Source organism: Bradyrhizobium sp. CER78, from assembly GCF_029846235.1.
Classification (GTDB): Bacteria; Pseudomonadota; Alphaproteobacteria; order Rhizobiales; family Xanthobacteraceae; genus Bradyrhizobium.
On record NZ_JARVWP010000010.1, the window covers coordinates 171,976 to 228,721 of the forward strand.

A 56,746-nucleotide genomic window follows, 5' to 3' on the forward strand; every position below is an offset into this window, starting at 1 on the left:
CCTACGGCTTCAATGCGCAGACTGAGGAGTATGTCGACCTGATCGAGGCTGGGATCGTCGACCCGGCGAAGGTGGTGCGAACTGCATTGCAGGATGCGGCCTCGGTCGCGTCATTGATCGTGACCACGGAAGCGCTGGTCGCCGAACTGCCAAAGGACAAGCCAGCAATCGCAGCTCCCGGGGCGGGGGGAGAGTTCTGAGCAACCGGCCGGCGGTCTCGCCGGTCGATTGATCAGAACGGGACTGTCGCGCGGAGAAACGGCCAAACGGCGGCGTTGGTCGGGTCTCCCGCGACAGTCGGCTCCGTCGCGATTGGATGGCCGCAGCAAGTATCGGGAAAAGAAGACAGTGTTCCAGGGAAGCCTGCATCATCTCTCCAAAGCGAGTCGGCCGAGACTACGCTTCGCGATTGGCCTGGCGCTCGTCGGGTTGCGTGCCAGCGTATCGCCGGTTTCGGCCGATGAAAGACCGCTCAGAATCGGGCTCGCGACCAGCATATCGAACCAGGCCGCCGAGATTGCGGCGAGCGAAGCCAAGGCACAGGGCCTGAACGTCGAACTGATCGAGTTCAACGACTGGAATACGCCAAATCGCGCGGTCGCCGAAAAGGAGATCGACGCGAATCTGTTCCAGCATGTCCCATTCCTTGAATTCAGCGTCAAAAATGCGGGCTACAAGCTCGTTCCCGTCGCGCCGGCTTTCAGCACTCCGTTCGGACTTTATTCCAAGAAGTACAAATCGATCCCGGATCTCCCGGACAATGCCCGGGTCGCGATCTCAAGTGATGCCGTGAACACCGGTCGAGCGCTGCTGCTTCTGCAGCGAGCCGGCCTCATCGAGCTCAAGCCGGGAGCCGATCATCGTGCAAAGATCGAGGACATCGTCACATACCGCAAGCCATTGAAGCTGGTCCAACTCGAAGGGCCGCAGATTGCGCGTTCCCTTGATGACGTTGACGCCGCGGCAACCTATCCGACGTTTGCGAGGCTTGCGGGGCTCGATCCGTCCTCGGGTCTGATCTTTGAGAATGCCCCGATTTATGCCTTTCAGTTCGTGACGCGGCCGGAATTGAAGGACGACGCGCGCCTGAGCCGCTTCATCTCCGTCTATCGTGACTCCGAGGCTGTGCATGCCAAGTTGCGCGAGCTTTACAGATCGCTCGTGACCTTCCCGGGGTCGTAGGGAGGCACAATGGTCTCGATCTCCCGACGAACCTTCGTCAAGGCAACTCTGGCTGGACTCGCGGCGCCGGCCGCTGGCGCGCGGGCGCAGGAGGACAGCCCCCGTTCCGGCGGGAGACTGACCTTCGTGATCCAGCCCGAACCGACCACGCTGGTGTGCTTCAACACGACGGAGGGGCCGGCTATCCAGGCCAGCACCAAGGTGGTTGAGGGGCTGCTGACCTACGACTTCGAGCTCAATCCCAGACCGCAGCTCGCAACGGCCTGGAGCGTCAGCGAAGACGGGTTGCAATATCGTTTCGAGTTGCGGCGGAACGTGAAATGGCATGACGGCCAGCTGTTTACGGCAGCGGACGTCGTCTATTCCATCGGTCTTCTCAAATCCGCGCATCCACGTGGTCGTACGACGTTTGCCAGCCTGCTCGAAGCCCGTGCGGTCGACGAGCATACGGTCGTGCTTAAACTGTCGAAGCCGGCGCCGTATCTGCTCTACGCGCTGGCGGCGGGCGAGTCTCCGATCGTCCCGCGTCACATTTACGACGGCAAGGGCGATCCGCTGCAGAATCCCAACAATCGTGCGCCAATTGGGACCGGGCCCTTCGTCTTCAAGGAATGGGTGCTCGGCAATTATGTCGGCTATGTCCGCAATCCGAACTACTGGGACAGCCCGAAGCCATATCTTGACGCCTTGCTGGTTCGCGTAATCCCTGACGGGGCTGCGCGCGCCGTCGCATTTGAAACCGGTGAGCTCGACCTCGGCGGATCGACGCCCGTTTCGCCGCTGGATCTCGAGCGCTTCCGCTCCCTTCCGCACCTGGGCCAGGAGACGCGTGGCTACGAATATTCTCCGACGCTGTACGGCCTGGAGTTCAATCTGGATCATCCGATCCTGAAGAGCCCGCAAGTTCGGAAGGCGATCGCGCATGCGGTCGACCCCGCCGTGGTGCTGAACGTGGCATGGTACGGACTGGGAGAACGGACGGTCAGCATTGTCAGTCCAACCTTGAAGCGGTTCTACAACGACAAGGTCCCGACATACCCTTATGATCCGAAGGCAGCGGCCAGGCTCCTGGACGAAGCCGGCTTCCCCTTGAGAGGCCGTTGGCGGTTTGCGCTGACGCACGACTTCCAGCCCTTTGGCGAGAACTTCAAGCGCAGCGGCGAAGCCCTGAAGAGCGCGTTGGCCGCCGTTGGCATCGACGTAACCGTTCGCGGGCAGGATTTTCCAAGCTATCTGAAGCGCGTCTATACCGACCGCGACTACGACTTCACCTTTCACCCCTTCACCAACATGTTCGATCCGACGGTCGGCTTGCAGAGGTTCTTCACCAGCGACAACTATCGCAAGGGCGTGGCCTTCACCAATGCGAGCCATTACTCCAATGCGGAGGTCGATCAGCTCTTTGCCCAGATTGCCGTCGAATCCGACACGACCAGGCGCAGGGCGCTGATTGATCGCTTTCAGGAGGTTGTCGCCGATGAGCTTCCGGTGCTTCCCTTGATGCTGAGCAAGCCCGTGACGGTCTACAACCGGCGCGTGGTCGGGCACACCATCGATAGTGCCGGTGTGCAGGGCAATTTTGCGGAAGTCTGGCTGCGCGGTTAGGTCGGGTCCGATACTGCAATTATCTCGGCGTGATGGCATGCCACCCGCTGGCCGGAGCGGGCGCTGCGCAGCTCAGGAGACTGCTGTTTGCAGAGCTCCGTTGCGAGCGGACAGCGTGGTTGGAAGCGACAGCCCTTGGTCGCGTTGCGCGGGTCCGGCAGGTCGCCTGGCAGGGGTGCTGCGTAGCGCCGCCGGGCGGGGTCCGGGACAGCGTCGATCAGCGCGCGGGTGTAGGGATGCAGCGGCCTCTTCCAGATTTGCTCATGGCTGCCGGCTTCGACGATGCGCCCGAGATACATCACCAGCACCCGATCCGACAGATAACGCACGACCGAGAGATCGTGGGATATGAAGAGCAGCGACAGCTTCAAGTCGCGCTTGATGTCGGCGAGCAGATTGAGGATTTGAGCTTGCACGGATAGATCCAGCGCGGACACCGGCTCGTCGCAGATGATCAGGTCCGGTCCCAGGACCAGCGCTCGTGCGATTCCGATGCGCTGACGCTGGCCGCCCGAAAATTCATGCGGATAGCGTGCAACCGCGTCCTCCGGCAAGCCGACCTGGGACAGGATTGCGCTGACCCGCTGGCGTCGGTCGGCGCGTGAGCCTACGCGATGGACGTCGAGCGGTGCCAATAGAATATCGCCGATGGTCTGGCGCGGATTGAGCGAGGCGAACGGATCCTGGAACACCATCTGCAGCCTGCGCCGGTAGGCCCGCAGTCGCTGCTGTGGCAGCGTGGTGAGATCCACGCCGTCGAACGCGATACGGCCGGCCGACGGTTCAACGAGCCGCAGGATCGTCTTGCCGAGGGTCGACTTTCCGCAGCCGGACTCTCCAACGAGACCGACAGTCTCGCCCGGCGCGATGTCGAGCGATACGCCATCCACCGCGTGGACCGGGGCGGTACCGACCCGATAGGTGGTCTTGAGATCAGTAACTGACAGCAGCGTCATGAGGCAGACCGCGAGATGGTTCGGTGAGATCGACGTGGCAGGCAACGCGCCGTCCAATTGCCGCGTCGCGTTCGTGCGGGACATTGGTCCGGCACAGCGCCAATCGGTTCGGACACCGCGGTGCAAAGGGACAACCTGCCTGGGTGGTGGCAGAAGCGATGTTGCCGGGGATTTCCGACAGCCTGGCGCTTCGGTAGTGCAAGTTCTCGTGCAATCGGGGGGAGGCCGCGAGAAGGCCGTGCGTGTAGGGATGCAAGGGGCGCTCGAACAGGATGCCTGGCGGCGCCTCCTCGACCTTTCGTCCGGCATACATCACCACGACACGGTCGGCCCATTGGCCGACAAGGCCGAGATCATGGGTGATCAACAGCAGTGATAGCGACAGCTCGCGGCGCAGGCGGTCGAGCAGTTCGAGCACCTGGGCCTGGATGGTCACATCGAGCGCTGTGGTCGGCTCGTCCGCGATCAGGATCTTCGGACGGCACGCCGCCGCGATCGCGATCATGACGCGCTGGCGCATGCCACCCGACAGTCGGTGCGGATGGTCGTCCAGGCACCGCTCAGGGTTGGGAATGCGCACCAGATCGAGCAGTTCAGCGGCTTCACGGCGCGCCTGCGCCTTTGAGAGGCCGCGATGCACTTGCAGAACCTCGGTGACCTGCCGGCCGATGGTCAGCACCGGGTTGAGCGACGTCATCGGTTCCTGGAAGATCATTGCGATATCGCGGCCCCGCCGGCGACGCATCTCGATCTCCGGGAGCGCGAGCAACTCGTCGTCCCGGAGGCGGACCCGACCGGAGACAATACGCGCGGTGCCGGGGAGCAGGCGCATCAGCGCCAATGCCGTCAGCGATTTCCCTGAGCCGGATTCGCCGACGATGGCAAGCGTTTCCGCTGGAGCGAGGCTGAAGCTGAGGTTCCGCACTGGCGTTGCGCTTGGAAAGGCGATGGTGAGGTCGCGGACGTCGAGCAGGGATGCCATCCTATCGTTCCCTGCTGAGGCGAGGATTAAGCACATCCGTCAGGCCATCACCGATCAAGTTCAGTGAAAGCACGGTCAGAACGATGACCAGGCCAGGCAACGCGGTGAGATACCATGCCGTTCTGATCAATTCGCGCCCGGAGCCGATCATGCTGCCCCAGCTCACGACATTCGGGTCCCCCAGTCCGAGGAATGACAGTGCCGCTTCCATCAGGATTGCGGTTGCGACCATCACCGATGTGGTGACGATAATGGCCGGGAGCGCATTCGGCAGGATCTCGCGAACGACGATGCGGGTGTCGCTGAAGCCGAGCGAGCGCGCCGCCATGACGAATTCCTTCTCACGCAGCACCCGAAACTCGGCGCGGACCAGCCGTGCGATGGTGGGCCATGTGACGAGCCCGATTGCCCAGGTTACCGTTGCTATCGAGGGCTGCGCGATCGCGACCAGTACGACGAGCAGGATAAAGCTCGGAACGGTCTGGAACAGCTCGATGACCCGGACCAGGATGTCGTCGATGAGGCCGCCTCGATAACCAGCGACGGCGCCCACCGCGATGCCGATCGTGACACCAATCGTCGTGGCGACAAATCCGATCAGGAGCGAGATTCGCGCGCCATGCATGAGGCCGGCGGCGACGTCGCGGCCCAGAGAGTCGGTTCCAAGAGGGTATGCAAGATCCTGTCCGGGCCATAGCAGCGGTCGAGCCACCATCGAGAGGGGATCGCCAGGATAAAGAAGCGGCGCGAACACAGCCGCGGCGATGATCACCAGCAACAGCGTCGCGCCGGCGACGAGAGACGGATTTCGCCTGAGGCGACTGAACAATTGCGATCGCGATTGGCTCGCGTCGGTAGCGATCACATGCGTGTCCGGTGCGTGAACGTTCGGCCATTCGGGGCGCTCTGGCGCGGTTAGTGGCCGATCATCAGCGGCCCGTTCGGCCGAATGTGTGGAGTCGAGGGCGGCGTCGGTCATGGTCAGCGAGTCTCGATGCGAGGGTCGAGCCAGGCCTGCACGAGATCAACCGTCATGTTTGCGATGATCACGAGCAGGGAGGAGAGCAGGAGGATTCCGAGGAGCACGCTGAAGTCGCGGCTCATCACGGCCTCGAAGGCGAGGCGGCCGAGGCCGGGCCAGCTGTACACGGTCTCGACCACCACTGCGCCGCCTAGCAGGCCTCCGAAGTGCATGCCGGCGACCGTGGTGACCGGCAATAAGGCGTTGCGTAGTACATGGCGCACCGTGATCGTGAGCGGAGAGAGCCCTTTCGCGGCGGCCGTGCGCACATAGTCCTGCGCCTGAGCCTCCAGCATGGCGGCGCGGGCAAGCCGGGAATAGATCGCGATGTAGAACAGCGAGAGCGAGAGGGCGGGAAGAACCATGTAGCGGGCGCGGTCGATCAGCAGATCGAAGCCGCTGAGGTTCGCGCCGATCGTGGCGGCACCGCCGCTCGGCAACCAGCCCAGCTTGACGGAAAATAGCAGGATCAGCATCAGGCCGATCCAGAAGCGGGGTATCGAGTAGAGCAGCGTGACCACGATTGAGATCAGGCGATCCGGCCAACGGCCGGCGAACGTCGCCATCACGATGCCAAGCGCAATGCCGCCGGCGAGGGCGATGACGAGCGCGGTTGCCATCAGGGCCACCGTGCCGGGCAGTCGCTGACCGATGATGTCGGCGACCGGAAGATTGTAGCGCGGTGAGTAGCCAAGGCTCAAATGGGCAAGGTTATCGAGATAAGCTGCAAGCTGCAGCAGGATCGGCTGATCGAGGCCGAAACGGCTGCGCAGCGCCGCCACCGTTTCCATCGTCGCCGATCCGGACTCGCCGGCAAGGACATCGGCGGCATCTCCCGGCGCGAGCTGCAGCAGAAAAAAATTGATGACGACGATTCCGATCACCGTCGGGATCGCCTGCCAGATCGTCCGGCGAAAAGTCTTTCCGATGCGCTGGATGCTCGACATGTTTCTTCTAACTTCCGTGTCGTGTCGAAAAGATGTGTTTGCTCAAGCCGTCGTTCTTCGCGCGGTAAGCGCGCGGAGACACTCCACGAGGAGAGAGGAGACGCCGTTGACAATGCCGATGCGCGTCGCCAACGTCGACGCATTCGCGTGCGATCGTATCGATGTTGCGGATGCTCCACGGACGGCACGTATCACCACGACGGACATGAATATGACCATAGTGCACAAGCCGGGTGACATCGTTAGCTGGCCGGTCTTTTCCAGCCCCAGCCAGTTTCCGGAAAGTCCTTTGTCGAGGGCGCTGCAACAGCCGCTGCTGCTTGGCTTGTTCCTGCCGATCCAGGCGGGTGGCTGGAGCGCGTCGACCCTGTCGCGCTCGACGACGTGGACGTTCGACTACAATCGCGATCTCACGCTCAGCGCGGAGTCCTTCGGCTTCGATCTCGTGTTCGCGCTGTCGCAATGGCTGCCGAAGGGCGGCTACGGTGGTGTCTTTACGGGCGAAGCGCTCGATTCGTTCATCACTACCGCTTCGCTTGCCGCTGTCACGTCGCGGATCATGCTGATCTCGACTATCCACGTGCTCTACGGGCCGATCCATCCCCTGCATCTCGCCAAATACGGTGCCACGCTGGATCATATTTCGGGAGGGCGCTGGGGGATCAATGTCGTGACCGGCCATCGCGCAATCGAGCACGAAGCATTCGGCTGGAACCAGATCGAGCATGACAGGCGCTACGAACTGGCGGCCGAGTTTATCGAGGTGGTGCAGCGGCTGTGGGGCGACAAGGAGAACTTCTCTTTCGAGGGAGAATCTCCCTGGCGCCTGAGCAATGCGTTCGTGACACCCAAGCCGCGGTTCGGACGACCAATCCTGGTCAATGCGACGGGATCGGACGCCGGCATCGCGTTCGCGGGCCGCTATTCCGACATCGTGTTCGTTACCAGCCCGGCGGGCTCGTCCTTTGCGAGTGCGATCGAAGCCCTGCCGGCACATGTCCAGCGCGTGAAGCAGTCGGCCATCGACGTCGGTCGCGAGGTGCGGACGCTGCTCAATCCGATGGTTGTCTGCCGGGAGACCGAGCGCGAGACCTGGCAGTATCACGACGCGATCGTCGATCACATCGATGCCGTCGCCAGCATGCAGAACTTTGCGAGCGATGCGCATGCCTGGAAGGGACGTGTCGGTGTCGATGCGCCGAAGCGCCGCGCTATCGGTGGCAATATCGAGGTGATCGGCACGCCCGAGCAGGTGGTGGAGCAGTTCATGCAACTCAAGAAGGCCGGGATCGACGGTCTCCAGCTCAGCTTCTTCGATTTCAAGCCTGATCTCGATTTCTTCGGACGCCGTGTGTTGCCATTGATGGAGCAGGCCGGGCTGCGCCATGCCGTGCCGAAGCTCGAGATTGGTTGACCGGGTTTCCATGCGGGTCAGGCGGAGGCTGCTTTAGGCGTTCGCCCCGCCGCGGACGGCCGGAAGCTCGCGGCAGGATGCGACAAGGGCAGGCGTGCCCGACCGGTGCCGAACACCTTCTCCCGCAACGTGCCCGGAGCGTATTCGGTCTTGTAGACACCGCGCCGCTGCAATTCCGGGACGACGAGTTCGGCGAAATCCTGATATCCGCCGGGCGTCACGGCATAGCTGAGGTTGAAGCCGTCGATACCGGTCTCGCCGACCCAGGCCTGCAGTTCGTCGGCGACTTCGGCGGGTGAGCCAACGATGACCGGACCGCGGCCGCCGATGCCGTTGTGTTCGATGATCTCGCGGATGGTCCAGGGGCGCTCGCTCCTGGAGAAGGAATCGATCATCGAAGTGACCGCGTTGTCCTTCTTCACGGTCGGAAACGGGTCGTCCAGGCTATAGCGGGACAGGTCGATCCCGGTCCAGCCCGACAGCAATGCGAGCGAGCCTTTGGGGTCAATATAGCGCTGATAGTCGCGGTATTTGGCTTCCGCGGCGACACGGGTCTCGGCGACAATCGCGGTCGTCAGGGCATAGAAGCGGATATCGTGCTCGTCGCGGCCGAACGCCCGCGCGCGTGCCCGCGTCTCGGCGACATTGGCCGCGGTGCGCGCCTTGGAGTGCTCCCCAAGGAATACCGCTTCGGCATGCCGGGCGGCGAAATCCTTGCCGCGATTGGAGGCGCCTGCCTGGAATAGGAACGGCGTCCGTTGCGGAGAGGGATGGGCGAGGTGGATGGCGTCGACCTTGAAATGCGCGCCGTGGTGATGAACTTTGCGGATGTGGTGCGGATCCGCGATCACGCCCTTGATGGGGTCGACGACAATGGCCTCGTCGTCCCAGCTACCCTCCCAAAGTGCATAAACCGCATCGAGGAATTCGTCGGCAAGATCGTAGCGGGGGTCGTGCGGCATGATGTTGTCGCGGCCGACCGCACGTGATGCCGCGTTGGAATAGCCGGTCACGATGTTCCAGGCGACGCGCCCCTTGGTCAGATGATCGAGGGTCGAGAAGCGGCGCGCGAGCGTGAAGGGCGGCTCATACGATACGGGTGCCGTGACGCCGATGCCGAGATGCTCCGTGACATGCGCCATGGCCGAGACCAGCAGCATAGGATCGAGCTTCGGAATCTGCGCGCCGCTGCGCAGCGCCGCATCGGCCGTTCCGGCATAAACGTCGTGAATGCCGATGCCGTCGGCGATGAAGATCGAGTCGAACTTGCCGGCTTCGAGAATGCGCGCCACGTCCGTCCAGTAATCAAGCGTATCGAAGTCCAGCGAGCGGTCGTCCGGATGGCGCCATAGCCCGGGAGAAAGGTGAACCGGGCTGAAGATGGCGAAGCCGTTGACCTGGATTTGCTTGGGCACGAGGGGCTTTCTCAGCTACTGGAATGTGGACGGCTCGGGATGGACGCCAGTCAGAAACCAGTTCCCAACGTTGCGCGTCTTGTATTCGGCGGGATTGTGCAGCGTGTGGATGCGGACATTGCGCCAGAAGCGGTCATAGCCATTGGCAATGGTAGCGGAGCGTGCACCCATCACCTCGAAGATGCGGCTGGTCACATCAAGCGCGACCTCACCGGCATGGGCATTGGCGCCGGCAATCACGACCGCGGCCTCGCCGCGCTCCTGGGGCGTCAGATCGCGGCCGCGCGACCAGACCCGATCGAGCGTCGCGGCCGCCTCATCCGCGAGCAGCGTGGCGGCCCTCACGCGCGTATAAAGCTCGCCATAGACCCGTCTGACCCAGGGATCATCGGTGTGCTTTTCAACGCCCGAATGAAGCCAGGGGCGGGACGTTTCCCGCGTATAGTCGCGCGCGGTGATCAGCGCGCCCTGCGCGCTGCCGATGAAGACGTTCAGCAGGGTGCTCTGCTGCAGGAAGGGCGTTACGGTCTGATAGGGACGGCCGCCGTCAGGCTTGTGGTCGAACACCTCGTTTCGATGAATCCGGACCCCGGTGTAGGTGACGCGCCCGCTTCCGGTTTGGCGCTGGCCGAAGCCGTCCCAATCGTTCTCGATCCGGATGCCGTCCCGGTTTGCCGGAATGGCCGCAAAGCTCCGTGCATTGGTGTCGCGGTCTTCCCAGGCGACCTGCAGATAGTCCGCGATATGCGATCCTGATGTGAACGGACGAAACCCGTCCAATATGTAGCCATCGGCATCGCGGCGACCGAACAGGCTCTTCGAGAAGCTGTTTGCGGTATTGCCCCAGAACCAGTTGCCGGCAGCAGACCGCCGGAAGATATCGGCAGCCTGCTCGGCCGTGCCGCGCAGATGGGCGGCATGCTGGGAGCCGAAGTGGTAGCCGTAGAGGTGTCCCAGGGCACCGTCCACTTTGGCAAACTCACGGGCGATCTTCAGCGCGGTCGACCAGCGTTCGCCGGCGCCGCCGAATTGCGTCGGTATCAACAGGTTGAGAAGACCGCTCTCCTTCAGCAAGGCCAACTGCTCGAGCGGTTTGCCGCCGGCACGATCGCGCTCGGCGGCGTCGCGCGCGAAGATCTCGCGCAACCGCGCTGCCTTGGCGAAATGGGGATTTGATGTATCGAGATCGAAGCTCATGAGGATATCCCGTGCGAGATCAGCTTTGCAGCCAGACGTCGGCAAAGTTGGCGGACGGTCCGTCGATCGTCGTGGTGTGATCGCGGACCTTGCGGTTGACGATGGTCAGGTTTGGTCCCGTCACCAGATTGATGTCGGGCAGGTCGGTCGCGACGATGACCTGGAAGGCGTAGAACAGCTCACGGCGCTTTGCCGGATCGCTTTCGACGGCAGCCGCTTCCAGCAGCCGGTCGACCTCAGGGTTGCTGTAGCCCGATCCGTTTGAGAAGGGCACGCCGGGTTTGAAGTTCTTCGACCAGTACAGCCGCTGCACGCCGACCGTAGGATCGAACGAATGGCTCATGCCGTTGCTCATGAAGTCGAAGTCGCGGTTTGTGTAGGTGCGCTTGAACCAGGTCGGAACGTCCTGTGCGCGCAGCGTCACGCCGATGCCAATCGTGGAAAGCGCCTGGCGCGTGTAGGCGCCAAGTTGCTGATAGGTCTCGCCATAGGGCATGTAATCATGGAAAACCTTGAAGCGCGTACCGTCCGGACCGCGTGGCAAGCCTGCGGCATCGAGCAACGCTTCGGCCTTCTTGGGCGCGAATTCGTAGCGCGGAATCCCGGGATTGTGGAATTGCTTCAGCGCCGGGCTGATTGCAGCCGGTGCGCTCTGTGTCCATCCGTAGAAAACGATGCGGTTGATCGCGTCGCGGTCTACCGCGTGCGCGACGGCACGCCGGACCTCCGGCTTGGCAAAGTAGGGATTGGCGAGGTTGAACTCGAGCCGGTACACGATGGGCTGATAGTCATAGCCGCGTGTTTCGGTCAGGAGGTTCGGGTTGGCCTTGAGCGTCTCGATCTGCCCGAGCGGCACCGGCGTATCAGGCGCGTAGTGGATCTCCCCGGTCTCGAGTGCAGCCGCGCGGGCGTTGGCGTCGGCGATGAAGCGGATGACGATGCGGTCGAGATAGGGCTTGCCCGGATCCCAATAATTGGGATTGCGCTCCAGCACGATGTGGCTGCCTTGTTTCCATTCCTTGAAAACGAAGGGACCAGTGCCAATCGGCGCGCGTCCGTTGGGATTGGCCAGGGGATCGGTGCCCTCATAGATGTGTCGCGGTACGATCGGTGATTCTGAGGCCGTGAGGGCAGCGAGCAGGTATGGCGCGGGCTTGTCGAGCACGATTTCCGCAACGTGCGGATCGGGCGTGCGCACCTCGCGTACCGAGGACAGCGTACCGCGGCCGCGCGGATGATGCTGCTTGAGAAGCTCGATGGAGTGCGCGACGTCTGCCGACGTGAAGTCGCGGCCATCGTGCCACTTTACACCGCGCCGGAGCTCGAACCGATAGCTGAGCCCGTCTTCGCTCTTCTGCCAGCTGGTCGCGAGCTGCGGGCGGGGATTGAAGTCCAGATCGAAGGTGACGAGCCCCTCGGTGACTTTTCCGCTCACGCGGGTGGTCGGGCCCGCGGTGTGCGTCAGGCTGACGAGGATGGGAGGCTCGGGCTGGATCACGACGTTCAGCGTTCCGCCATGCTTGCCTTCATCGGCCGCACGCGCCGAAGCCACCATTGGTCCGCCGACAAAGGCGCCGGAGGTCAACAGCAGAGCCTTTGTGATTTGCCGGCGCGTAAGCCAGTCCATTGCCGATCGCACGTCAGTTGTGAACAACGCGTCGCAATAATCCACCTCGAGGTCCGACAATCAATCCTGCGGAGCAGTTCTCCGCATAATGAAAATTTTGCTGCTGCATGCGGGGCACGTCGCGCTCATGAACGTGCGCCGGTGCTGCGAACAACAAAAGCAAATTCTCTGCGAAACATGATCAAGATTGAGGCGATACAACTTGCGTGGCGGATCCGGCGAGATGCTCTCTCCGTGCGCCGCGGTCTGACGCGGAGGCGCGATGTCGCTGGATCGACGGACCTTTAATCGCGGGCTTCTGGCCTCCGGCGCCGCCAGCCTGCTCGGTCCATCACAAGCGATGGCTGGTGACGCGAAACCCGTACCCGGCGGCACCTTGAATTGGGTGTACTACCCCGACCCTTCCGCGATCATCGCGATCAATACGTCGTCGGGAACCGGGCAGACGATCGGCACCAAGATCAACGAAGGGCTCCTTGCGTACGACTACGACCTCAATCCGAGGCCGGTGCTGGCGACAGCCTGGACCATCAGCGGCGATGGCAGGCGCTACACTTTCCGGCTGAGACCGAACGTGAAATGGTCTGATGGAAGGGAGTTCACGTCGGCCGACGTCGCATTTTCCATTGAGCGGCTGAAGATCGCTCATCCGCGCGGGCGCATCACGTTCGCGAATGTCGAGGCGGTCGAAACACCGGACCGTCTGACGGCCGTGATCGTGCTGTCAAAACCGGCCCCTTTCCTGATTTCGGCGCTGGCCGGTGCCGAATCTCCCATTGTGCCCAAGCACATTTACGAGGCTCTCAAGCCCGAGGAACAGCCCCGGCTCGAGCAGACGATCGGGACCGGTCCGTTCCTTCTGCGGGAATGGGTTCCCGGCAGTCATCTTCTGTTCGTTCGCAATCCGAACTATTGGGATGCGCCGAAGCCTTATGTCGACCGTCTGGTGCTAAAGGTCGTGCTGGATTCGGCCGCGCGTGCGGCGGCGCTTGAAGCGGGCGAGGTCGATATCGGGGCGACGCCGGTGCCATATGGCGATATCGAGCGTTTCAAGGTCGACAAGCGGTTCGTGGTCGATACCACGACCTACGCCTATTCGGGCCCACAGCAGCAGCTGTTCTTCAATTTCGATACGCAGATCCTGCAGGATCGCCGTGTCCGCAAGGCGATCGCCCATGCGATTGATCATCGGGCTTTGGTCAACGTCGTGTTCTTCGGCTACGGCCTGATCTCTCCGTCGCCGGTCAGCACGGCCCTGCCCAAGTTCTACGATCCGAAGATCCAGGCGTGGCCATTCGATCCCAAGGCGGGAGATCAATTGCTGGATGAGGCCGGCCTCAAGCGAGGCGCGGGCGGCATCAGGGCCAAGCTCAGGCTCACGCAAAATCCATTCCTGCCCGCGAGCTTCGCCGATTTCCTGCGCAATTCCCTGCGCCGAATTGGCCTGGACATCGAGATTCTGCGGTACGATCTCGCAACCTACCTGAATGTCGTCTATCGGGATCGAGCATTTGACCTGACGATCGAAAGCCTCTCCAACACGTTCGATCCGACGCTCGGCGTGCAACGCGCTTACTGGTCGAAGAATTTCCGCATCGGCCTGCCGTTCTCGAACGCGGCGCATTACAGCAATCCCGAGGTCGACCAGCTGCTGGAGGCAGCTGCGATCGAGCCGGATGCCGAGAAGCGGCGCGCGATCTGGTCCAAGTTCCAATCGATCGTCCACGAGGAAGTGGCGTCCGTCGACATCGTCGCGGCGGGCGGCGTGATCATTGCCAACAAGAAGGTTCGAAACTTCGCTCCCGGCGCTGAAGGATTGAACGGTAGCTTCGCCGATCTCTGGATCGACCCGTCGGTCTAGGCCATGACATCACATTCTTTTCCTTTCGCCTGTCTGGGCAGAAGAGAAATGGCGCATTAAGCGTCAAGAATGAAAATCTGTGAGATTGCGCAGGGCGATGATGGATCGTCATACTCTGACGATAACGCCGGGCGGGTGATGGCGCGGCGAGGAATGTGTTGATGATCGCAAAACGCAAACTCTTCTGTCTCCTGCTTGCGGGGGCCGGTTTATTGTTCGATTTGAGGTTGGGGCTTGCCGCCGATACGCTCACGGTGCGGATCGGATTTGCTTCCGTCGGTGCCGACAATCGCCAGTTCTCCGGCGGCTCGTCCGCGGCGGTTGCCCATTCCGAGCATTATCTCGATCGGGAATTGCATGACCGGCCGGACGTGAAGGTCGAATGGTATTTCTTCAAGGGAGCGGGCCCCGCCGTTAATGAGGCCTTCGCCAACAACCAGCTCGACTTCGCAATCCAGGGCGATCTGCCTGAGATCATCGGCCGTGCAAACGGTCTGAAAACCAGGATATTGCTCGCATCCGGTGCCCATGCGCCGATCTATCTTGCGGTTCCATTCGGCTCGGCGATCCGAAAGGTCGCCGATCTCCGTGGCCGCAAGGTCTCTATTTTCCGCGGAACCAACAATCATCTCGCCGCCGTCAAGGTGTTGGCCGGCAACGGTCTCCAGGAACGGGATGTTCAGATCATCAACATGGATACGGCCACCACGAATGCAGCGCTGACGTCAAAGGATATCGATGCTGCGTTCGGCAACTTTCCGCTGGCCAGCCTTGCCGAGAGGAATATCGCGGAGATCATCTACACCACCAAGGGCGACAATCCGGCCTATGAACGGCATTCGACGCTGATCGGGCAGGACGCTTTCATCAAGGCGCATCCCGATATTACGCAGAAGATCGTCTCGGCGATCGTTCGTGCTGCGCGCTGGGCGTCGGACGAAGCCAACCGGGAGGCGTTCTTTGAGATATCGGCCCGAACAGGCTTCCCGGCGTCAGGATATCGCTATGACTTCTCCAACCAGGAACTGAAGTATCGCAATACCCCGATCATCGATGCATCGATCATCGAGAGCTATCGCGTGCAGGCCAAGCAGGCGAAGGAGTTCGGTCTGCTTCGCCGCGACGTCGACCTCAATGGCTGGTTCGACCGTTCATTCCTGGATGTTGCGCTCAAGGAGCAGGGTCTCGTCGGCTACTGGCAGGAATATGACGCGAGCGGAAGGCCGCAGGCGGCGGGACAATGAACGTCGCCGCGCAACTGCGGACAAGGGCATTCCCTGACCAGGGGCAGGGGCGGCTGGAGGTGCGCAACGTCTCCAAGTCGTTTGTCGTGAATGGCGCGCCCGTCGAGGCGCTGCGGGACGTGTCGCTCGACGTCGCGGCCGGCGAGTTCGTCGTCCTCCTGGGGCCGAGCGGCTGCGGGAAGTCGACGCTGTTGCGGCTGATCGCCGGGCTCGAGCCGGAATTCCGTGGCAGCATCAGCCAGGATGGCGATGCGATCGCGGGGACGAGCCTGGATCGCGGCATCGTCTTCCAGGAGCCGCGACTGTTCCCGTGGGCGACGGTTTCCCAAAACGTCGCCCTCGGCCTCAAGAATGCACCGCTCAGCGAGCGGGCCAAGCGGGAGGCCGTTGCCGCGCATATCGCGTTGGTCGGACTAGATGGATTCGCGCAAGCATATCCGCACCAGCTCTCGGGTGGCATGGCCCAGCGCGCGGCGATTGCACGCGGCCTCGTCAATCGCCCCCGGCTCCTGCTGCTCGATGAACCCTTTGGTGCGCTCGACGCGCTGACGCGGGCGCGGCTCCAGGTCGAGCTACAGCGAATCTGGGCGCACGAGAGGATCACGATGGTCCTGGTCACTCACGATGTCGACGAAGCTGTGCTTCTCGGTGACCGTGTCATCGTGCTCGCACCTCGGCCCGGTCGCGTGTCGCGAATCTTCGCGATTTCCGCGCCAAGGCCGAGGTCGCGAACCGATGATGATCTGGTCCGAATTCGCAATGATATACTGCGCGCGCTCGGCGATGGTGAAGAGGACGGCTCCGGGGGTACGCCGATCGGCGGTCCGGCATGAGTGATGCAGCTCTTCACACCACACTTGAGCCTCGGACCACCGCGGTGGCGGGTTTTCGACGTATCTCCGGTCGCGTCATTGTAGCGGTGCTTCGTCAGCTCACGAAGCTTGGCTGGTTGCTCATCCTACCGGCCATCACCCTCCCGATCTGGATCGTCGGCACCGACCGTGGCTGGCTTCCGGAGCAGATCCTGCCGTGCCCCGGCGATGTGTTGCACACGTTGCGGGACATGATCGCAAGCGGCGAGCTTGCCCAGCATGCGGGCTATAGTTTACGGCGCGTCGCGTTGGGCTTCGCGATCGGTGCGGCTGCTGGCCTGGTCGTCGGCTCCGCCATGGGGCTGTCGCGGCGCGTAGACGATTATGTCCGTCCGCTGTTCACGGCGATCGCCCAGGTGCCGGCGCTGGCCTGGATTCCACTCGCGATGCTGCTGCTCGGCATCGGGGAGGGGCTCAAGATCGTCGTGATCGCGAAGGCGGCATTTGTGCCAGTGGTCATGAACACCAGCGCGGGCATTGCGAACGTGCCGAGGGCGTTCGTCGAGGTGGGAGAAACATTCCGCTTCACGCCCCTGCAGATGCTGCGCCACGTCGTCCTCCCGGGAGCGATACCGCCGATCTTCACCGGCCTGCGCTACGGGTTGACCCACGCCTGGATCGCGCTGGTCAGCGTCGAACTGCTGGCCTCGTCGGAGGGGCTCGGCTACCTCCTGGTCTGGGGCCGTCAGATGTTCTGGCTCGATACCGTGCTGGTCGCCATGATCGTGATCGGCGTGATCGGTTTTTTGAGCGACAGGGTCCTCGCCGTTGTCGAAACCCGTCTGCAACGTTGGCGGATTGACGGTGTCCGGTAGCGCCGCTCTCGGATCACTCGGCCGCGGGCTGGTCTTGCCGGTCGGCCTTCTGCTGACCTGGGAGGTCGCCAGCCATTCGGGCCTGGTCAACCGCCAATTCCTGCCCCCGCTCGAGCATGTGGGCGCCACCGCCTGGCGGGAGTTGGCGAGCGGCGAGCTCCTTGAAGCGCTTGCCGCCAGCCTGCGCCGTGATCTCCTCGGATTTGTGTTCGGCTCCGGCGCCGGGGTGTTGATCGGGCTGTTGCTCGGCCTCTCCACAATCGCGGACCGCGTCGTCATGACCTGGTTCAATGGGCTGAAGCAGATCGCGCTCCTGGCGTGGATTCCCCTGATCTCGCTCTGGTTCGGATTCGACGAGATGGCGAAGATCGTCTTCATCGGGCTCGCGGCGGCGATCCCCGTCATTCTCAACCTGGTCGAGGGTATTCACGCGACATCCCGCAAGCTCGTCGAAGTGGGTGATGTGTTTCGCTTCAACCGCGTGCAATTCATCCTTTTCGTTTATCTTCCAGCGGCGATGCCGTCGCTGCTGACCGGGCTGCATCTTGCGTTGATCTATGCGTGGCTCGCGACGATCGGTGCCGAATACTTCATGGCTGCGGGCCCCGGCATCGGCGGCCTCATTATTGCCGGCCGCGAACGCTTCGAGATGGATCTCGTGATGCTCGGAATTCTCGTCGTTGGCTCGGTTGGATTTCTGGTCGACCGTGGCGCGAGTTGGCTGGAGCAGCGGTTGATACCTTGGCGAGCTGCGTCGGCACAGGTCTAAACGACACAAGCCACATCTGCCCACTTCAGGAGAGCTATTCCGCAGCTTGCCGCGCCGCGACAAGAACTCTCTATCTTTGTCGCCAACTTTGCGATCGACGCATCCGGTCGCCCGACCTAGCATTTTGAACAACGCATCGCGCCGTATGGGCACTTCGTCGATTGGGGCGGTTGCTTGTCCCGGCTACCAGCCGGAAATGTGTCGAACGTGAAGCAGCGGAAGATGTCCATGACGACAAACCAACAAGAACCGTTCTTACCGTCGCGGCGGACTCTTCTCGGACTGGCCGGTCTCGTAGGGCTTGCAGCGCCACTCGGTGCCATGCAGGCCGCGCGTGCCCTTCCGGCGTTGAGTCTCGGCCCGGCTGCTGATCCCCTGAGCAAAGCGCCGATCTGTCGGGTAGCGAATTCCGACGAGGCCCCGAAGGGGTCGGCTCGTCACATCCGCTTTGCTTATAACGGCACGGGTATCTGCACGGCGGCGGTGCCCGTCGCCCTGCACCGAGGCTATTTCGCGCGCCACAATCTCGATGTGGAATTCTTGCAGCTCGCAGGCAGCACCGACCAGATGTTGCAGTCGCTGGCGACCGACAAGGCGGATGCCGGCTCGAGCATGCTGCTCAACTGGCTGAAGCCGCTGGAGCAAGGCATCGACGTCAAGCTGACCACCGGCCTGCACGGCGGTTGCACCCGGCTGTTCGTGCGCAACGAGTCCGGATTCAAGGATATCACCGATCTCAAGGGCAAGACGATCGGCGTCTCCAGCATTTCCGGGCCTCCGCGAAACTTCTTCGCCATCCTGCTGTCGGACAACGGGCTCGATCCGCAGAGCGATGTACAGTGGCGTGAATTTCCGGCCGATCTGCAGCTCACAGCCCTGCAACGCGGCGAGATACAGGCGATCGCCGACTCCGACCCGAATGCATGGTTGACGGAGCGGCGCGCCAATGGCGATCTCGTCGAGATCGCATCAAATCTGAGCGGGGATTACGCCAACCTGTCGTGCTGCACGCTCGGCGTGCGGAGTTCGCTCTGGGCGTCGGATCCCGCCGCGGTGAAGGCGCTGACCCTCGCCGTTCGCGAAGCTGCGCACCACGTTGCCGAACATCCCGATGACGCTGCCGAGATATTTTCCAAATACACCCCGAAGGTGGCAGTCGCCGACCTGGCGACGATGCTGCGCAGCCACACGCACGGCCATCATCCGGCAGGTGCAGACCTGCGTCGCGAGGTCGTGAAGATCACGAGCGATCTGAAACGTGCCACGATCATCAAGTCGAGTACGGACCCGGCCAAGCTTGCCAATCGCGTCGTGGTCGACGTTGACGCCTAGGCAATTTCCCGGAGGATCGCGTTGATGAGCAACACGAGTAGCAAGGCCGCCCCGACTGTCGTGACTGGCCCGCCAGAGATCGATGGTATTGCTTCGGCGGCGTTGCAATCGCGCTACGGCAAGGATTTGCCTCTGATCGGCGAGGCCTGGAACGGGGTGCTGGGCAATCTTCTTGCACACTGCTCGGTGCGAGCCTACCGGCCGGACCCCGTGCCGCGAGGTACGGTAGAGACGCTCGTGGCAGCCGCGCAGTCGGCTGCGTCGTCCTCCAACTTGCAAACCTGGAGTGTCGTGGCGGTCGAGGATGCGGCGCGCAAGGCGCGCCTCGCCGAGTTAGCCGGCGGGCAGAAGCACATCGTCGAGGCACCGCTCTTCCTGGTTTGGCTGGCGGATTTGTCGCGGGCCGAGCGTCTGGCAAGGAGTGCGAACCATCCCAAGGATGGACTGCCCTTCCTCGAGACGTTCGTCGTGGCAGTGGTCGACGCGGCATTGGCCGCCCAGAACGCGGTCGTTGCCGCGGAGGCGCTTGGTCTCGGATCGGTCTATATCGGCGCGCTCCGCAACAAGCCGCAGGCCGTGGCCGACGAACTGCGACTGCCGCCGCAGGCCGCGGCGGTGTTCGGCCTTTGTATTGGCTATCCTGATCCGACGCGGCCCGCCCGGGTCAAGCCGCGCCTGCGCCAGGACGTCGTCATCCATCGCGAGCGCTACACGACGGCTGACGATGATGCCGGAATCGCCGCCTATGACGCCACCTTGCGCGATTTCCAGAACGCCGAGGGATTGCCCGCGACCGGGTGGACCCAAACCGTGCTCAACCGGCTTGGATCGGTCCGGTCGCTGAATGGGCGGGACCGCCTCGTCGAGGAACTGCGAGGGTTAGGCTTTCCACTCAAATAGGGTGCAAGTGGCGCTTGCGACCTCGAGCGCGATGAGGGGCGTGCTCTAGGTTCGCTCCTGTCCCCAGCGTTGGACCGTAATCCGGGTGAGGCTTCGAAACACCACGCTCTCCACGAGGAGGCCGATCAGGATGACCGTGAGCAGTCCGGCGAAGACGCTGGCAGTCTCCAGTTGAGCGCGGCTGGTGTAGATGAACCAGCCAATTCCGCCGGACCGCGCGCTGACGCCAAACACCAGCTCGGCTGCAATCAACGTGCGCCACGCGAACGCCCAGCCGATCCGCAAGCCCGACAAGATCTGGGGAAATGCCGCCGGTACCAAAATCTCGGCAACGAAACGGCCGCCCGACAAGCCGAGGTTACGGCCAGCCATCAGCAGCGTTGGTGGGATGGCGCGAAAGCCCGCATGGCAGGCCAGCGCAACCGGCCACAGGACCGAGTGGACAATCACGAAAACGAGGCTCGGCGTTCCAACGCCGAACCACAGCAGCGCAATTGGAAGCAGCGCGATCGCCGGCAGCGGATTGAACATCGAAGTCAGCAGGCCAAGAGCTTCATTGCCCCAGCGCGACAAGGTCGCCAGTGCCGTAAACACCGCGGCGACGCCGACGCCCAGCGCATAGCCTGTGACCAGAACGCGCAAAGAGGTCAGCGTCCGATTTGGCAACTCGCCCGACAGGATCGCCGACCACAGCGCTGACAGCGTCGCCCCCAGGGTCGGGAGCAGCAGCGCATTGTCGAGCCAGCGCGCATAGAGCTCCCAGGCGAGCGCAAAAGCAGCAAGAATCACAAGACGCCGCCAGGGCGTTTGCTCGAACACACGGCGCAGCGCCGGTGCCTCAGAAAGTTTCGGAGCTGTAATGTCAGCCATGATCAAGTTCCGGATCGGCAAAGACGGCTTGTTGGATCTTTTGCTCCAACTCAGCGAAAGCCGTCGTGCCGCGCGTGCGGCTTCCCGGCGGGACGTCAAATGTCGCGGCCAGTCGCCCCGGATGAGGCGTCAGTGCGAGGATGCTGGTCCCGACCCGGATCGCCTCGTCGATGCCATGTGTCACAAACAATGCCGTACTGCCGGTCTCTTCGCATAGCTTGAGCAACTCGTCCTGCATCTGACGTCGCGTCAGGGCATCCAGCGCGGCGAAAGGTTCGTCCATCAGCAGCAGCGCCGGCTCCAGTGCGAAGGCGCGCGCGATTGCGACGCGCTGCTTCATTCCGCCCGACAAGGTGTGAGGAAAGGCATCGACGAAGTTCTTCAGCCCGACCCGCTCGAGCCAACCGCGAGCCACAGCTTCCGCCTCCCGGCGGGAAAGTGATCTGCCCCGCTCCAAAGCATAACGCACATTACCCAGCACGGTGCGCCAAGGCAGCAACTGGTCGAATTCCTGGAACACCGTCATCCGGTCTGGGCCGGGGGCTCCGATCGGTTGCTCATTCATCCGAATCTCTCCAGTGCTCGGCTTGAGAAAGCCGCCGACCGCTCGGAGCAGCGTGGACTTGCCGCAGCCGGACGGACCCAGCAGAACAAGCCGCTCGCCTGCCGAAAGAGCGAGGCTGACATCCTCGACCGCAGTCAAGATGCCGTCGCGCGTCGGATAGCTGATGCTGACGCGGTCCAGTGTGAGCAGCGACGGAGACGCGGCATCGCCGGCGAGGTCGACCAGTCGGGGAGCGACGTTCATGTCAGCTTCCCGATTTGTCCCCGAGCCCGGACCAGAACAAGTCCCGCCACGACGCCGGCGCCTGCTTGATCAGGCCGACTTTGGCCTCGAAATCCGCGAACTTCTGGGCGCCTTCCGGGGCGGTTGTAAAGTTGACGTTCTTGTCGCGGATGATGCTCTCGACGAAGTCGGGAGCGAGCTTCGAGCCCTCGGCCTTGATGTAGAGCGCGGCCGCGTCCTTCGGATTGGCCCTGATCCATTCGTTGGCGCGATCGAGACCGCGGACGAAAGCCTGGATCGTCTTCGGATTGTCGTTGACGAACTTCGTGGTCGAGTAAACCACGTTGAAGGTGTGCGGACCGCCGAGAACATCGTAGCTGTTGAGAACTTGATGCACCTTGCCGCTCGCCAGTTGCTGCTGCGAGAACGGCGGTGAAGTGAAGTGCGCCGTGATTTCGGAATGTCCCGACAGGATTTGGGCGGTGGCGTCCGGATGCGGCATGCTCACGGTGAGTTCGTCGAGCTTGTCGTATTTGCCGAAAGCCTTGTCGGCCGCCATCTGGAGGACGATCGGCTGGAAGCCGACCTTGACCGATGGAAGGGCGATCCGATCCTTCTCGGTGAAATCCGCAATCGTCTTGATGCCCGGATTGTTGCTCGTCAGGATATTGGCCATCGACCCCAGCGCCGCCACGCCGATAATCTTGGCGGTTGTCCGCGTCTTGTCCCAGGTCAGGATCATCGGCGTGATACCCGCCGTCGCGAAATCAAGCCCACCCGAAATAAGCGCCTCGTTCATCGCCGCCGCCCCGGACAGCCGAAGCCATTCGATCTTCGGCGGCGCGATGCCGAGCGCTTTCGCCTCCTGCTCGATCAGTCCCTTCTCGCTGGCGACAATGAGCGGAAGGTAGGCAATCCCGAATTGCTGCGCGATGCGAAGTTGATCGGTTTCCGCGCGGACGCCGTTGGCGCCGCTTGCGAGCGCGATCAACGCGAGGGCGGCAGCACGTAAAAGCATCGATGTATTCATTCTGTTGTCTTCTGAGTTTCCGTTGGCCCAAGCGGCACGTCGCGCTTTTGCAGGCCCTTTTGGCCACACTTCAGGAAATGCTGCAATTGGTCCAATGGATTGGACCAATTGCAGCACCTCCAGGATTTTTTCGTTGAGATGCCAACTGGCGAGATTGTTGTTCTCCAATTCGTCTGCGATGGAGAAATCGGTTCTTTGTGTGGGATGGCGCCCTTTGATGATGGTGTCCAAGTCGCGGGCGGGGTGGTGGGAGCGTCGCAATCAAAGCTCTTCTACCCAATCGACGTTCGCTGGCACAGTTGCCAGTCCGCGGGTTGCCGCGCGTTTCGAGCCGAAAGGAGCGACTGCTATTGGAAGCACAGACGTGAGAAGTCTTTGCTACCTGACCGAACTTTACAGAGCGCGTGTTGTTTTGTTCGACAGCCGCTTGTCGGGAGCCGGGGTCCAACTAGGATATCAAGGACGGCAATCGAACGCGGGCACAGCAGGTGACAGAAGCCTTGAATTCAGCGCGGATCATTGATCTGAACGCCTATCGATCAATGCGGCGGAGGCAGCAGCCAGCGACATCCGCCGGACAGTGGCAAAACGCCACCTTCAGTCCCTCCTTTGGCGCGATGCAGCTTTTCTGGCTCTGGCCGGCCTGGGTGTGGGTACCGATGGCGGTACCGGCGACATCCGCCGTGCACTGGGATGCTTTATGAGCGACGGTAACGTCGCTTCCTCATTAGACGCCAACCCGTCACCCGGCGCGGAACAGGATTTGCCTGCGGTCCTCGGACGCAATCTGCGACGGCTGCGAACGAGCCGCGGCCACTCGCTGGAGCGGTTGGCGAAGCAGTCCGGCGTCAGCCGTGCGATGCTTGGACAGATCGAGACCGGAAAGAGCGTTCCGACCATTGCGCTGCTGTGGAAGGTTGCGAACGCACTGCATGTTCCGTTCGCCAATCTGTTGCAGGCAGATGTTGCGCGAGGCCCGGTCGTGCTCCGCCAAAGTGATGCCAAGCTGCTCTCATCGAGCCAGGGACAGTTCACGTCTCGCGCATTGTTTCCGTTCGATGGCAGCCATCAGGTCGAATTCTACGAACTCAGAATAGGTCCGCTGCATCGTGAGAGCGCCGAAGCGCATGCGCCGGGCACCCGTGAAAACCTGTTCGTGGCGAAGGGCGTCGTGGAGATCGCCGCCGGCTCCGACAAGCCGCAGACATTGACGGAAGGCGACGCGATCGTCTTCGAGGCCGATGTTCCGCATGTCTACAAGAATCTGGTAGCCAGCGAGGCAGTGCTCTACCTCGTCATGACCTATGCCGACGACGCGATCTGAAACGAAAAGAGGGCCGGCAGTGCCGGCCCCCCGGGGAAGGCAGCGCGAGCCGGTCGATGTCTCAGGCCTTCATCGGCATGCACATCATCATCATGCCGCCGCAGCCCATCATCATGGGCATGCCCATCTGCATCATGTTCATCATGCTCTCGCAGCACTTCATGAACATGTCCTTCATTGCCGGATCCATTGGCATCATCTCGCAGGTCATGCCGGTGGGGGTCATGGTGCACTTCATCTGACAGGCCATCATCGGCATGCCCATCATGGGCATGTTCATCATCGGCATCATGCCGCCGGCCATTGAGGGGTTCATCATGCCACCCATCATCATCGGCATGGGCATCATCTGCATCGCGGTGTTCATCGTCGTTCTCCAAGGGTAGAGCAGGGCGTGCTCGATTTCGTCGCCGTCGTAGATAGAGTGCGGTGCGATATTGGAGAATAGGGAAAGTTTCATCTCATTCGCTTTCGTCTGAGAAAATGGAAGCGGAGCGAGATGCTGCGGCGAGACGTCCAATATAGCGGATTTCCATCCGACAAATTGGAGGTGCTCGGACTGAGCCGGATGCCGCGACGTGGTTGAAGCCATCCATGACTACGGCCTGATCTCTTCGAGAATGCTGTCGATTCGCCGCGAGGCTGCAGATGACGGCATGTGATGCTCTATCTCATCCCGGCGTGGTCGCCGAGCAGACGCCGTCCACGTTGCGTGCGATTGCTGACGAAACTCGGAGAGGCGATTTCATTTGCATCGTCTCGGCGCGTTACCCGGTTGTTGCAGAGCCTTAGGTATCTTTGAAAAGACTATCTTGCCGCCGGCGCCTAGCATGTCACGAGTTTGCAATCGTGAGTGCATGCCATGAACACGCCTCGTATCGACCGCGGTCGCGCGTCCACCGGCGTGCGATCGCCGATCATCATCAACCAGCTTGGAGCCGAAGTTCGCGCGTCGCTGATCGACCACTGGTCCCGCCCGCTGATCATTGACCATCCCGCCGAGCGTCCAGCCTGGGACATCGCACTGGAAGCCGACGTGTTGCTGACCCGTCCGGCCGCAGGCTGGAGCAAGGCGCCGGCGGAGAAACCGAGGGGGTGGCCATACGGCCTGCGCTGGATCCAGACCGCGTCGACGGGCGTCGACTTCTTTCCGGAATGGCTGCTCGATGGCCCGGTGGTTACGGTTGGGCGCGGCATCTCCGCCGACGCCATTTCTGAATATGTCCTGGCGGCAATCCTCGGCTTCGCCAAGCGGCTTCATGACGTGCGTCCACGCAGCCGCGAGGCGTGGAAGATCACTCCGCTCGGTTCGCTTGCCGGCAAGACGGTTGGGATCGCTGGATTTGGTGCGATCGGCCATGCCGTCGCCGAGCGGTTGAAGCCGTTCGGTGTTCAGATCAAGGTGTTGCGGCGCTCATCGTGGCAATATGCCGTTCCAGGTATCCTCCCGGTCGACAGTATCGAAGCGCTGGTGGCGGCCTCCGACCATCTCGTGATCGCACTGCCGGCAACGCCGAAGACGGTGCATTTGATCAACGCCGAGGTCCTGGCGCATGCGAAGGAATCGTTGCATCTGATCAACGTGGCGCGCGGCCGGATCATCGATCAGCAGGCCCTGCTGCGTGCGCTCGACAACGGGCAACTGGCGGGCGCCACGCTCGATGTCACGGATCCAGAGCCGCCGCCGGAGGGGGATCCGATCTACCTTCACCCGAAGGTCGTCCTGACCCCGCACGTGTCCTGGACCGGAGCAGACGATATCAAGCGGCTGACCGACAAAACGCTGGTCAACCTCGATGCCTACGCGCATGGCGCGCCGTTGGCCGACGTCTTTGACAAGAAACTCGGATACTAAGCAAGGAGCCCCGAGAATGAACCAGATCGTCGAGAAACCGAAGAAGTACTCCCTGGTCGAGCGCGTGCCGGCAGCTTCGTTCGAAGAGGAAAGGCTGCATCGCAAGCAGCGTCTCGCGGCAACCTTCCGGTTGTTTTCCCGCTATGGGTTCCATCAGGGTCTCGCCGGGCACGTGACTGTGCGTGACCCCGAGTTTTCGGACCGCTTCTGGATCAATCCGCTGTCAAAGCATTTCGGTCAGATCAAGGTCTCGGACCTCCAACTAGTGGATCATGAAGGAAATATCCTAATTGGCGACAAGCCGATCAACCAGGCGGGTTTCGTGATTCATTCGGCGATCCATGCCGCACATCCGGAGGTCATCGCGGCCGCTCATACGCACTCGACTTACGGCAAGGCATGGTCGGCGCTCGGCCGGTTGCTCGATCCGCTTACCCAGGACTCCTGCGCCTTCTACGAAGATCATGCGCTGTTCGATCCGTTCTCCGGCGTCGTATTGGAGGTGGAGGAAGGCCGGAAGATCGCGGAGGCGCTGGGATCCAGGAAGGCAGTGATCCTGCAGAACCACGGTCTGTTGACGGTCGGCCCCACGATCGAGGCGACGGCGTGGTGGTACATCGCGATGGATAACGCCGCTCGCGCGCAATTGCTCGCCGAAGCGGCCGGCACGCCGAAGCCAATCCCCCATGAAGTAGCGAAGCTGACGGCCGGTCAGGTCGGCACCCATAAGGGAGGCTATTTCAGCTTCCAGCCCCTATGGGACTGGATCACCGAGGCCGAGCCGGATCTCTTCAACTAGGGCGTACGGTTCACGCCGGGGGCGCCTGCGGCGAATTCGTCGTGGCGCCGGTCGGCGCGGAGGTTCTGATCGTCAAGGCGAGGGAGCAGCATTGGGCTCGCGACCGGAAATAGCCGCCAGAGAACAATCCCGGCTCGGCAGTGATCGACCGTGGACGGCAGCCGAAAAATACAAGCTTAGAGGCTTGGCAAAGGCGAATATGCCCGTCGAGAAGATCGCGCGAAGCTTGAACCGAAATGTCGCGTCGACAGTTGCGGCTGCAGCGAGGCTTGGCGCCACGTTGAGCGATTGACGCATGGGTTTCATCCCACGACCCAGCAATCGGCCCGACCTTGTTGGCCCGGTGGCTTCCACCAGCAGGCATGAGCTGCGCGATGACCGTATGGTTCTGACTTAAAGCGCTTCCATTCGCGACATGACTTCGTCGTGGCCCACAAGAACTTCGAAATTCCATTTCCTTGACGGGCAAGCCTCGCGCTGATTCCATCTGGCAGGTGACCGTGCTTTCATAACCGAAAGATGTCGCGCCATGTCGACGCCCAGCGCTACGTTTGAGGAAGTCATTTCGGCTAACGGCAAATACGCTGCCGAATTCGGTGACAAGGAAAGGCTCGCACTGCCGCCCGCGCGACGCTTTGCGATCCTGACCTGCATGGATGCGCGGCTTGATCCGGCAAAGTATGCTGGACTTGCCGAGGGCGATGCTCACGTGATCCGGAACGCGGGAGGACGCGCATCCGATGACGCGATCCGCTCGCTGGTGATCTCGCACAAGCTGCTCGGAATGAATGAATGGTTCGTCATCCATCATAGCGATTGCGGGATGCAATTGTTCACCAACGAGGTCATCAGCGACCTCCTGGCGGATGATCTGGGCACCGCGCAGTTCGATGGCAAGAAATGGTCGAATCCAAAACACGAAGGCGGTTCGGTCGCGGGCAAGTTCGTTCACTGGCATGCGTTCGAGGACAACTCCAGGAGTGTGATCGAGGATGTGCAGCGGATCAGAAGCCATCGCCTGGTGCCGAAGCAAATTCCGATCTACGGGCTTATCTACGACGTGAAGAACGGCCGCCTCAACGAGGTGGTCGAGGCGACGGCAGCCGGTCGGCCTGCCGTTTAGGCGCAGCGAATATCTGGTGCAATGCCTGTCACCCAACGCATTTTTGTCAGCGGTTTTCCGCGACATCTCGCGCCCGACCTCGGCGTGTTCGTCCTCGAGACGGAGGGGGCGCGAAGGCTGGCATTCGAGGCGGGGAGCCGTGAGGACGCGGAAGCAATGACGCGGGCAAACTGGTTCGCCTTGGCGCTTGGCAGCTTTTGCTCACGGCGACGTCGTGTGGAGAATGCCGAAAGCCGTTTGCGGGTCGCGACGGATCCGGAGATTACGATCTTTCGGCAGTGGGCCGCAGAGTTTGCCGGCGAGGCGGCCGACGTCTTCGTTGCCTGTCTTGATTGAGAGCGGCGAGATTTGCTTCGCGGGACGTCAAGCGCGCTCCGGCTGCAAAGAGAAGCAATTGCCCTCTGCGTGTCGAGTTTTGGTGCTTCACATGCGCGGACGAGAAATCTTTGGTGAATGGCGACGCTGACGTTCGTGCGCCGGGGCGATAGTATCGCAACCAGAAAGCTGTCGCGGTATCTCCCGCGAGCCAACGTGGAGTAGCGATCATGGCGCTCGACGGACCCATCTTTCCTCGCAATCTCACCGCGAAACTGCACTACCTCAAGCGCGGCGGTGAGAAGCCGACCTTTTACCGTATCGAGCCACCCCCTGGCGTACCGCAATGGAATGGTATCGACGATGAGCGTGAGGTGACGATCGAGGACGCGCGCGGACGCGAGTCGGAATTCTCGCTCGACCGCAATGGTTTCTCGCTGGTCAACGCGCCTACCGCCGTTGCCAATTTTTACGACTCGGAAGAAATCAAGCGCGTCTATTACCCGGAAGTTGAGCAATTGCTGCGCGACGCCGTCGGCGCCAGCCGCGTATACATCTTCGATCACAACGTGCGCAATGCGAGCGTTCCTGGTCTTGCGCCGCCATCGCGGCAGGTCCACAACGATCATACCGTCAACTCTGCGCCCCGGCGGGTCCGCGATCACCTCGGAGCTGAGGCGGACGAATTGCTGAAGCATCGATTTGGGATCGTCAATGTATGGCGTCCGCTGCGCGGTCCGGTATTGGATTCACCGCTGGCGCTGTGCGACGCGCGATCATTCACGGATGATGATCTGATTCCCAGCGATCTCGTTTACGCTCATGTTCGTGGCGAAACGTCTCGAGTGGAATACAAACCGAACCATCGCTGGTACTATTTTTCCGAGATGCAGACCGACGAGGCGCTATTGATCCGGATTCATGACAGCGCCAATGATGGTCGTGCGCGGCTATCGTTCCACACCTCGTTCGAAAATCCGCTCGCACCCGGCGCGCCGCCGCGTGAGAGCATAGAGGTTCGCGCCTTGGTCTTTTTTGGATAGCAGTCCGAGAAGGGATCTCGGCGGCGCAGGAAGCCGGCGTTACCTTCAAACGTAGGTTCGCGTCCATCGCCGAAATCCCTTCGAGCAAAGGCGAGTGGTATCCCGCCGGCACCGTACCTCTGACGCCCGAGCTCTGCGGGAATCGGTGTTCGTGTCAATGTCATACACTTTCAGTTTTCAATGAGAGCCCGGTTACGGACGGGCGGTGTGGACGAGTCCCGCAACGACCGAGGCAGACTTCGTCGTGGGAGCTGCGATTCGGAGATTTTCATTCCGACGCAGTATTGGTGGACGTTTGAGATGTTGCGATCTTCTCGCGCTACTCGCAGTTCCGCAATTAATTGCTGATGTTCGCGGACGTGAGCGCCTAGCCATCATTCGTCCGGCAAATGGTGCCCTGATGGATAAATGAGGTAGCGCGCATGTCCGCTCAAAATGCTCCCTTGCCAGCTTCGCGGCCGCGCGGGTCGGATGACATCGCCCTTCTTTCTGCAACCGATCTGGTCGAGCACTATTGGGCAGGAACGCTCTCGCCGGTGGAAGCAACGCAGGCGGTACTCGATCGCATTGGGCGTCTCGATCGCCATGTCAACGCCTTCGCGCTGCTGGATGCTGATGCCGCCCGTGTGTCGGCGCGCCAATCCGAAATCCGCTGGCGGCGTGGCGAGCCACTCGGTCCGGTCGATGGCGTGCCGGTCGCCCTCAAGGACCTCATTCTCGCCAAGGACTGGCCGACGCTGCGGGGCAGCCGGGCGATCGATCCGGCGCAAGACTGGAACGAGGATTCGCCTGCCACGGCCCGGTTGCGGGAGCAGGGCGCGGTGCTGCTCGGCAAGACGACAACATCGGAATTCGGTTGGAAGGGGCTCGGCGACAGTCCGTTGACCGGCGTCACGCGCAATCCCTGGAACATCGCCCACACGCCGGGCGGCAGTAGCGGCGGATCCGCGGCGGGCGCGGCGCTGGGTTTCGGGCCGCTGCATGTTGCCACGGATGGCGGCGGTTCGACCCGGCTTCCAGCCGCACATAGCGGCGTGTTCGGGTTCAAGCCGACCTTTGGTCGCGTTCCCGTCTATCCGCCGTCGCAGAATGGAACGCTCTTCCACGTCACGCCGATGACACGCTCGGTGCGGGACGCGGCCTTGCTGCTCGACGTGATCGGGCAGCCAGACCTGCGCGACTGGACCGCGTTGCCGCCAGCCGACTTCTCCTGGAGAAGCGGGCTCGATCAAGGTGTCCGAGGCCTGCGCATCGCATTCAGTCCGAAGCTCGGCTACGCGCACATCGACCCGCAGATTGAGAAGATCATCAGCGAGGCGGCCAACACGCTTGCCGGGCTCGGGGCGATCGTCGAACAGGTCGACCCTGGTATCGAAGATCCCATCGATCTCTTCCAGACCTTCTGGTTCGCGGGTGCAGCCAAGCTCCTGGCCTCGTTCGATCCGGCTCATCGCGCCCTGGTCGAGCAGGGCTTGCAGGCTGTTGCCGAGAAGGGCCGGGCGATCGATGCCGTCACCTATCTGCAGGCAGTCGATCGCCGAGAGGCGCTCGGTCGACATTTCAATCGGTTCCATCAGGATTGGGATCTGCTGATCACACCCACCACGGCATATCCCGCTTCGGCGATCGACGCATCGGAGGCCGACCTTGTGGTTCGGCCGATCCGCTCCCCCTTCACCTATCCATTCAACCTGACGCAGCAGCCGGCAGCCTCGGTGCCGGCGGGCCTTACCGAGGCAGGATTGCCGGTGGGTCTGCAGATCATCGGAGCAAAATTCGCTGATACGACCGTTCTGCGCGCAGCACGTGCCTTCGAGCAGGCAAGGCCATTCCCGCGCCCACTGGATCCGTCATGACCGAGCACCCCCAAAGCCTTGACCTCGAACTGCCGCAACTGACGATCGCCTACGCCAGCGGCGCGTTAACGCCGTCGACCGTGGTCGAGCATATCCTGGACGACATCGCCCGGCGCGGCGCGGACGGCGTCTGGATCAGTGTCGTGGCGCGCGAGGATGCTCTCGCGCGAGCTGCACTTCTTGAGTCGTTGCCGAGCCGCGAGCGGCAGGTATTGCCACTCTGGGGCGTTCCGTTCAGCGTGAAGGACTGTATCGATACGGTCGGCCTGCGGACCACGTCGGCCTGTCCGGAATTTTCCTATCAGCCGGCGAAGAATAATCCGGCAGTCGGACGGCTGCTGGCGGCGGGAGCCATCTTGATTGGAAAGACCAATATGGACCAGTTCGCGACCGGGCTGGTCGGGGTACGCTCGCCCTATGGCGTTGCGCGCAATCCGTTCGATCCCGCCTATATTCCCGGTGGATCCAGCTCGGGCGCGGCGGTCTCGGTCTCGGCAGGACTGGTCAGCTTTGCGCTCGCGACTGATGCCGGTGGATCGGGACGGGTGCCGGCGGCCTTTAATAATGTCGTGGGACTGAAGCCGACGCGAGGATTGATCAGTGGTGTCGGATCGGTCGCGGCCTGCCGCTCAATCGAGACGCTCTCAATCTTCGCGCTAACGGTTGGGGATGCGCAGGCGGCATTTGATGTCGCGCGCGGGTACGACGAGGAGGATCCGTTCTCGCGGACGGGATCGCCAGCGGCAGTCCGTGCGTTGCCGGCCGAATTCCGCTTCGGTGTTCCCGCGTCGCCGTGGTTGGACTTCTTCGGCAATGTAGATGCGGCTGCGCTGTTCGGCGAGGCGGTCGCACGACTGGAGCGCCTCGGAGGCCGCAAGGTCGAGGTCGATTACGCCCCATTCGCGGAGATCAACGATCTTCTGTTCAACGGGCCGTGGCTGGCCGATCGCTACGGCGCTCTGAGCCGGTTCGTCGACAGCCAGCCCGAAGCCCTGTTTCCGGTCACCCGCGACATCCTGCTTGGAGGGCGTGGCGTTTCCGGCGGAGAAGTCTTCGCAGCGCAGCAGCGGCTGAATATTCTGAAGCGCCAGATTGAGAAGCTCTGGAACGAGATTGACGTTATCGTCGTGCCGACCACCGGCACAATCTACCGCATTGATGAGGTCGCGGCCGATCCCGTCACGCTCAACGCGCGGCTCGGGACGTATACGAACTTCGTCAATCTGGCCGATCTTTCGGCGGTTGCCGTTCCCTCCGGGTTTCTGCCCAACGGCTTACCACAAGGCATCACGGTGATCGCCCCGGCTTTCGCCGACCATCATGCGGCTGCCCTGGCGCAGCGCTTTCACGGCGCCGGCCTGCCGCTCGGTGCACGCCACGTGCACCGGGCCGCGAGTCCGGTTCATGCCCGCCGAGACAGGGAGACCATATCGTGACGTCTATTGCCGCCTTATTTGCCGGATCGAGCAGGCTCGCACGAGCCGCGGCCGTCGCGCTTGCGGCCGTGATGTCGCTGGCGAGCGCGCCTTCACGCGCTCAGGACATCACGATTGGTGAAGGGATTGCGCTCGGCTGGGGCCAGTTCTTCGTCGCCGATCATGACAAGACCTGGCAGAAGCAGGGGCTGGCGCCGAAGGTTTCGACCTTTGCCAGTGGCCGCCTGGTGCTGGATGCGCTGGTCGGCGGCGGCGTCGTGATCGGCACCGCGGCGGAAACGCCCGTGGTGTTCGCTACCCTGAACGGGCTGCCGGTACGCATTATCGGCACGTTGAACCGGCATGAACCCTTCGATCTCGTCGCCATCAAGGACATCAAGACCACCAAGGATATCAAGGGTCGGCGTATCGGCTATTCGCAGGGGACGAACGCGCATTATTACCTGTCGAAGCTGCTCAGGCAGGAAGGTCTGGCGTGGTCGGACATCACGGCGGTCAGCTTAAATCCGGGCGATTTCGTCAGCAGCCTGGCGGGCGGTGCGATCGATGGGTTCATCTGGACGGAGCCGCATCTGTCGCAAGCCATCGCGCAAAGCCCGGACAGGTTCCACATCATTCGCTCGGAAGGCCTCTACAACACCTATTCAACAATCATCACGTTGCAATCGACAATCGACAGCAAGCCGGACCTGCTCGCCAAGGCAGTGAAGGCGCTGCTCGAGGCAGACGACAATATAAGAAAGGACCCTGATGCCGCGGCCACGCTGACCGCCGAGCGCATCAAGCTCGATCCCACAATCGCAAAGGCGTTTTGGAAGCGGGCAAATTTCAAGCTCGAGCTCGACAAGACGTCGCTGGTGTCCCTGATGGAAGAGCAAGCGAAGTGGGCCGTCGACAGCAAGTTGGTCCGACCTGATGCCAAAATTCCGGACTTCAACACGGTGGTGGTGACGTCCGTGCTGGATCGGGCGAGCCGGGAATAGGGTGGTCGGCGGGAATGAATGCAAGAGTGGAGATCTCCTCGCAGACCGCCGTGCGTGAGCCGCTGATCACCTGCGTCGAGCTGGGGCATGTCTACGATTCCGGCCGCGGCCGTGCCACTGCGCTGGGGAGCATCTCGCTCACCGTCGATCGAGGCGAGTTCGTTTGCGTTCTCGGGCCGAGCGGGTGCGGCAAGACCACGCTCCTCAACATCCTGGCCGGCTTTGTCATTCCAGCGCAGGGCGTCGTTCGCGTCGGTGGCCAAGCGATCAAGGGGCCGAGTTCCGAACGCGGCGTCGTGTTTCAGGACTATTCCTTGTTCCCATGGCTGACGGCGCAGGCCAATGTCGAGTTCGGGCTCCGGATGGCGGGGCGCGCCGCGCGCGAGCGAGCGAAGATTGCGCATGATCTGCTCGGGCTCGTTGGCTTGCCCGATGCAGGTGCGAAGTATCCTTTCGAACTGTCCGGCGGAATGAAACAGCGCATCGCCATCGCACGCGCGCTTGCGACCCGTCCGTCGCTTCTGCTGATGGACGAGCCATTCGCGGCGTTGGATGCGATGACGCGCAGCTCCCTGCAAGCCAAGCTGGTCGAGATTCACTGCCAGGAGCAGCCAACTATCCTGTTCGTCACCCACAACATCGCCGAAGCGCTCGTGCTTGCGAGCCGGCTGATCGTCATGTCGCCGAACCCGGGACGGATCGTGGAGGACATCAGGATCGATCTGCCGCGTCCGCGCCGCCGTACCGCGCCGCGCTTCAATGAGCTTTACGAGCGCGTCGCGCGGGCGATCGGCCTGGAAACGGCGGAGTAAGAGCATGGCTTTCGGCGTCAGCCGCCACAGCGTCGCCGGCATCATCGGCACGCTCGCCTTCTTTGGCGCGTGGGAGGCGCTCAGCCGGAGCGGCCTCGTCAACAATGTGATGCTGCCCGCGCCGACTACGATCGTCCAGTCCGCATGGGAGTTGCTCGTAACGGGCGAATTGCCGCGCCATCTCGGTGCCAGCTTGCTGCGGGCCGCGATCGGCTTCCTCGGCGGATCGGTGCTTGGCGTGGCACTTGGTGTCGCGATGGCGCAGTCGCCGCTGTTACACGGTACGATTAATCCCCTCGTGCAGATGTTTCGCGCCGTTCCGTCGCTTGCCTTCGTTCCGCTGGCGATTTTCTGGTTCGGCATTGGTGAGACGTCCAAGATATTCTTGATCGCGTGGGGCGTCTTTTTCCCGGTCTGGGTCAACACCTATATCGGTGTGCGCGACGTGAGCCCGCTGCTCGGACGGGCGGCAGCGAGTCTCGGCGCAGGCGGCTGGCGCAACTTCGCTTACGTCGTCATACCCGGCGCGCTGCCCTTCATCATCGCCGGGCTTCGCATCAGCCTGTCGGTTGCGCTGGTCGTTCTGGTGGCGGCGGAATTGGCTGGAGCAGCGTTCGGCGTCGGCTATCTGATCCAGATGTCGCAACAGGTATTTCGAGTCGATCAGATGTTCGTCGGGCTGATCGTGCTCGGCGGGATGGGATTTGCGGCCGACCTCCTGTTTGAACGCGCGGTCCACAGGTTGCTGCCCTGGTACGGCGCCGAGCAAGCAGGACAGAAGGGCTCGCAAATCGAGCGGGCCTCTGGTCGTCCAATCACCAGATAGCGAAAGCAATTTATTGCGCGCCAGAGGCGACGGCTTGGCCTACAAGCCGTGCCAAGAAGGAGAGGCGAGGTGCAACCATCCCAGGTCGAGTTATGCGAGGACGCAACGGCATTGGCGCTGACCTGGCCGGATTGCGGGATCCGGCAGGTTGATGCGGTGGTCCTGCGCCGAGCCAGCCGTGCGGCGAGCGAAATCCGTCGGCAGATCGAGGGCATCGAGCTGGCGCTCCCGCCGGATCTCCACATCGCGGCGATCGAACCGATCGGGAATTACGCGCTGCGGCTCCATTTTTCGGATGGCCATGATCGTGGAATCTACCCGTGGTCCTATTTGCGCGAACTCGCCGGACAGCAGCCAGCCTGAGGGTAAAGTATGGATGAGATCAAAAATGGCCTGTCGGAGGTCGTCTGCGACATCCTGGTGATCGGCGGAGGGACCGCCGGACCGATGGCGGCCTACAAGGCAAAGCGCCATAGTCCGGGAGCGCGCGTCGTTCTGCTCGAGAAGGCCAACGTCAAGCGCTCGGGTGCGATCGCGATGGGCATGGACGGACTGAATAACGCGGTCATCCCAGGCTACGCGACGCCGGAGCAGTACACCAAGGAGATTACGATCGCCAATGACGGCATCTGCGATCAGGCGCCGGTGTACAAATATGCGTCACGCTGCTTTGAAATCATCCAGGAACTCGACGGCTTTGGCATCAAGTTCCAGAAGAACGAGAACGGCGATTTCGACGTCAAGAAGGTTCATCATCTCGGCTCTTACGTGCTGCCGATGCCGAACGGCGATACCGTCAAGAAGGCGCTTTATCGCCAATTGCGCCGCGAGAAGGTCCTGATTTCGAACCGCTACATGGCGACGCGGCTGTTGACCGGACGCGACGGACGGATCGCCGGTGCAATCGCCGTCAACACCCGCAGTGCCGAGTTTCTGGTGTTGCGCGCGAAGACCGTCATCCTTTGTGCCGGCGCCGCGGGCCGGTTGGGCTTGCCACAATCGGGCTATCTCTGGGGCACTTACGAGAATGCCACCAATTCCGGCGACGGCTATGCCATGGCCTACCATGCTGGCGCCGCTCTCGCGAACCTTGAATGCTATCAGATCAATCCGTTGATCAAGGATTACAACGGTCCCGCCTGTGCATACGTGGCCGGTCCATTCGGAGCCTACACCACCAACAGCGAAGGCAACCGCTTCATCGAGTGCGACTACTGGTCGGGACAGATGATGCAGGAGTTCTATAACGAGCTGCAGTCCGGCAAGGGACCTGTATTCCTGAAACTCAATCACCTGCACAGCGATACGATCGGCAAGATCGAGGCGGTCTTGCATCAGGTCGAGCGGCCGTCACGGGGACGGTTCCACGAGAATCGCGGGACAAATTACCGCGAACGCATGATCGAGATGCATATTTCCGAGATCGGCTTCTGCTCTGGGCATAGTGCTTCGGGGGTCTATGTCGACGAATTTGCGCGTACCACGGTGCCGGGTCTCTATGCCGCCGGCGACATGGCAAGCGTCCCGCATAATTACATGCTCGGCGCCTTCACCAACGGGGCGGTGGCGGGCGAGCACGCGGCGGAAGTTGCAGCCAACATCGATCTCGCTGACTATGATGCCGCCGATGTCATTCGCGAGCAGCAACGCGTGCTGGCCGTGACACGACGGGAGGATGGCATCCCGCCAAACCAGCTCGAATACAAGACGCGACGCTTCGTGAATGACTATCTTCAGCCGCCGAAGGTGACCGCGAAGATGAAACTGGGCCAGGCGCGTTTCGCCGAAATCCGCGAGGATATGGAGAGCGCGATGGTGGTGCGTGACGCGCACGAACTGATGCGTTCACTGGAAGCCGCGTCGATCCTGGATTGTGCCGAAATGGCGGCGTTTGCTTCGCTGTTTCGTACCGAGAGCCGTTGGGGGCTCTATCATCACCGCGTCGAATATCCCGAGAAGAATGATGACGACTGGTTCTGCCACAGCATCCTGCGCAAACGGGACGGACGGATGACCGCGGAGAAGCGGCCGGTCGCGCCCTATATTGTGCCAATCGACGAATCCGAGCGCTCGGCCTACGACCGCCAGCGCATCCGGCAGCACGCCTAGAGAGAAGCGGACGTCTCATGCCAATTGCTCATACGCCAACCGCTGTTCCAGTTGTCGTCGACGAGGCCAAATGCATTGCGGACAAGGGGTGCACGGTCTGCGTCGACGTCTGCCCGCTGGACGTGCTCAGGATCAGCGATCTCACCGGCAAGGCCTACATGAAATACGACGAGTGCTGGTACTGCATGCCCTGCGAGACTGATTGCCCGACCGGCGCCGTGACGGTCAACATTCCCTATCTGTTGCGCTGACATGACCGTGTTCGAGCCGTTTGAGGCGTTCGGCGATCTCGAAGAGATTGCTGAGCGGCTAGCGAGTGAAGATCCATCGGTGCGCCGACTGGCGGTGCTTGACCTCGTGGAGACGTCGAGTGGTGAGGCGGTCCCGTTGCTGGCGGGTGCCATCCTCGACGTTGAACCGGTGGTGCGCCAGCAGGCCGCGCAAGCACTTGGCGAGTTTGACGGCATCGATGTTGCCAAGGCCCTGATCGGCGCCGTAGCCGACCCCGTCGCGGAGGTCGCCCGGGCGGCCGCTGACAGTCTTGCCGAACTCCGCGATCCAGAGGCGAGTGGCGTCCTCTTGCCGTTAGTCACTCACCCGGCCGCCTTTGTGCGTGCGGCAGTTTTTCGGGCATTGAAGGCACTCCAGGTCGATGCATCGCTCGGTCCCGCGATTACAGGGCTTGGTGACGACGACCCCGGCGTCCGTGTGCAGGCCGTGGGAGTGATCGGCTATCTCAAGAAGACCGAAACGCTGCCATCCTTGATCAGCGCAACGCGAGACAAATCTGCGGATGTCCGGCTTGCGGCCGTCAACGCGCTGTCGTTCGCTCGGAACGAGGTCGCCGCTCAGGCCGCAGCCGCCGCGCTCTCGGATCCGGAGTGGCAGGTCCGGGCTGCTGCGGCGGAAGCGATTGGGCGGATCGGTCAGGCGTCAGCCGCTGTCGCGCTGATTGCTTCGCTCGCCGACGGCTACTGGCAGGTTCGTCAAAAGGCATTGCAAAATCTTGGCCGGTTGCGCGTTCGGGACGGGGTCGAAGCTATTGTTGCCTTCCTTGACGACGAGTTGCCTTCGTTGCGCAAGGATGCCGCCGCGGCGCTCGGCGATATCGCCGATCAACGCTCGCGCGACGCCCTCACGCGGCATACTGGCGATGCAGATCCCGACGTTCGAAAGACCGTGATCTGGGCGCTTGGGCAGATTGGCGGCGGCTGATTATTCCTTGAACAGGATGTTCTCGAGGAGATCGAGCCGCCTGATCCTTATGACGCCGTCCTCGATCGCGATGATACGCTTGGTCTGGAACCGCTTCAGCATCATGGTGATCCACTGGCGGGTCGAGCCAACCATTGCGGCGATCTGGTCATGTGTCAGTTTTCGGTTGATGATGACTGTATCGCCGTCGGCGATTCCATAAAGCTCGGCGAGATTCAAGAGATACTGGGCGAGCCGCTCGATCACCGAGCGAGTTCCGAGCATCTGCGCCATCGACGAATAGCACTTGCCTTTGGCGATGAGCCCATCGATCAATGCCAGTGCGAAAGCCGGCACCCGGACCAGCAATCTTTGCAGCGCGGGGCTGGACAAAGCCGTGATCTCGCAGTCCTCCATTGCGACGCCAGACCACATGTGGGGTCCTCCGCCGGAGATCTCGGGGCCGCCAATGAAGTGGCCAGGCGTCCAGTAGGCGAGGGTGATCTCCCGGCCGGATGGGGCCGTGTAGTAGACGCGGACCTGCCCTCTCCTGATGATGTAAATGCCGCTGTGATGCTCCCCCTGGCTGAACACCACTTCGCCCTGCGCGGTGAAAACGGCACGTCCGGCGGCCAGGACCTGGGCCTTTTGTTCGGCGGACAAGCGATCCAGGAACTGCGCGCCGACGTTGAGGCCGTCGATGCTCTCGCTCATGAAGAAAGCGGAGTCGCTGGCCATTGCGCGCGGTCCGCTGGAGACAGGAAGACCATCCCTTGTTCGACAGCTACCGTCCAAGGAGAGGCCCGTCTGCACCATTGCAGAACGGGAGTAACCTTCGGAAGCTTCCTTGATTGTGGTCATTGCGGTCCGGGTGTCCTGCGCTGTCGTCCCCTAGCTAAGTGTGAGGAGATGGCGAAGTCCACTTCTTTGAATGTCCGGCAACGCACTTAGCAAAGCTGACGCGAGAATGACATTCCGCTGGAATGGATTTGCTGCCGATCCGCCTGGCATGAGAAAATCATTTGAAGCGCTTGCAGCGTACCGCGATCGGAATCCGCCAGCGAATGACTCCTCCGACGCGATGCAAGTAATTGCTTCTGTTGCCGTGGTGTCGGCTCGATAGTCCGCTCCTGCGTTTTGCGGCGGCTGCCGGCCGCCGATCGATCGTTGGAGATAGGCCGATGCGTTCGCTTTCCTTTATGAAGACAGCAGCCACCGCCGCGCTTGCTCTATTTGGCCTAGCTGCGATAGCGCAGGCCGAAACCATCCGGGTCGCAGTCGGGACGCAGGACACCACCATCAATTGTGCGACGGGCGGCTTATTGATTCGCGAGCTCAAGCTGCTGGAGAAGTTCCTGCCGCATGACGGCAAGTACAAGGATGTGACCTACGACATCCAATGGAAGAACTTCACCAGCGGCGCGCCGCTGACCAATGAAATGGTGGCCGGCAAGCTGGACTTTGGCGCGATGGCGGATTTTCCGGGTTCGCTCAACGGAGTGGCGTTCCAGAAGGCGGGCCGCCGGAGCCTCTTCATCAGTGTCCTGTCCGGCAGCACGAAGGGCAGCGGCAACGGCATCGTAGTGCCCTCGAACTCTCCGGTTCAGTCGATCAAGGATCTCAAGGGCAAGACGATCTCCGTGCCCTTCGCATCGACGTCGCATGGCATGCTTCTGCGCGCCATCGAGGCCGAGGGCTGGAACCCGGAGACCGACGTCCACATCATTACCCAGGCGCCTGAAGTCGCCGGTCCTGCGCTTCAGGCCAACAAGATCGAGGCGCACGCCGATTTCGTGCCGTTTGCGGAACTGTTCCCCTGGCGCGGATTTGCCCGCAAGATCTTTGATGGTTCGCAAGCCAATGCGCCGACGTTTCACGGCGCATTGGTCGATGCCGACTACGCGGAAAAGTATCCGGAGATCGTCGTTGCCTACCTGCGCGCCGCACTCGAGGCGGATCGCTTGATCGCGAACGAGCCGGAGAAATACAGCGACCTGATCGCCAAGGTGACGGGCATCGAGGCGGAAGTCGTCTATCTGTTCCATGGACCGCTCGGCCTGCAAACCCGCGACGTGACCTGGAAGCCCGAATATCGTCAGGCGGTGGCCACCTCGATCAAGACACTGAAGCTGTTGAAGCGCGCCGATAGCGACCTCGACATCAATCAGTTCGTGACCGACAAATACATCCGGGCGGCTGTTGCGGAAGCTGGCGGTGACTACGAAGCGCGGCTGAAGAGCTACGACCAGCTTGGGCTGAAGGCCCAAGATGCGACGACCGGCGCCAAGATCGCGGATTTCAGTCGGTTCGCCCAGATTTGGGTCAAGGATGAGCCGCTCGTTCAGCACTTTAGTTCATCGGAAGGCGCTTTGACGGCTCTTGCAGCCTTGGAGAAGCAAGGCAAGGCGATTCGCGTCATCTATGCCCAGGATCGCGAGACCGGCATCAAGCTGTTCGCAAATCAGGCATGGTTTGTACGGTCGCCAAAGGGGGAGCTCAGTGCGTTCCTGCTGAAGGATGGGGCGGAAAGGTGGTCGAAGGCGCATGGTGGCGTAGTGGTGGACTATGCCGGCGCGCGGGAATCGCTCGTCGCGAGCCGGGGAGAATGACAGCCACACGCACCGCCGGCCAGGTGCCGTGGGCACGCTGGCTGGTTCGGGGTCTCTCGATCGTTGCTTGCATCGTGCTGTGGCAGCTCGCCTCAGCTGCGCACCTGAGCCTCGGCTTCGTCACATTCCGCAATGTGCCACCACCGACCGAAGTCTTGCAGTCCGCGATCGTGCTGCTCAAGTCGCCCAAGTTACTGGCGCATGTCGGCAGCAGCCTCTGGAGGGTATTTGCGGGATACGGAGCAGCGGTCCTGTTGGGAATTGGCTTCGGCTTTGCGATCGGCCGCTCGCGCGCCGCGAGTGACCTGTTGCTGCCGCCGCTCGAGCTGTTGCGGCCGATCCCCGCGGTGGCCTGGATACCTCTCTCGATCCTGATCTTTCCGTCGTCGGAAATGTCGATGATCTTCATCACCTTCATCGGTGCGTTGTTTCCTATTATTCTCAACACCGTGCATGGCGTTGCGAATATCGACCGCCGGCTGGTTGCCTCCGCGCGCAGTCTTGGCGGTACGCCTGCCGCCATTCTCCGTGAGATCGTGCTGCCCGGCGCTGCGCCGAGCATCGTTACCGGGCTCGCCATCGGCATGGGCACATCGTGGTTCTGCCTCGTTACCGCGGAGATGATTTCCGGCCAATTTGGCATCGGCTACTATACGTGGGAGGCTTACACGCTTCAGAATTATGCCGATATCATCGTCGGCATGCTCGTGATCGGCCTGCTTGGCATGGGCAGCAGCTGGCTCCTGACGACGTTGGGACATTACCTGATGCCGTGGCGACAGCCGGCGGCCGCACGATGAATATTCGGATATCTGATGTTTCGACGAGATCTGTCGGGCGCATCGGCATCGAGCGCATATCGATCTCGCTCGGGGATGGTGCCGACGCCTTTGAGGCTGTCCGTGATCTCGATTTTGCAATCGCGCCAGGTGAACTGGTTTGCGTGCTCGGCCCATCCGGTTGCGGCAAGTCCACCCTGCTCGGTGCCTTGGCAGGCCACCTGCCGGTAACGCGCGGGCGCTTGACGGTGGATGACCAGGCGGTGCTCGGTCCGAGTCCGGATCGCGGAATCGTATTTCAGCAACATACGCTGTTCCCGTGGAAGCGTGTTCGCGACAATGTCGCGTTCGGTCCGAAGATGCGTGGTGTTGGCAGGAGCGCGCGGTACCAGGCCGCTGACGAGATGCTGCGGTTGGTCGGCCTCGACGGCTTCGAGCACTTCTATCCTTCGCAACTCTCCGGCGGGATGCAGCAGCGTGTCGAGATCGCGCGCGTTCTGATCAACCGACCACGCGTGCTCTTGATGGACGAGCCGTTCGGTGCGTTGGACGCGCAAACTCGCAGCATGATGCAGGAGGTTCTGCTCGACATCTGGACGAGAATCCCAACAACGACCATCTTCGTGACGCATGATATCGAGGAGGCACTGTTTCTTGCGGACCGCGTCATTGTCATGAGCGCCAGACCGGGTCGGGTCATCGAGGATATCCGCCTCCCGTTCGGACGGCCGCGCCGGGCCGAGCTTGTCACCGAGCCGGATTTTGTGCGTCTGAAGCGCCGGATCCTCGATCTTCTCAGACCGCCGGATAGCCCGGAGCCGCTGGCCAGGTTGAGCCCGCTTTGGATCAGGTAGGGATGAGTGAGAGATTCCCTTAGCGTCGCTAGCAGGCTCGCGTGGCCGCCGTTCGTTCTGGCGGGCGCCAGCAGCTAGAGCCGGACCCGCTCGAGCTCTGCTCGACGAGAGCCGGTCGGTTCGGCGAGCCGGGCGGCGAGAGCGGCACACTGGTTGCGGATATCGGGAATCGCGATGATCTCCCAGAACGCCGCCCGCGTCAGCGGGCCCACAGCAAAGAGTCGTTGCGAGACCTCGCCATCGCGGTCGATAATGGCACAGTTGCGATCCGTCTCAATGCCGATGCAGAGCGGGTCGACGCGCGCCAGGCCGCGGTCGAACAGGCCGCGTACCGCCGGATTTGGCGTGGCGCGCGGATCCTTGACGATGCCGGTGCAATCGACGACCGCGCCCGCGTGCATGTTGAGGATCCTGGTATCGCCGCGCCGGCGATAGTGGATGCGGGCTCCATCGTCGGTTGGCGCGACGCTGATGACCTTGGCTGCCAACAGGCTAAGCTGCCCTGCATAGATTGCTTGAGAGATGCGGGCCTCGACCTCCGGCGCCATCCGGTGCCGATGCACATCCCACCAGGCGCGGGCGTGTTCGAGGAAGCGGCGTTTGGACGCCTCCGGAAGCTCGTGCCACAGCCGCTGAGTGTAGGGCCGCAAGCCGTCGATCACGCCACGCCAGTCACCCCCCTCGGCCGCATTCCGCGCGATGCGGCTACGGAGCCAGTGGAGCAGCTTGCTGATGCTGGCGCCAAACGGCACATCGGCTTCGTCAATGCGCTGGGCATCGACGCGCCGATGCGGCTTTGCAAGCAGGCCGCGCCGCGACATCGCGATGATCGGCCCTCGATGCCCGTCGCGCAACAGCGACAGCACGTAGTCGATCATGGTCAGTCCCGTGCCAAGGAGCAGGACTGTCGCATCGGCATCAACCGGCGCGGCCGACGGCGGCGCCCACGGATCCGAATAACCCGCGCGGCTGGCGCGCATGTCATGTCCGGTCGCAAGAACGGCGGCATCGCCGGCCAGCGATTGACCATCGTCAAGCGTGACCGTCACCCCGGCTTGGCCTTCGTTGATATCGACACAAGTCCCACGAACGATGGAAAGGCGCTCCACGTCTGCCGGATCGGACGTGTGCTGTTCGAGCAAGCTCGCGATGTAGTCGCCATAGATGCGTCGCGGCACGAAACAATAGGGATCCGGACAATGGGGAACATCGCGCTCGCGCGAGCTAAGCCAGCCCCAGAAATGATCAGGCTGGTCCGGCAGCGCACTCATGTTGGCGACGCGCACATTGAGCAGATGATCGGGATTGCCGGTGTGATAGGCGATGCCACGGCCGATATCCGGGCGCTGCTCGATCAGGGTGATGCGGAGATCGCGGGGAGGTTGATGCAACAGCTGATAGGCCAGCAGCACGCCGCTGGCGCCACCACCGATGATGATCATGTGCCGCCTACGGAGGCCCGCCATGCCGCCACTCCACTGATCGGCAGACCACACCAGGCGTGCGACGCCGGCAATTCATGCCCTTGAATACATGTCGATACGCGACGTCAGGGGCAGGGATGGAGCGCTGACGCCAAAACCTCAGGAAAGCCGTCCGCTTTACTCAGCGGGATCGATACGGCGAGAAGGTCGCTAGCCGTGAGGGCCGAAAAAGAAGAACTCGTACGGGTCTTCGCTCTCATCGGTTCGATCATGTCGCGCAAGCTTGCGACATTTTGCCTGGAACCGTTGAACCGTTCCACTGAGGGAATGAAGCCAGGAAGATATCCGACGCATAGACCCTCCTTCGCACCTAGAGCTCGCTGCTAACGATATCATGCTTTCGCGCCGCTTGCGTTTGAATGTCGACGGTGAGCGCAAGTTTGAAAACGATGAGCTGTTCTGCGCCGCTTCTGAAGAGAGTAATTGTCTTGATGAAGTCACGGCTGAAATCTCATTCCCCATGCATCGGCCGCAATCGCCGCGAACGCTGGGGTTCCTCCGCTTCGCGGCGATGAAGCGTTGCCTGGTGGCTTCGGCGGTGCATCTGAGTTGCACGCGCTCACGGCAAGATGACCGAGCGGTCGATTGCCGGGGCGTGTCACGCTGATATGGTCAGCGCGGGCGGATGCTTCGCCGCAACTCGTTGTCCGCAGGAGCCGGTTCATGACCCATGCCTTTCGCTTCCATCAACCCGGTGGTCCCGAAGTTCTGAAATGGGAAGAGGTCAAGCTCGGCAAGCCCGGCCCTGGCGAGGCGCGGATCCGCCACACCGCCGTTGGCCTCAACTTTGTGGATATCTATAATCGCGCCGGCGTCTACAATGTGCCGCTTCCAAGTGGTCTTGGGAGCGAAGCAGCGGGAATTGTCGAAGAGGTCGGTCAAGGGGTGACGGATCTGAAGCCGGGCGATCGCGTCGCCTATGGCAGTTCACCGCTCGGTGCCTATGCCGAGGAGCGCCTGATACCCGCGGATCGCTTGCTCAAGCTCCCGGACGGCATCGACGACAGGACTGCGGCCGCCATGATGCTCAAGGGCCTCACCGTGCAGTACCTCATCCGCCAGACCTACCGTGTCAAGAGCGGGGACACTATTCTGCTGCATGCGGCGGCCGGCGGAGTTGGCTTGATCCTGGGCCAATGGGCGAAGCATCTTGGCGCGACCGTGATCGGCACTGTCAGCACCGACGAGAAAGCTGCGCTCGCCAGGCAACACGGGACCACACATGCTATCGTCTATACCCGCGAGGACTTCGTCGCGCGAGTGAAGGAACTCACCGCGGGCCAGCTGGTGCCGGTTGTCTACGATTCGGTCGGCAAGGACACGTTCCTGAAATCGCTGGACTGCCTGGCGCCGCTCGGCTTTGCAGTGCTGTTCGGGCAATCCTCGGGAGCCATCGAGCCACTCAATCTTGGTCTGCTGGCCCAGAAAGGCTCGCTCTATGTAACCCGGCCGACGCTCAACACCTATGGCGCGAAACGCGCGAATTTGGTCGCCATGGCGAACGAATTGTTTGAGGTCGTAAGGTCGGGCGCAGTCAAGATCGAGATCAATCAGGCACACCCGCTCAAGGACGCTGCCAAGGCCCACGCCGATCTCGCCGCGCGCAAGACGACGGGATCGACGGTGCTGCTCGTTTAGTCGATTTCGGCGTCCAGCTCGATTGCCCGCTAAACTCTCGTTTCAGTGGCCGATCGAGTTGGGATGGCGTGCGGCTTCGGGAGCTCGAGTGATGGTACGGGCAGGGCAGTGACGGACTTGATTTTTTCCATTGCGAACCGCGACGTTACGTTCTTGAGCGCGATCGCCCCGATCAACCTCTTGTAGAACAGATCGTAGCTTTGCATATCGGCGACGACCACGCGCAGCACGTAGTCGACGTCGCCTGCCATGCGATAGAATTCGATGACTTCGGGCATCGCGCTGACGACGGTGGCAAACTGTCTGAGCCATGCGTCCGAGTGATCATCGCTCTCCACCGAAACAAATACTGACAAACCCAGGCCAATCTTGTTCTGGTCGACCAGCGCGACCTTGCCGGTGATGATGCCCTCGGTCTCCAGGCGCTGAACGCGTTTCCAGCAAGGTGTCGACGACAGCCCGACACGTTCGCCGATTTCTGCGACCGACAACGATGCATCTTCCTGGAGCACTCTCAAGATCTTGCGATCAATAGCGTCGAGGCGGCGGGGGAGCGCCACCGAAATCGGATTGGCTTCGGTCATGCGTAGAACATTCGTTCAAGGGGATCGTTGCCCTACAATGCTAAACGAAAGGATACTCTACGCAAGCGCGTGATTTTACGAAAACGAAGATTGCCTTGGGATGACTTTCTCCGGCTGCGGCATTTCATAGTGGATCATCCGTCCCCGGGGTCGGGGAGCGCGCGGAAGGTTGCGGTCGCTCGGGGATGCTGACGCGGTTGCAGGTGGTGGCGCTGCGTTCTCGTCGTCATGCTCATTCTGGAACGAGCGGAGCTTTGCGACGCAATTGGACAACCTCGAGTGAGGAAAGCGGGCTGTGTTACCGGCTGGGATGCTGCAAGCGATGCGCCAGCTCGGCTGCCAGCGCGCGTCGCTGCACGCCGGACTGTTTGGTTAAGCGCCAAGGGGCGTAAGCGCGCACATGGCGACAGGCATTTCTCCGCGGAGTTACCTGGCGCATCTACAATTCCCTTCCGGTGTGCGTTGTTGGGATTTAATTGCTTTCTGACTGCCGCCAGTTGACTCGACGATCGCTCTCGCGGACACCGACGACTGCTTACGAGGAGTCGACGGAGATGAAGGCGGTTCGCGCAGTAGCCCTGACGCTTGTGCTGGCACTTGCGACGTTGTCACAAACAAATGCGCAGGAGACGCTCCGCATCGGCGCGCCACTTCCGATCACGGGAGCCCTTGCACCGGAAGGTAGCAAGCTCAAGCAGGGCTATGAACTCTGGCTGGACACGGTCAACCAGGCTGGGGGCGTCAAGCTCGGTGACAAACGGCTTAAGGTCGAGCTGGTCTACTATGACTATCAATCAACCACCCCGAAGGCCGTCCAGCTTGCGGAGAAGCTTATCAGCGGAGACAAGGTCGACTTCCTGTTTTCGCCATTCGGTTCAGGCGCGGCCAAGGCGGTCAGCGCAATTGCTGAAAAATACGGCGTTCCGATGCTCGCCTCCAGCGCGTCATCGAACGAGGTGTTTGACCAGGGGTACAAGAACCTATTTGGGCTCTACACCGACAACAGCTCGCTCAGCGAACCGATCGCCGATGTCGTGAAGGAAAAACTCCCAGCGCTGAAGCGCGTCGCAATCCTCGGCCGTAATGACCTCTATCCGCTTTCGCTCGGCAACGAGTTTGAAAAGAGCGCCAAGAAGCGGGGGCTTGACGTGGTCTACTACGAAAAGTACCCGATCGGCACGCTGGATCACTCCTCCGCGTTGACCCAGCTCCGCGCGGCGAATCCGGACTGGGTGATCGTCACCGGCTACATCAACGACCTCATTCTGATCCGCAAGCAGGCAGCCGAGCTCAAGGTCGGCGGCCAAATCTACACGTTGATCAACGGGCCGGCCTATCAGGAGTGGATTGACGCGGTCGGCCCGCTCGCAGAAGGCGTAACGACGGCGAGCTGGTTTCATCCAGTGCTCGACTACAAGAGCGAAGATATATTCGGGTCGACGCGGAAGTTCGTGTCGCTATTCAAGGCCAAGTACGGATCTGAACCAGACTTCACGCAAGCATCAGGTGCGGCCGTTGGCGTCATCCTTCAGCTTGCGATCGAGCGCGCGGGATCGAAGGACCGCAGTGCTGTTCGCGAACAGCTGGTGAGGGGCAAATTCAATACGTTCTTTGCACCGGTTTCGTTTGGTCCGACCGGCATGGCGAATTCCTATCTCCCGCCGGTCTTCCAGATTCAGGAAGGCAAGGTTCAGGTTGTTTACCCGCCTGAAGTCGCCACCGGCAGTTTTCGGACCGGTTTGACACACTAGCGGCTTGGCGACGCTACGAGTCGCTGGATCAGCCGCGTTCTTTGTTGTCGTGGGGGTCGCGATGCTTTGGTTGCAGGTGCTGGTGAACGGGCTTGCGCTTGGCGGATTGTACGCCTGCATTGCCGCCGGCTTCTCGCTGGTTTGGGGTGTACTTAACATCATCAACATCCTACATGGTTCGCTGATCGTGCTTGGCGGCTATTTGGCGTTCTTTGCTCACCTGCAGCTCGGCATCAGTCCATTCCTGTTTGCGCCGATTGCCGGCATGCTCCTGTTTCTGCCAGGCTTCGCGATCCAACGGGTGATCATTAGCCCCGTGATGGCTCGGCCGGTTCTGATGACGCTGGTCCTGACCTTCGGGCTGACGCTATTCCTCGACAACCTGATGCTGGTTGCCTTCACGGCAGATTACCGCAAAATCAATCTTCAGCCGCCGCTTGGCGTGCTTGAGTTCGGCGATGTAGTGCTGCCACTCGACCGGTTGTATGCGACCGGCATCGGGCTCGTGTCTGTCGGCGCCCTATGGCTCGTGCTTCGTTCTACCCAGCTCGGGCGAGCGATCGTCGCGGTGCGCATGGATCGTGATGCGGCATCACTGATGGGCATCAATGTCCGACTGACCCATGCCATTGCCTTCGGGCTCGGCACCGCCATGGCTGGCGTGGCGGGTGCGCTGCTCGCCGCAATCTTTCCGATCTCGTCGCTGTCATCGAGCGGCTATCTCGGCAAGGCGTTCGTGATTTGCGTGCTCGGGGGCCTCGGCAGTGTGCCGGGGGTGGTGCTGGGCGGGTTCGCACTTGGTGTCATCGAGTCCTACGGCGCGCTCGCAGTCGGGCCGGAGAACGCGCTGACGATGTCATTTCTGCTGCTGATCGCGCTTCTGGCGCTGCGGCCGACCGGTCTTCTCGGTCGGAAGGGCTTCACCTGATGCTGCGCGGTGGTCTGATAGGTGCCGCAGCTGTCACGGTGTTTGGCATACTGCTGCTGTTCGGCGACAACTATGCGCTGCGGCTGGGTACGACGGTTGCGATGTATGTCACGCTTGCGACCGCCTGGAACATCATTGGTGGCTTCGCCGGCTATCCTTCCTTCGCGACGGCGGCCTTCTTCGGGCTCGGTGCCTACACCAGTGGAATCGCATTGTCGAACGGGATACCGCTTTCGGTCGCATGGGCAGGTGCGGGCCTCATCGTGGCATTGTTTGCCGTCATGCTTGGGCTGTGCATCCTGCACCTGCGTGGACATTACTTTGCGATCGGAAGCCTGGTGGCCGCCGATGTATTGCGGGAAATCACCAATGTGTGGGTATCGGTCACCGGGGGCGGCATCGGGCTCAATCTTCCGTTGCCCGGTGGCGACGCCGAGACACAAGCGAAGCTGTTCCTTTGCGTCATGTCGGGGCTTGCAGGCGCGGCCTGTTGCGCGGCATGGACCTTGACGCGGTCGCGCCTCGGGGTTGCTTTGCGCTGCATCGCTCAGAACGAGGATGCTGCGCAGGTCATCGGCATCGACACCGGCCGCAGCAAGATCGCGGCCCTTGCACTCTCTAGTCTGTTTGTGGGTATTGCCGGAGCGATCTACGCGTCTTGGACAATCTACATCGATCCGAGCGATGTGTATGACGTCTCGTTGTCAGTGAAGCCGATCATCATGACGCTACTTGGCGGCGTCGGCACGGTTACCGGCCCGATCGTCGGCGCTTTCGCGTTCCTCGGGCTCGAGGAGCTGATCTGGCGCAACAGCCTGGAGTTTCATTCGGGCTTCCTCGGATTGCTGGTGGTGGCGCTGGTCCTGTTCCTGCCGGCGGGCCTGGGCCAGCTGCGAGTTGGCAGCATATGGACGCGGATCCGGACGGTCCTCCCGCCGGAGGCGAGGCCGTGAGATCGCTTCTGGTTCTGGAGAACGTATCGCAGCGATTTGGCGGTTTGCTGGCGCTTGATGAGCTCTCGCTGTCGCTGAAGCAGGGGGAAGTCGTAGGCTTGATCGGTCCGAATGGCGCGGGCAAGACCACATTTGTCAATGTCGTAACTGGCGTTCTGAAGCCCACGTCTGGTGTCATTGTATTCGACGGCCATCGGATCGATGGGAAGAGACCCGACCGCGTCGCCCGTCGCGGGGTCGCTCGCACGTTCCAGATCGTGCAGCCGTTTCCGCACCTCCGTGTTCGCGAAAATGTCGCCGCTGCGGCGCTTTTTGCCGGTGGTGTCGCGAGCCAAGCTGAGGCGTCAAGGGTCGCCGACGAACATCTCGCATTCTGTGGATTGGAGCGCGACGCCGACAAACCGGCAGGTTCGCTGTCGCTTGCCGGCAGGAAACGCCTCGAGCTTGCCAAGGGGCTCGCATCGAAGCCGAAGCTTTTGCTGCTTGACGAGGTTAATGCCGGACTGAATGCCGCTGAAATCGACGAGGCATTGCGGCTGATTGCTGCCATCGCAGCGCGCGGAATAACGCTGTTGTTGATCGAGCATCTGATGAAGGTGGTCGTCCAATCCTGCTCCCGAGTGCTGGTGCTCCATCAGGGACGCCTCATCGCTGATGGTCCGACACAGGAGATAATGAGGGACGAAGACGTCATCGAAGCCTATCTTGGCCGACGTTACGCCGAGGCCCAGAGAGGGGCCGGAATATGACGCAACCGCTGCTGCAGGTGAACGATCTCGCCGTCCGTTATGGCGACGTACAGGTGGTCTGGAAGGCCGACCTCGTCGTGGAGGAGGGCGCGATCGTCGCCATGATCGGATCGAACGGCGCCGGCAAGACGACGCTGCTGCGCGCGATATCGGGCATGTTGCCGCCCTATGGCGGTGAGATCATCTTTGCCGGCGAAATAGTCCCTGCCAGCGCTCCGCCGGAATTTGTGAGGCGCGGCTTGATCCATGTGCCGGAAGGCCGGCGTCTGTTTGCGAGGCTTTCGGTTTGGGACAATCTGATGCTGGGCGCCTATCTGCGCGACGACAAGGCCGCGATCCGACAGGACGTCGAACGCGTCTTTGCATTGTTTCCTCGCCTGCGCGAGCGGCGTTGGCAGGACGCCACCACGTTGTCGGGGGGCGAGCAGCAAATGTGCGCGATCGGACGCGGGCTGATGGCCGCGCCGCGCTTGCTGATAATCGACGAGCTCTCGCTCGGCTTGGCTCCAAGGGTGGTTGACGAATTGGTCGACGCGTTGCGCAAGGTCAATGCCGCCGGGACCAGCCTCCTTGTGGTTGAGCAGGATGTCGCCACTGCACTTGAGTTCGCAGATCATGCCTATATCGTCGATCGGGGGCGAACCGTTGCGTCAGGCACGGCGGCCGTGATCGCGGCCGATCCGGCGGTTCGTACGGCGTATCTCGGCCTGTAGCAGCGGAGGGAAAGCGATTGACATGACAAAGCAGCGGCCGGCCGTCGAATACTATTTCAGCTTCATCTCTCTATGGTCCTATATCGGCAGCCTGGTGTTCCAGGATCTGGCCAAGCGCCACGACGTCCAGGTTGTGTTCAAGCCGATCGATCTCTTGGCGGTGTTTGCCGCGGGCGGCGGCAAGCCGGTGCGTCTGCGTCCCCCGCAGCGCCAGTCCTATCGGTTGGTGGAGATGGAACGCTGGAAACGCATCCGTGGAATTCCTCTGGTGACGTGGCCGAAATTCTATCCCGCCGATCCATCCCTCGGTCATCGTATGCTGCTGGCTGCGATCGGCCAGGGCAGGGACGCAACTGCGTTTGCGCATGCAGGCCTCAAGGCAGTCTGGGCCGACGAACTAAACGTTGAGGATGCCGAGACGTTGGTTAGCCTGGCGAACCACAGCGGGTTGGACGGTGAAGCTTTGCTGGCGCTGGCGGCTGACCCGAAACTCGTCGCACGCGAGGCATTTTTGACACGCGAAGCGATCGAACGGCAATTGTTCGGCGCGCCCTTCTATTTCTATCGCGGCGAACCGTTCTGGGGGCAGGATCGTCTTGACCAATTGGGGGCGGCCATCGCTTCTGGGGCCGAGCCCATTCTGCCGACAATCGTCGCGTAACGCGTTACCATTCGTACCGTAGCGGTGTGCGGGCCCCGGTACCTTTGGGCGCGCCGTCCGGGTGTGGCGAGCGCATAGCGGCATCAGCAACGCAGATCCGCGATCCTCTTTGACGGAAGGGATGCAAGTCCGCTATCTCTTGATGCGCGCTTAAGTTGTCGGAATCTGGGTCTCGACTTTTTATTTTCAATTTGGGAGTGGGCATGCGATCGGGCTTCACCCGGAATGCTGGTCTAATTCTGGCGCGCATCTTGATTGCGACCGCGCCACTCTGGATCTCCACTGCATCTTCTGAACCGGTTAGAAGGAGCGGCTATGCCGTTGGCTCGGCGCAATGTGGAAGCGGTTCATTGTCCTTTCCGCGCATCCTGATCGATATGAAGCGAGGATTTTGCGCTGGGCTTGTCGCAAGCGAAGACGACGGGCTGCAGTTTCCACGATCAATCGTGCAAATCCCCGGCCATGAGCAGTTTGTCGTCGCCGATATGGGAGGTTGGGGCCAGGCCGATGGCAAGCTGCTACTGCTCGATCCGAATGCCACTGAAGGTAAGCGCATCAAGGAAGTGATCACCGGTCTCGAATACCCCTTCGGACTAGCGATAGGGCCAGACCGAAGGGTCTATGCGTCGACCGCCGAGACGATCTTTCGCTTTGATCCCCTGGCGAGCAATCCTCACAGCACCGTCGAGGTGATCATACAGGGCTTGCCCGGCCGCCGAGTGACGCTGTCCGATGGCACAAAGGTGACTGAGAGCAGTCATCCACTGAAACATTTCATCTTCGACAGGCTCGGCCGCATCTTCGTCAACGTCGGCTCGCACAGTGACGATTGCATCACAAGGCCACCAATCACGAAACCTTGCCCGGCCGGCGAAGGATCCTCCCCGCTTGCCTCCGTCTGGATGTTTGTGCCGCCGGCGAGTGGCATTTTCCCGACACTCAAGCCGGCAGATCCGAACCCGCAGCGCGAGATCTATGCACAGGGCCTGCGCAACTCGATGGCACTTGCCGTTCATCCGCGCTTTCCCGATCCCGGCTATGCCTTTCTCCAGGGCGAAAACGGCCGTGACCTGCAGGATGTCTTCAAGCCGAATGAGGAGATCAACGCGCTTGAGAAGGGCAAACATTACGGCTGGCCATATTGCTACGATCTGTCGACCGCGAGCCCCGAATTCAAGGCGGTCCTGCAGTCCGGCCGCTACAAGAATCTCTGCAACAATGCCGCGCTCTACAGGCAGCCCTATTCGCTGTTGCCACCGCACGGGGCGCCGCTCGCCATGCTCTATTATTACGGCACCAAGTTCCCCGAGCTCGAGGGGAAGCTGCTGATCGATCTTCACGGCTATCGCCCGACCGGCAATCGGCTTCTGATCTACGATGTCGACGACCAGGGCTTCCCCAAGCTCAGCCCGTCGCCGGTCCGCTATCACGTAAGTTGCGCCTCGGAACCTACGCGAGCCTTTCAAACCGACGACGGTCTGGTCAAGGCGGCGCCTTACGAGGAACTGATCTCTGGCTGGCACCGCGTCAACGGTGCGCGGCCTCGCGGTGCCCCCGTCGGTATGACCGTGGCCAGCGACGGCGCGATCTGGCTGGTTGAGGACAAGAACCAGACGATCATACGGATCGATCGGGCCAACGGCGAGCCGCCGACTCCGCTGCCTTGTGATATGCGCTCCCAGGCCCAGATCGATGAGCTGGTTTCGTTCGTCAAGGCGGATGCACAGAAGTCCGGCTATCTCACTTCGGTGCGAGCCAACCTGGTCGAGAAGCACTGTGTTGGTTGTCACACGGATTTTGGCCTCAAGGCCGGCCAGAGCGATTCGGAAAAGGATGAGGCCGTCCTGCGCTTCATGCTGGGTCAAGACGGCTGGATGTATCCGGGTGACCCGGATTCCGGAAAGTTGCGGATTCGGCTGCGTGGTATCGGGGCCGAGAAGCAGATGCCGCCAGGTGGAGAGAACCTGCCAAAGACCGAACCCGGCTATGCACGCGTTCTCAATTTTGCGGACTATCTGGTCGGCAAAATGGTTCCCGGCACCCGCATGCGCATCAAGCCTGGCCGGCCTGAACGCGAATTCTTCAGCAAGGATGGCAAGGTTTGCGGCGAAATCCCGACGACCAAGGTCGTTGTGGTGACACAAAAGGACGCCACGGGTAAGCCCGGCTTCAGTCGCTTTTATCGGCCGGCCGACCCCTTCCTCAATGGCGAATGCAGCGACGGCGATGGCTATTACATCCAGAGCAATTTTTTGGTGCCTCTGTAGTGAAATCCTATTGGCGACCTGCGCAACTGCAACCACAGAAGCGCAGCTGTTTCAAAGCAATCAGGCGACGCCCGCCGGCGAGTACACGTTCGGAATTGAGGGGCCGGCCGTTGATCGCGACGGCAACCTGTTTGTCGTCAATATTGGCAAGCCCGGCACGATCGGCAAGCTCGTCATGGGCGCCGCCCGGTCGGAGAAGTTCATCGATTTGCCCGAAGGCAGCGTCGGAAACGCAATCCGTTTCGATCGTGATGGCACGATGTTCATTGCCGACTACAAGAAGCACAACATCTTTGTCATCAGGAAGGGCAGCCTCGAGCCGGAGGTCTGGTTTCACTCGGACAAGATGAACCAGCCCAACGACATCACCATTGCAAGCGACGGTACGATCTACGCCAGCGACCCGAATTGGAAAGGGCGCAGCGGCCAGATATGGCGCATTGCGCGAGCCGCCGATGGATCATCGGAGGGCGAGGTAATGACCGCGCCCCGCGCCATGGGTACCACTAACGGCATTGACCTCAGTCCCGATGGAAAACGGCTCTACGTGAGCGAGTCCAATTCCGGCCAAATCTGGTCTTACGCGGTCGGGAAGGACGGCCTGACCGATGCGGAACTAATCAAGACATTCGAGCCCGACACGGTTGATGGCCTCCGCACGGATGTCGCCGGCAAGATCTTCGTCGCCCGCATTTTGAAAGGTACGATCGCCATCCTGATGCCGAATGGCTCGGTCGAAAGGCAAGTTGGCCTCGGCGGCAAGGAGCCGACCAACCTCGCGTTCGGCGGCAGCGACGGCAAGACCGTCTTTGTCACCCAACGCCAAGGTGGCTACATCGAAACGTTCCGCACCGATCAGGAGGGCCGTGAGCACTGCCTTCAGCACGGCCGTTGTTAGCCGTGAACAGGTGCCGTCCTTGGACAGATCCAGAGAGGGGGGAGGCGAAATGTATCCAATCTATCCAGGTGGGCTCCATGCAGCTGGTAGGTGCACGGATACGGTCACATTTTGATCGTGGTGCTTATTGAATAACAGTATGTAATTTATAACCTTCTTCGGGTGATGGCCGCGCCGCGAGAACTTGCCATCGATTGTTTGGATACCAAGATTGACTTTTGGATACATTTTGATCAACTTCCTCCCATAACAAAACCAACCTTGGGAGGACCCGGTGACCGGCAGTTCGGGCGCGCGCGGGCCGAAATTGACGCAGACGACGGCCGTGCTGGCGATGTGCGCGGTCCTCATCGCCGTTTTCTCGATCTTCCTGAACGGCTTCCTCACTCTCGGCAATTTGTTCGCGCTGGCGCGCAACATCTCCATTCTCGGCATCCTCGCGCTCGGCATGGCAGTCGTTGTGATCGGGCGTGGACTCGATCTGTCGCAAGTTGCCTCCTTCGCCGCTTCGACTGCGATCGCGATCATTCTGATGAATTCCGGTTACGCGACGCCGGTCGCACTCTTGATCGGTTTCGTGATGGCGATCGCTATCGGTGTCCTGAATGGGTTTCTGATCTCGGTGGTCGAGATGCCGCCGCTGCTCACGACTCTGGCGTCGAGCCTTGCGGTGCTTGGGATCGTCCGCACCACCGCGGTGCAGCACTACGTCGTCTATCTTTCCAGAGGGCATGACGAATTTTTGCGGCTCGGCGGAAACATCTGGGGCGGCGTCCCGATCTCGATCCTGATCTTCGCGGCTACCGCGGTCGTCGTGCATCTGTTCCTGTCGCGCACCGTGATCGGATGCTTCGTCTATGCTCACGGCGACAATCCAGACGCCGCGCGCCAGACCGGTCTGCCGACCCGTCCGCTGACCATGATCGAATACGCGCTGTGCGCTGCGATCGGCTATATCGGCGGTGTCGTGATGGTCGCGCAGACGGCGCTGATGCATCTCCAGGTCGCGGAATCGACCATCATTTTCGACGTCATCATGGTGGTCGTGCTCGGCGGAGTCAGTCTCGTCGGCGGCCGCGGCAACGTGATGAGCGTCATCGCCGGAACGCTGCTGATCGGCGTGCTGCTGAACGGCATGACCATCATGGATATGGACGTGCAGACCCAGAACATCGTCAAGGGAATCGTGTTGCTGATCGCGATCCTGCTCGATTCCCGGCTGCATCCGCGCGACGAGGAGACGTCGAAGCAGGGCGACTAAAGCTCTGCATCATCAACGGGCCGCAATAATCGGCCGATAAAACGGGAGGAAGAAACATGACGAGAGCAGTGCACAGAAGGGTGTTCGCCGGCATCGGGCTGGCGGCGTCGGTGGTT

At 61.7% G+C, this 56,746-nt stretch carries 55 protein-coding genes (2 of these 55 running past the window's edge); 41 read left to right on the plus strand and 14 right to left on the minus strand.

Annotated features, from left to right (window positions below; genetic code table 11):
- The 3 genes from groL to QDT69_RS22670 all read left to right on the plus strand — a co-directional run.
- On the plus strand, positions 1–200 hold the end of the coding sequence (gene groL, locus QDT69_RS22660) for a chaperonin GroEL (RefSeq protein ID WP_279708689.1). It extends 1,426 nt beyond the left edge of the window; the window shows 200 of its 1,626 coding nt (coding positions 1,427–1,626); its start codon lies beyond the left edge, outside the window; it ends in the stop codon at positions 198–200.
- A gap of 148 nt (positions 201–348) precedes the next feature.
- A complete protein-coding gene (locus tag QDT69_RS22665; RefSeq protein WP_279708690.1) occupies positions 349–1,182 on the plus strand; it encodes a MetQ/NlpA family ABC transporter substrate-binding protein in 834 nt (277 codons plus the stop codon).
- 9 nt (positions 1,183–1,191) lie between these two features.
- Entirely contained in the window at positions 1,192–2,787 is a 1,596-nt protein-coding gene (locus QDT69_RS22670; protein WP_279708691.1) for an ABC transporter substrate-binding protein, read from the plus strand.
- Here QDT69_RS22670 and QDT69_RS22675 read toward each other — a convergent pair.
- From QDT69_RS22675 to QDT69_RS22690, 4 genes are read right to left on the minus strand one after another with little or no spacing between them, the layout of a single operon-like run.
- Positions 2,784–3,743, minus strand: a complete 960-nt coding sequence (locus QDT69_RS22675; protein ID WP_279708692.1) for an oligopeptide/dipeptide ABC transporter ATP-binding protein — start codon at positions 3,741–3,743, stop codon at positions 2,784–2,786. The two genes, QDT69_RS22670 and QDT69_RS22675, sit on opposite strands and share 4 nt — an antisense overlap.
- A complete protein-coding gene (locus tag QDT69_RS22680; protein ID WP_279708693.1) occupies positions 3,721–4,725 on the minus strand; it encodes an ABC transporter ATP-binding protein in 1,005 nt (334 codons plus the stop codon). The genes QDT69_RS22675 and QDT69_RS22680 overlap by 23 nt, the downstream gene beginning before the upstream one ends.
- 1 nt (position 4,726) lies before the next feature.
- Positions 4,727–5,704: an ABC transporter permease gene (locus QDT69_RS22685; protein WP_279708694.1), complete on the minus strand. Its 978-nt coding sequence runs from the start codon at positions 5,702–5,704 to the stop codon at positions 4,727–4,729.
- 2 nt (positions 5,705–5,706) lie between these two features.
- Entirely contained in the window at positions 5,707–6,693 is a 987-nt protein-coding gene (locus QDT69_RS22690; protein WP_279708695.1) for an ABC transporter permease, read from the minus strand.
- 211 nt (positions 6,694–6,904) lie between these two features.
- Between QDT69_RS22690 and QDT69_RS22695 the strand changes: the two genes are divergently transcribed.
- The gene (locus QDT69_RS22695; RefSeq protein ID WP_279708782.1) at positions 6,905–8,107 is read left to right on the plus strand and encodes an LLM class flavin-dependent oxidoreductase; all 1,203 of its coding nucleotides are present in this window, start codon (positions 6,905–6,907) and stop codon (positions 8,105–8,107) included.
- A gap of 17 nt (positions 8,108–8,124) precedes the next feature.
- On the opposite strand, the gene QDT69_RS22700 is transcribed toward QDT69_RS22695, so the two are convergent.
- Genes QDT69_RS22700 through QDT69_RS22710 form a run of 3 tightly spaced genes read right to left on the minus strand, consistent with a single transcriptional unit; the run spans position 8,125 to position 12,346 of the window.
- Positions 8,125–9,522: an LLM class flavin-dependent oxidoreductase gene (locus tag QDT69_RS22700; protein WP_279708696.1), complete on the minus strand. Its 1,398-nt coding sequence runs from the start codon at positions 9,520–9,522 to the stop codon at positions 8,125–8,127.
- A gap of 15 nt (positions 9,523–9,537) precedes the next feature.
- Entirely contained in the window at positions 9,538–10,719 is a 1,182-nt protein-coding gene (locus QDT69_RS22705; protein WP_279708697.1) for an acyl-CoA dehydrogenase family protein, read from the minus strand.
- A gap of 19 nt (positions 10,720–10,738) precedes the next feature.
- Positions 10,739–12,346, minus strand: coding sequence for an ABC transporter substrate-binding protein (locus tag QDT69_RS22710; RefSeq protein WP_279708698.1), 1,608 nt, complete (start codon positions 12,344–12,346; stop codon positions 10,739–10,741).
- A 262-nt stretch (positions 12,347–12,608) separates the two neighbouring features.
- Between QDT69_RS22710 and QDT69_RS22715 the strand changes: the two genes are divergently transcribed.
- The 7 genes from QDT69_RS22715 to QDT69_RS22745 all read left to right on the plus strand — a co-directional run bounded on the left by QDT69_RS22715 (position 12,609) and on the right by QDT69_RS22745 (position 20,139).
- On the plus strand, positions 12,609–14,207 hold the full coding sequence (locus QDT69_RS22715) for an ABC transporter substrate-binding protein (protein ID WP_279708699.1): 1,599 nt from the start codon (positions 12,609–12,611) through the stop codon (positions 14,205–14,207).
- Positions 14,208–14,368: 161 nt separating this feature from the next.
- Entirely contained in the window at positions 14,369–15,451 is a 1,083-nt protein-coding gene (locus QDT69_RS22720) for an ABC transporter substrate-binding protein (RefSeq protein WP_279708700.1), read from the plus strand.
- Positions 15,448–16,284 (plus strand): ABC transporter ATP-binding protein, encoded by an 837-nt coding sequence (locus tag QDT69_RS22725; protein WP_279708701.1) that lies wholly within the window; start codon positions 15,448–15,450, stop codon positions 16,282–16,284. The genes QDT69_RS22720 and QDT69_RS22725 overlap by 4 nt, the downstream gene beginning before the upstream one ends.
- Positions 16,281–17,138 (plus strand): ABC transporter permease, encoded by an 858-nt coding sequence (locus QDT69_RS22730; RefSeq protein ID WP_279708702.1) that lies wholly within the window; start codon positions 16,281–16,283, stop codon positions 17,136–17,138. Before QDT69_RS22725 ends, QDT69_RS22730 begins: the two co-directional genes overlap by 4 nt.
- Complete coding sequence (locus QDT69_RS22735) at positions 17,128–17,907, plus strand: ABC transporter permease (protein WP_279708703.1); 780 nt, start codon at positions 17,128–17,130, stop codon at positions 17,905–17,907. The genes QDT69_RS22730 and QDT69_RS22735 overlap by 11 nt, the downstream gene beginning before the upstream one ends.
- Before the next feature lie 228 nt (positions 17,908–18,135).
- Positions 18,136–19,239: an ABC transporter substrate-binding protein gene (locus tag QDT69_RS22740; protein WP_279708704.1), complete on the plus strand. Its 1,104-nt coding sequence runs from the start codon at positions 18,136–18,138 to the stop codon at positions 19,237–19,239.
- A 24-nt stretch (positions 19,240–19,263) separates the two neighbouring features.
- Positions 19,264–20,139: a nitroreductase family protein gene (locus tag QDT69_RS22745; RefSeq protein WP_279708705.1), complete on the plus strand. Its 876-nt coding sequence runs from the start codon at positions 19,264–19,266 to the stop codon at positions 20,137–20,139.
- A 45-nt stretch (positions 20,140–20,184) separates the two neighbouring features.
- On the opposite strand, the gene QDT69_RS22750 is transcribed toward QDT69_RS22745, so the two are convergent.
- Genes QDT69_RS22750 through QDT69_RS22760 form a run of 3 tightly spaced genes read right to left on the minus strand, consistent with a single transcriptional unit; the run spans position 20,185 to position 23,057 of the window.
- A complete protein-coding gene (locus QDT69_RS22750) occupies positions 20,185–21,009 on the minus strand; it encodes an ABC transporter permease (RefSeq protein ID WP_279708706.1) in 825 nt (274 codons plus the stop codon).
- The gene (locus tag QDT69_RS22755) at positions 21,002–21,817 is read right to left on the minus strand and encodes an ABC transporter ATP-binding protein (protein ID WP_279708707.1); all 816 of its coding nucleotides are present in this window, start codon (positions 21,815–21,817) and stop codon (positions 21,002–21,004) included. The genes QDT69_RS22750 and QDT69_RS22755 overlap by 8 nt, the downstream gene beginning before the upstream one ends.
- Before the next feature lies 1 nt (position 21,818).
- Complete coding sequence (locus tag QDT69_RS22760) at positions 21,819–23,057, minus strand: ABC transporter substrate-binding protein (protein ID WP_279708708.1); 1,239 nt, start codon at positions 23,055–23,057, stop codon at positions 21,819–21,821.
- A 349-nt stretch (positions 23,058–23,406) separates the two neighbouring features.
- Here QDT69_RS22760 and QDT69_RS22765 point away from each other — a divergent pair, with 349 nt between their 5' ends.
- On the plus strand, positions 23,407–24,150 hold the full coding sequence (locus QDT69_RS22765) for an XRE family transcriptional regulator (RefSeq protein WP_279708709.1): 744 nt from the start codon (positions 23,407–23,409) through the stop codon (positions 24,148–24,150).
- 61 nt (positions 24,151–24,211) lie between these two features.
- Here QDT69_RS22765 and QDT69_RS22770 read toward each other — a convergent pair whose 3' ends face one another.
- Positions 24,212–24,670, minus strand: a complete 459-nt coding sequence (locus QDT69_RS22770; protein ID WP_279708710.1) for a hypothetical protein — start codon at positions 24,668–24,670, stop codon at positions 24,212–24,214.
- Positions 24,671–25,012: 342 nt separating this feature from the next.
- Here QDT69_RS22770 and QDT69_RS22775 point away from each other — a divergent pair, with 342 nt between their 5' ends.
- The 14 genes from QDT69_RS22775 (at position 25,013) to QDT69_RS22840 (ending at position 38,522) form a co-directional block, all read left to right on the plus strand.
- Positions 25,013–26,005: an NAD(P)-dependent oxidoreductase gene (locus tag QDT69_RS22775; RefSeq protein WP_279708711.1), complete on the plus strand. Its 993-nt coding sequence runs from the start codon at positions 25,013–25,015 to the stop codon at positions 26,003–26,005.
- 16 nt (positions 26,006–26,021) lie between these two features.
- On the plus strand, positions 26,022–26,804 hold the full coding sequence (locus QDT69_RS22780; protein ID WP_279708712.1) for a class II aldolase/adducin family protein: 783 nt from the start codon (positions 26,022–26,024) through the stop codon (positions 26,802–26,804).
- A gap of 529 nt (positions 26,805–27,333) precedes the next feature.
- Positions 27,334–27,927, plus strand: coding sequence for a carbonic anhydrase (locus QDT69_RS22785; protein ID WP_279708714.1), 594 nt, complete (start codon positions 27,334–27,336; stop codon positions 27,925–27,927).
- A gap of 21 nt (positions 27,928–27,948) precedes the next feature.
- A complete protein-coding gene (locus QDT69_RS22790) occupies positions 27,949–28,263 on the plus strand; it encodes a hypothetical protein (RefSeq protein ID WP_279708715.1) in 315 nt (104 codons plus the stop codon).
- A gap of 209 nt (positions 28,264–28,472) precedes the next feature.
- Positions 28,473–29,285 (plus strand): CmcJ/NvfI family oxidoreductase, encoded by an 813-nt coding sequence (locus tag QDT69_RS22795; RefSeq protein WP_279708716.1) that lies wholly within the window; start codon positions 28,473–28,475, stop codon positions 29,283–29,285.
- A 422-nt stretch (positions 29,286–29,707) separates the two neighbouring features.
- A complete protein-coding gene (locus tag QDT69_RS22800; RefSeq protein ID WP_279708717.1) occupies positions 29,708–31,141 on the plus strand; it encodes an amidase in 1,434 nt (477 codons plus the stop codon).
- Positions 31,138–32,577: an allophanate hydrolase gene (atzF, locus tag QDT69_RS22805; protein WP_279708718.1), complete on the plus strand. Its 1,440-nt coding sequence runs from the start codon at positions 31,138–31,140 to the stop codon at positions 32,575–32,577. The genes QDT69_RS22800 and atzF overlap by 4 nt, the downstream gene beginning before the upstream one ends.
- Positions 32,574–33,560, plus strand: coding sequence for an NrtA/SsuA/CpmA family ABC transporter substrate-binding protein (locus tag QDT69_RS22810; RefSeq protein ID WP_279708719.1), 987 nt, complete (start codon positions 32,574–32,576; stop codon positions 33,558–33,560). Before atzF ends, QDT69_RS22810 begins: the two co-directional genes overlap by 4 nt.
- Positions 33,561–33,574: 14 nt before the next feature.
- On the plus strand, positions 33,575–34,372 hold the full coding sequence (locus QDT69_RS22815; RefSeq protein ID WP_279708721.1) for an ABC transporter ATP-binding protein: 798 nt from the start codon (positions 33,575–33,577) through the stop codon (positions 34,370–34,372).
- Between the two features lie 4 nt (positions 34,373–34,376).
- Entirely contained in the window at positions 34,377–35,198 is an 822-nt protein-coding gene (locus tag QDT69_RS22820) for an ABC transporter permease (RefSeq protein WP_279708722.1), read from the plus strand.
- Positions 35,199–35,267: 69 nt separating this feature from the next.
- On the plus strand, positions 35,268–35,561 hold the full coding sequence (locus QDT69_RS22825) for a DUF971 domain-containing protein (protein WP_279708723.1): 294 nt from the start codon (positions 35,268–35,270) through the stop codon (positions 35,559–35,561).
- A gap of 9 nt (positions 35,562–35,570) precedes the next feature.
- On the plus strand, positions 35,571–37,307 hold the full coding sequence (locus QDT69_RS22830; protein ID WP_279708724.1) for a fumarate reductase/succinate dehydrogenase flavoprotein subunit: 1,737 nt from the start codon (positions 35,571–35,573) through the stop codon (positions 37,305–37,307).
- A 17-nt stretch (positions 37,308–37,324) separates the two neighbouring features.
- A complete protein-coding gene (locus tag QDT69_RS22835; RefSeq protein ID WP_050420777.1) occupies positions 37,325–37,558 on the plus strand; it encodes a ferredoxin family protein in 234 nt (77 codons plus the stop codon).
- A gap of 1 nt (position 37,559) precedes the next feature.
- Complete coding sequence (locus QDT69_RS22840) at positions 37,560–38,522, plus strand: HEAT repeat domain-containing protein (RefSeq protein ID WP_279708725.1); 963 nt, start codon at positions 37,560–37,562, stop codon at positions 38,520–38,522.
- Here QDT69_RS22840 and QDT69_RS22845 read toward each other — a convergent pair whose 3' ends face one another.
- A complete protein-coding gene (locus QDT69_RS22845; protein WP_279708727.1) occupies positions 38,523–39,239 on the minus strand; it encodes a Crp/Fnr family transcriptional regulator in 717 nt (238 codons plus the stop codon).
- A 461-nt stretch (positions 39,240–39,700) separates the two neighbouring features.
- Here QDT69_RS22845 and QDT69_RS22850 point away from each other — a divergent pair, with 461 nt between their 5' ends.
- From QDT69_RS22850 to QDT69_RS22860, 3 genes are read left to right on the plus strand one after another with little or no spacing between them, the layout of a single operon-like run.
- Complete coding sequence (locus QDT69_RS22850; RefSeq protein ID WP_279708784.1) at positions 39,701–41,110, plus strand: ABC transporter substrate-binding protein; 1,410 nt, start codon at positions 39,701–39,703, stop codon at positions 41,108–41,110.
- Positions 41,107–41,910, plus strand: a complete 804-nt coding sequence (locus QDT69_RS22855) for an ABC transporter permease (protein WP_279708728.1) — start codon at positions 41,107–41,109, stop codon at positions 41,908–41,910. Before QDT69_RS22850 ends, QDT69_RS22855 begins: the two co-directional genes overlap by 4 nt.
- Positions 41,907–42,743: an ABC transporter ATP-binding protein gene (locus QDT69_RS22860; protein WP_279708785.1), complete on the plus strand. Its 837-nt coding sequence runs from the start codon at positions 41,907–41,909 to the stop codon at positions 42,741–42,743. Before QDT69_RS22855 ends, QDT69_RS22860 begins: the two co-directional genes overlap by 4 nt.
- 74 nt (positions 42,744–42,817) lie before the next feature.
- Here QDT69_RS22860 and QDT69_RS22865 read toward each other — a convergent pair whose 3' ends face one another.
- On the minus strand, positions 42,818–44,185 hold the full coding sequence (locus QDT69_RS22865; protein ID WP_279708729.1) for an FAD/NAD(P)-binding protein: 1,368 nt from the start codon (positions 44,183–44,185) through the stop codon (positions 42,818–42,820).
- Between the two features lie 376 nt (positions 44,186–44,561).
- Between QDT69_RS22865 and QDT69_RS22870 the strand changes: the two genes are divergently transcribed.
- Positions 44,562–44,834, plus strand: coding sequence for a hypothetical protein (locus tag QDT69_RS22870; RefSeq protein ID WP_279708730.1), 273 nt, complete (start codon positions 44,562–44,564; stop codon positions 44,832–44,834).
- A 56-nt stretch (positions 44,835–44,890) separates the two neighbouring features.
- Positions 44,891–45,865 carry a quinone oxidoreductase gene (locus tag QDT69_RS22875; protein ID WP_279708732.1) on the plus strand — a complete coding sequence of 325 codons (975 nt, stop codon included), beginning with the start codon at positions 44,891–44,893 and terminating at the stop codon, positions 45,863–45,865.
- A gap of 29 nt (positions 45,866–45,894) precedes the next feature.
- Here QDT69_RS22875 and QDT69_RS22880 read toward each other — a convergent pair whose 3' ends face one another.
- A complete protein-coding gene (locus QDT69_RS22880) occupies positions 45,895–46,449 on the minus strand; it encodes an Lrp/AsnC family transcriptional regulator (RefSeq protein WP_279708734.1) in 555 nt (184 codons plus the stop codon).
- 554 nt (positions 46,450–47,003) lie between these two features.
- Here QDT69_RS22880 and QDT69_RS22885 point away from each other — a divergent pair.
- From QDT69_RS22885 to QDT69_RS22930, 10 genes are all read left to right on the plus strand, one after another.
- A complete protein-coding gene (locus QDT69_RS22885) occupies positions 47,004–48,200 on the plus strand; it encodes an amino acid ABC transporter substrate-binding protein (RefSeq protein ID WP_279708735.1) in 1,197 nt (398 codons plus the stop codon).
- Positions 48,201–48,261: 61 nt separating this feature from the next.
- Positions 48,262–49,128 carry a branched-chain amino acid ABC transporter permease gene (locus tag QDT69_RS22890; RefSeq protein WP_279708736.1) on the plus strand — a complete coding sequence of 289 codons (867 nt, stop codon included), beginning with the start codon at positions 48,262–48,264 and terminating at the stop codon, positions 49,126–49,128.
- Complete coding sequence (locus QDT69_RS22895) at positions 49,128–50,081, plus strand: branched-chain amino acid ABC transporter permease (RefSeq protein ID WP_279708737.1); 954 nt, start codon at positions 49,128–49,130, stop codon at positions 50,079–50,081. The genes QDT69_RS22890 and QDT69_RS22895 overlap by 1 nt, the downstream gene beginning before the upstream one ends.
- Positions 50,078–50,830, plus strand: coding sequence for an ABC transporter ATP-binding protein (locus tag QDT69_RS22900; protein ID WP_279708739.1), 753 nt, complete (start codon positions 50,078–50,080; stop codon positions 50,828–50,830). Before QDT69_RS22895 ends, QDT69_RS22900 begins: the two co-directional genes overlap by 4 nt.
- A complete protein-coding gene (locus QDT69_RS22905; protein ID WP_279708740.1) occupies positions 50,827–51,543 on the plus strand; it encodes an ABC transporter ATP-binding protein in 717 nt (238 codons plus the stop codon). Before QDT69_RS22900 ends, QDT69_RS22905 begins: the two co-directional genes overlap by 4 nt.
- A gap of 22 nt (positions 51,544–51,565) precedes the next feature.
- Positions 51,566–52,204, plus strand: coding sequence for a 2-hydroxychromene-2-carboxylate isomerase (locus QDT69_RS22910; protein ID WP_279708741.1), 639 nt, complete (start codon positions 51,566–51,568; stop codon positions 52,202–52,204).
- Between the two features lie 203 nt (positions 52,205–52,407).
- Positions 52,408–54,471 carry a PQQ-dependent sugar dehydrogenase gene (locus QDT69_RS22915; protein ID WP_279708742.1) on the plus strand — a complete coding sequence of 688 codons (2,064 nt, stop codon included), beginning with the start codon at positions 52,408–52,410 and terminating at the stop codon, positions 54,469–54,471.
- The gene (locus tag QDT69_RS22920; protein WP_279708743.1) at positions 54,431–55,369 is read left to right on the plus strand and encodes an SMP-30/gluconolactonase/LRE family protein; all 939 of its coding nucleotides are present in this window, start codon (positions 54,431–54,433) and stop codon (positions 55,367–55,369) included. The genes QDT69_RS22915 and QDT69_RS22920 overlap by 41 nt, the downstream gene beginning before the upstream one ends.
- Positions 55,370–55,643: 274 nt before the next feature.
- Positions 55,644–56,630, plus strand: coding sequence for an ABC transporter permease (locus QDT69_RS22925; protein WP_279708744.1), 987 nt, complete (start codon positions 55,644–55,646; stop codon positions 56,628–56,630).
- A 56-nt stretch (positions 56,631–56,686) separates the two neighbouring features.
- Positions 56,687–56,746, plus strand: partial view of a sugar ABC transporter substrate-binding protein gene (locus QDT69_RS22930; RefSeq protein WP_279708745.1) — the 5' portion only. The gene runs 963 nt beyond the window's last position; 60 of the gene's 1,023 nt are visible here — the first part of the coding sequence; its start codon is at positions 56,687–56,689; its stop codon lies off the right edge, out of view.

What these genes read in the sequence shown, in the direction of transcription:
- QDT69_RS22680 (WP_279708693.1), bottom strand. Translation starts at nt 4,725, where the DNA reads ATGGCATCCCTGCTCGACGTCCGCGACCTCACCATCGCCTTTCCAAGC.
- QDT69_RS22675 (WP_279708692.1), bottom strand. Translation starts at nt 3,743, where the DNA reads ATGACGCTGCTGTCAGTTACTGATCTCAAGACCACCTATCGGGTCGGT.
- QDT69_RS22710 (WP_279708698.1), bottom strand. Translation starts at nt 12,346, where the DNA reads ATGGACTGGCTTACGCGCCGGCAAATCACAAAGGCTCTGCTGTTGACC.
- QDT69_RS22815 (WP_279708721.1), top strand. Translation starts at nt 33,575, where the DNA reads ATGAATGCAAGAGTGGAGATCTCCTCGCAGACCGCCGTGCGTGAGCCG.
- QDT69_RS22670 (WP_279708691.1), top strand. Translation starts at nt 1,192, where the DNA reads ATGGTCTCGATCTCCCGACGAACCTTCGTCAAGGCAACTCTGGCTGGA.
- QDT69_RS22690 (WP_279708695.1), bottom strand. Translation starts at nt 6,693, where the DNA reads ATGTCGAGCATCCAGCGCATCGGAAAGACTTTTCGCCGGACGATCTGG.
- QDT69_RS22840 (WP_279708725.1), top strand. Translation starts at nt 37,560, where the DNA reads ATGACCGTGTTCGAGCCGTTTGAGGCGTTCGGCGATCTCGAAGAGATT.
- QDT69_RS22775 (WP_279708711.1), top strand. Translation starts at nt 25,013, where the DNA reads ATGAACACGCCTCGTATCGACCGCGGTCGCGCGTCCACCGGCGTGCGA.
- QDT69_RS22740 (WP_279708704.1), top strand. Translation starts at nt 18,136, where the DNA reads ATGACGACAAACCAACAAGAACCGTTCTTACCGTCGCGGCGGACTCTT.
- QDT69_RS22695 (WP_279708782.1), top strand. Translation starts at nt 6,905, where the DNA reads ATGACCATAGTGCACAAGCCGGGTGACATCGTTAGCTGGCCGGTCTTT.
- QDT69_RS22685 (WP_279708694.1), bottom strand. Translation starts at nt 5,704, where the DNA reads ATGACCGACGCCGCCCTCGACTCCACACATTCGGCCGAACGGGCCGCT.
- QDT69_RS22890 (WP_279708736.1), top strand. Translation starts at nt 48,262, where the DNA reads ATGCTTTGGTTGCAGGTGCTGGTGAACGGGCTTGCGCTTGGCGGATTG.
- QDT69_RS22860 (WP_279708785.1), top strand. Translation starts at nt 41,907, where the DNA reads ATGAATATTCGGATATCTGATGTTTCGACGAGATCTGTCGGGCGCATC.
- QDT69_RS22785 (WP_279708714.1), top strand. Translation starts at nt 27,334, where the DNA reads ATGTCGACGCCCAGCGCTACGTTTGAGGAAGTCATTTCGGCTAACGGC.
- QDT69_RS22915 (WP_279708742.1), top strand. Translation starts at nt 52,408, where the DNA reads ATGCGATCGGGCTTCACCCGGAATGCTGGTCTAATTCTGGCGCGCATC.
- QDT69_RS22880 (WP_279708734.1), bottom strand. Translation starts at nt 46,449, where the DNA reads ATGACCGAAGCCAATCCGATTTCGGTGGCGCTCCCCCGCCGCCTCGAC.
- QDT69_RS22750 (WP_279708706.1), bottom strand. Translation starts at nt 21,009, where the DNA reads ATGGCTGACATTACAGCTCCGAAACTTTCTGAGGCACCGGCGCTGCGC.
- QDT69_RS22830 (WP_279708724.1), top strand. Translation starts at nt 35,571, where the DNA reads ATGGATGAGATCAAAAATGGCCTGTCGGAGGTCGTCTGCGACATCCTG.
- QDT69_RS22795 (WP_279708716.1), top strand. Translation starts at nt 28,473, where the DNA reads ATGGCGCTCGACGGACCCATCTTTCCTCGCAATCTCACCGCGAAACTG.
- QDT69_RS22800 (WP_279708717.1), top strand. Translation starts at nt 29,708, where the DNA reads ATGTCCGCTCAAAATGCTCCCTTGCCAGCTTCGCGGCCGCGCGGGTCG.
- QDT69_RS22820 (WP_279708722.1), top strand. Translation starts at nt 34,377, where the DNA reads ATGGCTTTCGGCGTCAGCCGCCACAGCGTCGCCGGCATCATCGGCACG.
- QDT69_RS22870 (WP_279708730.1), top strand. Translation starts at nt 44,562, where the DNA reads ATGCTTTCGCGCCGCTTGCGTTTGAATGTCGACGGTGAGCGCAAGTTT.
- QDT69_RS22835 (WP_050420777.1), top strand. Translation starts at nt 37,325, where the DNA reads ATGCCAATTGCTCATACGCCAACCGCTGTTCCAGTTGTCGTCGACGAG.
- QDT69_RS22885 (WP_279708735.1), top strand. Translation starts at nt 47,004, where the DNA reads ATGAAGGCGGTTCGCGCAGTAGCCCTGACGCTTGTGCTGGCACTTGCG.
- QDT69_RS22720 (WP_279708700.1), top strand. Translation starts at nt 14,369, where the DNA reads ATGATCGCAAAACGCAAACTCTTCTGTCTCCTGCTTGCGGGGGCCGGT.
- atzF (WP_279708718.1), top strand. Translation starts at nt 31,138, where the DNA reads ATGACCGAGCACCCCCAAAGCCTTGACCTCGAACTGCCGCAACTGACG.
- QDT69_RS22865 (WP_279708729.1), bottom strand. Translation starts at nt 44,185, where the DNA reads ATGATCATCATCGGTGGTGGCGCCAGCGGCGTGCTGCTGGCCTATCAG.
- QDT69_RS22920 (WP_279708743.1), top strand. Translation starts at nt 54,431, where the DNA reads ATGGCTATTACATCCAGAGCAATTTTTTGGTGCCTCTGTAGTGAAATC.
- QDT69_RS22730 (WP_279708702.1), top strand. Translation starts at nt 16,281, where the DNA reads ATGAGTGATGCAGCTCTTCACACCACACTTGAGCCTCGGACCACCGCG.
- QDT69_RS22715 (WP_279708699.1), top strand. Translation starts at nt 12,609, where the DNA reads ATGTCGCTGGATCGACGGACCTTTAATCGCGGGCTTCTGGCCTCCGGC.
- QDT69_RS22745 (WP_279708705.1), top strand. Translation starts at nt 19,264, where the DNA reads ATGAGCAACACGAGTAGCAAGGCCGCCCCGACTGTCGTGACTGGCCCG.
- QDT69_RS22875 (WP_279708732.1), top strand. Translation starts at nt 44,891, where the DNA reads ATGACCCATGCCTTTCGCTTCCATCAACCCGGTGGTCCCGAAGTTCTG.
- QDT69_RS22855 (WP_279708728.1), top strand. Translation starts at nt 41,107, where the DNA reads ATGACAGCCACACGCACCGCCGGCCAGGTGCCGTGGGCACGCTGGCTG.
- QDT69_RS22790 (WP_279708715.1), top strand. Translation starts at nt 27,949, where the DNA reads ATGCCTGTCACCCAACGCATTTTTGTCAGCGGTTTTCCGCGACATCTC.
- QDT69_RS22905 (WP_279708740.1), top strand. Translation starts at nt 50,827, where the DNA reads ATGACGCAACCGCTGCTGCAGGTGAACGATCTCGCCGTCCGTTATGGC.
- QDT69_RS22705 (WP_279708697.1), bottom strand. Translation starts at nt 10,719, where the DNA reads ATGAGCTTCGATCTCGATACATCAAATCCCCATTTCGCCAAGGCAGCG.
- QDT69_RS22910 (WP_279708741.1), top strand. Translation starts at nt 51,566, where the DNA reads ATGACAAAGCAGCGGCCGGCCGTCGAATACTATTTCAGCTTCATCTCT.
- QDT69_RS22780 (WP_279708712.1), top strand. Translation starts at nt 26,022, where the DNA reads ATGAACCAGATCGTCGAGAAACCGAAGAAGTACTCCCTGGTCGAGCGC.
- QDT69_RS22725 (WP_279708701.1), top strand. Translation starts at nt 15,448, where the DNA reads ATGAACGTCGCCGCGCAACTGCGGACAAGGGCATTCCCTGACCAGGGG.
- QDT69_RS22755 (WP_279708707.1), bottom strand. Translation starts at nt 21,817, where the DNA reads ATGAACGTCGCTCCCCGACTGGTCGACCTCGCCGGCGATGCCGCGTCT.
- QDT69_RS22850 (WP_279708784.1), top strand. Translation starts at nt 39,701, where the DNA reads ATGAAGACAGCAGCCACCGCCGCGCTTGCTCTATTTGGCCTAGCTGCG.
- QDT69_RS22895 (WP_279708737.1), top strand. Translation starts at nt 49,128, where the DNA reads ATGCTGCGCGGTGGTCTGATAGGTGCCGCAGCTGTCACGGTGTTTGGC.
- QDT69_RS22845 (WP_279708727.1), bottom strand. Translation starts at nt 39,239, where the DNA reads ATGGCCAGCGACTCCGCTTTCTTCATGAGCGAGAGCATCGACGGCCTC.